The sequence below is a fragment of the Embleya sp. NPDC008237 genome, from assembly GCF_042956465.1.
Lineage (GTDB): Bacteria > Actinomycetota > Actinomycetes > Streptomycetales > Streptomycetaceae > Embleya.
The window spans coordinates 1-55,404 of the sequence record NZ_JBIBGL010000022.1 but is presented as its reverse complement, the minus strand read 5'-3'; the positions used below and the strand labels follow the sequence as shown (position 1 = coordinate 55,404).

Annotated in this window: 54 protein-coding genes and 5 pseudogenes (1 of these 59 only partly in view); 35 read left to right on the top strand and 24 right to left on the bottom strand. The window is 70.8% G+C overall.

All coding sequences use genetic code 11. The features are described from left to right. Both ACFZBU_RS40970 and ACFZBU_RS40965 read left to right on the top strand, forming a co-directional pair. Positions 1-65, top strand: partial view of a PP2C family protein-serine/threonine phosphatase gene (locus tag ACFZBU_RS40970; RefSeq protein ID WP_391588869.1) — the 3' portion only. The gene continues 1,483 nt to the left of window position 1, outside the view; only the last 65 of its 1,548 coding nucleotides appear in the window; its start codon lies beyond the left edge, outside the window; its stop codon occupies positions 63-65. 347 nt (positions 66-412) lie between these two features. Further along, the gene (locus ACFZBU_RS40965) at positions 413-880 is read left to right on the top strand and encodes a MarR family winged helix-turn-helix transcriptional regulator (protein WP_391588868.1); all 468 of its coding nucleotides are present in this window, start codon (positions 413-415) and stop codon (positions 878-880) included. 317 nt (positions 881-1,197) lie between these two features. On the opposite strand, the gene ACFZBU_RS40960 is transcribed toward ACFZBU_RS40965, so the two are convergent. Beyond that, on the bottom strand, positions 1,198-2,439 hold the full coding sequence (locus ACFZBU_RS40960; RefSeq protein ID WP_391588867.1) for a PP2C family protein-serine/threonine phosphatase: 1,242 nt from the start codon (positions 2,437-2,439) through the stop codon (positions 1,198-1,200). A gap of 218 nt (positions 2,440-2,657) precedes the next feature. Here ACFZBU_RS40960 and ACFZBU_RS40955 point away from each other — a divergent pair, with 218 nt between their 5' ends. From ACFZBU_RS40955 to ACFZBU_RS40930, 6 genes and pseudogenes are all read left to right on the top strand, one after another. After that, positions 2,658-3,101, top strand: a complete 444-nt coding sequence (locus tag ACFZBU_RS40955; protein ID WP_391588949.1) for a MarR family transcriptional regulator — start codon at positions 2,658-2,660, stop codon at positions 3,099-3,101. Positions 3,102-3,352: 251 nt separating this feature from the next. Further along, positions 3,353-4,242, top strand: a pseudogene (locus ACFZBU_RS40950) (STAS domain-containing protein). Positions 4,243-4,289: 47 nt separating this feature from the next. Further along, positions 4,290-4,673: an STAS domain-containing protein gene (locus ACFZBU_RS40945; RefSeq protein ID WP_391588866.1), complete on the top strand. Its 384-nt coding sequence runs from the start codon at positions 4,290-4,292 to the stop codon at positions 4,671-4,673. Then, the gene (locus ACFZBU_RS40940) at positions 4,667-5,104 is read left to right on the top strand and encodes an anti-sigma regulatory factor (protein WP_391588948.1); all 438 of its coding nucleotides are present in this window, start codon (positions 4,667-4,669) and stop codon (positions 5,102-5,104) included. The genes ACFZBU_RS40945 and ACFZBU_RS40940 overlap by 7 nt, the downstream gene beginning before the upstream one ends. Then, entirely contained in the window at positions 5,104-6,192 is a 1,089-nt protein-coding gene (locus ACFZBU_RS40935) for a SpoIIE family protein phosphatase (protein WP_391588865.1), read from the top strand. Before ACFZBU_RS40940 ends, ACFZBU_RS40935 begins: the two co-directional genes overlap by 1 nt. A 145-nt stretch (positions 6,193-6,337) precedes the next feature. Next, positions 6,338-6,721 (top strand): SDR family oxidoreductase, encoded by a 384-nt coding sequence (locus ACFZBU_RS40930; RefSeq protein WP_391588864.1) that lies wholly within the window; start codon positions 6,338-6,340, stop codon positions 6,719-6,721. 193 nt (positions 6,722-6,914) lie between these two features. Here the strand turns inward: ACFZBU_RS40930 and ACFZBU_RS40925 are convergent, their stop codons facing one another. Continuing rightward, positions 6,915-7,463, bottom strand: a complete 549-nt coding sequence (locus tag ACFZBU_RS40925; protein ID WP_391588863.1) for a PadR family transcriptional regulator — start codon at positions 7,461-7,463, stop codon at positions 6,915-6,917. A 134-nt stretch (positions 7,464-7,597) separates the two neighbouring features. Between ACFZBU_RS40925 and ACFZBU_RS40920 the strand changes: the two genes are divergently transcribed. From ACFZBU_RS40920 to ACFZBU_RS40900, 5 genes are all read left to right on the top strand, one after another. Continuing rightward, the gene (locus ACFZBU_RS40920) at positions 7,598-8,143 is read left to right on the top strand and encodes a VOC family protein (protein WP_391588862.1); all 546 of its coding nucleotides are present in this window, start codon (positions 7,598-7,600) and stop codon (positions 8,141-8,143) included. 110 nt (positions 8,144-8,253) lie between these two features. Then, positions 8,254-8,667 carry an alcohol dehydrogenase catalytic domain-containing protein gene (locus tag ACFZBU_RS40915; RefSeq protein ID WP_391588861.1) on the top strand — a complete coding sequence of 138 codons (414 nt, stop codon included), beginning with the start codon at positions 8,254-8,256 and terminating at the stop codon, positions 8,665-8,667. A gap of 2 nt (positions 8,668-8,669) precedes the next feature. Beyond that, a complete protein-coding gene (locus ACFZBU_RS40910; RefSeq protein ID WP_391588860.1) occupies positions 8,670-8,897 on the top strand; it encodes a hypothetical protein in 228 nt (75 codons plus the stop codon). A 57-nt stretch (positions 8,898-8,954) separates the two neighbouring features. Continuing rightward, on the top strand, positions 8,955-10,199 hold the full coding sequence (locus ACFZBU_RS40905; RefSeq protein WP_391588859.1) for an amidohydrolase family protein: 1,245 nt from the start codon (positions 8,955-8,957) through the stop codon (positions 10,197-10,199). Between the two features lie 525 nt (positions 10,200-10,724). Next, positions 10,725-11,243, top strand: a complete 519-nt coding sequence (locus tag ACFZBU_RS40900) for a hypothetical protein (RefSeq protein WP_391588858.1) — start codon at positions 10,725-10,727, stop codon at positions 11,241-11,243. Positions 11,244-11,589: 346 nt separating this feature from the next. Here ACFZBU_RS40900 and ACFZBU_RS40895 read toward each other — a convergent pair whose 3' ends face one another. The 4 genes from ACFZBU_RS40895 to ACFZBU_RS40880 form a co-directional block, all read right to left on the bottom strand. Then, positions 11,590-12,354, bottom strand: coding sequence for an SDR family oxidoreductase (locus ACFZBU_RS40895; RefSeq protein ID WP_391588857.1), 765 nt, complete (start codon positions 12,352-12,354; stop codon positions 11,590-11,592). A 319-nt stretch (positions 12,355-12,673) separates the two neighbouring features. Next, a complete protein-coding gene (locus tag ACFZBU_RS40890; protein ID WP_391588856.1) occupies positions 12,674-14,065 on the bottom strand; it encodes an FAD-dependent oxidoreductase in 1,392 nt (463 codons plus the stop codon). 21 nt (positions 14,066-14,086) lie between these two features. Further along, a complete protein-coding gene (locus tag ACFZBU_RS40885; RefSeq protein WP_391588855.1) occupies positions 14,087-15,067 on the bottom strand; it encodes a spirocyclase AveC family protein in 981 nt (326 codons plus the stop codon). Position 15,068: 1 nt separating this feature from the next. Beyond that, a complete protein-coding gene (locus tag ACFZBU_RS40880) occupies positions 15,069-20,297 on the bottom strand; it encodes an SDR family NAD(P)-dependent oxidoreductase (RefSeq protein WP_391588854.1) in 5,229 nt (1,742 codons plus the stop codon). A 925-nt stretch (positions 20,298-21,222) separates the two neighbouring features. Here ACFZBU_RS40880 and ACFZBU_RS40875 point away from each other — a divergent pair. Both ACFZBU_RS40875 and ACFZBU_RS40870 read left to right on the top strand, forming a co-directional pair. Next, positions 21,223-22,092, top strand: a complete 870-nt coding sequence (locus ACFZBU_RS40875; protein WP_391588853.1) for a SigB/SigF/SigG family RNA polymerase sigma factor — start codon at positions 21,223-21,225, stop codon at positions 22,090-22,092. Between the two features lie 184 nt (positions 22,093-22,276). Next, complete coding sequence (locus ACFZBU_RS40870) at positions 22,277-23,494, top strand: phosphatidylserine/phosphatidylglycerophosphate/cardiolipin synthase family protein (protein ID WP_391588852.1); 1,218 nt, start codon at positions 22,277-22,279, stop codon at positions 23,492-23,494. Positions 23,495-24,021: 527 nt separating this feature from the next. Here ACFZBU_RS40870 and ACFZBU_RS40865 read toward each other — a convergent pair. From ACFZBU_RS40865 to ACFZBU_RS40855, 3 genes are all read right to left on the bottom strand, one after another. Next, positions 24,022-24,444 (bottom strand): hypothetical protein, encoded by a 423-nt coding sequence (locus ACFZBU_RS40865; RefSeq protein WP_391588851.1) that lies wholly within the window; start codon positions 24,442-24,444, stop codon positions 24,022-24,024. 321 nt (positions 24,445-24,765) lie between these two features. Beyond that, positions 24,766-25,419 (bottom strand): OmpA family protein, encoded by a 654-nt coding sequence (locus tag ACFZBU_RS40860; protein ID WP_391588850.1) that lies wholly within the window; start codon positions 25,417-25,419, stop codon positions 24,766-24,768. Further along, positions 25,416-25,778, bottom strand: coding sequence for a hypothetical protein (locus tag ACFZBU_RS40855; RefSeq protein WP_391588849.1), 363 nt, complete (start codon positions 25,776-25,778; stop codon positions 25,416-25,418). The genes ACFZBU_RS40860 and ACFZBU_RS40855 overlap by 4 nt, the downstream gene beginning before the upstream one ends. Before the next feature lie 866 nt (positions 25,779-26,644). Here ACFZBU_RS40855 and ACFZBU_RS40850 point away from each other — a divergent pair. Further along, on the top strand, positions 26,645-26,788 hold the full coding sequence (locus ACFZBU_RS40850) for a LuxR C-terminal-related transcriptional regulator (protein ID WP_391588947.1): 144 nt from the start codon (positions 26,645-26,647) through the stop codon (positions 26,786-26,788). A 351-nt stretch (positions 26,789-27,139) separates the two neighbouring features. On the opposite strand, the gene ACFZBU_RS40845 is transcribed toward ACFZBU_RS40850, so the two are convergent. Beyond that, positions 27,140-27,610 carry a Crp/Fnr family transcriptional regulator gene (locus tag ACFZBU_RS40845; protein ID WP_391588848.1) on the bottom strand — a complete coding sequence of 157 codons (471 nt, stop codon included), beginning with the start codon at positions 27,608-27,610 and terminating at the stop codon, positions 27,140-27,142. A gap of 10 nt (positions 27,611-27,620) precedes the next feature. Beyond that, complete coding sequence (locus tag ACFZBU_RS40840) at positions 27,621-28,322, bottom strand: CBS domain-containing protein (RefSeq protein ID WP_391588847.1); 702 nt, start codon at positions 28,320-28,322, stop codon at positions 27,621-27,623. Between the two features lie 146 nt (positions 28,323-28,468). Between ACFZBU_RS40840 and ACFZBU_RS40835 the strand changes: the two are divergent. The 4 genes and pseudogenes from ACFZBU_RS40835 to ACFZBU_RS40820 form a co-directional block, all read left to right on the top strand. Then, positions 28,469-28,555 (top strand): annotated as a pseudogene (locus ACFZBU_RS40835) (DNA-binding response regulator); the annotation flags it as partial. Between the two features lie 149 nt (positions 28,556-28,704). Continuing rightward, positions 28,705-29,748, top strand: coding sequence for a zinc-dependent alcohol dehydrogenase family protein (locus ACFZBU_RS40830; RefSeq protein WP_391588846.1), 1,044 nt, complete (start codon positions 28,705-28,707; stop codon positions 29,746-29,748). A 72-nt stretch (positions 29,749-29,820) separates the two neighbouring features. Next, positions 29,821-30,258, top strand: a pseudogene (locus ACFZBU_RS40825) (PEP-utilizing enzyme); the annotation flags it as partial. Positions 30,259-30,315: 57 nt separating this feature from the next. Further along, positions 30,316-30,990, top strand: coding sequence for a pyridoxamine 5'-phosphate oxidase family protein (locus ACFZBU_RS40820; protein WP_391588845.1), 675 nt, complete (start codon positions 30,316-30,318; stop codon positions 30,988-30,990). Between the two features lie 157 nt (positions 30,991-31,147). Here the strand turns inward: ACFZBU_RS40820 and ACFZBU_RS40815 are convergent, their stop codons facing one another. After that, positions 31,148-31,663: a universal stress protein gene (locus ACFZBU_RS40815; RefSeq protein ID WP_391588844.1), complete on the bottom strand. Its 516-nt coding sequence runs from the start codon at positions 31,661-31,663 to the stop codon at positions 31,148-31,150. A 66-nt stretch (positions 31,664-31,729) separates the two neighbouring features. Continuing rightward, entirely contained in the window at positions 31,730-32,263 is a 534-nt protein-coding gene (locus ACFZBU_RS40810) for an HPP family protein (RefSeq protein ID WP_391588843.1), read from the bottom strand. A 250-nt stretch (positions 32,264-32,513) separates the two neighbouring features. On the opposite strand from ACFZBU_RS40810, the gene ACFZBU_RS40805 reads away from it, so the two are divergent. The 4 genes from ACFZBU_RS40805 to ACFZBU_RS40790 all read left to right on the top strand — a co-directional run bounded on the left by ACFZBU_RS40805 (position 32,514) and on the right by ACFZBU_RS40790 (position 36,834). Next, complete coding sequence (locus tag ACFZBU_RS40805; protein ID WP_391588842.1) at positions 32,514-33,401, top strand: universal stress protein; 888 nt, start codon at positions 32,514-32,516, stop codon at positions 33,399-33,401. Continuing rightward, positions 33,398-34,012, top strand: coding sequence for a hypothetical protein (locus ACFZBU_RS40800; protein ID WP_391588841.1), 615 nt, complete (start codon positions 33,398-33,400; stop codon positions 34,010-34,012). Before ACFZBU_RS40805 ends, ACFZBU_RS40800 begins: the two co-directional genes overlap by 4 nt. A 276-nt stretch (positions 34,013-34,288) precedes the next feature. After that, positions 34,289-34,396 (top strand): hypothetical protein, encoded by a 108-nt coding sequence (locus ACFZBU_RS40795; protein ID WP_391588840.1) that lies wholly within the window; start codon positions 34,289-34,291, stop codon positions 34,394-34,396. After that, positions 34,393-36,834, top strand: coding sequence for a glycoside hydrolase family 65 protein (locus tag ACFZBU_RS40790; RefSeq protein ID WP_391588839.1), 2,442 nt, complete (start codon positions 34,393-34,395; stop codon positions 36,832-36,834). Before ACFZBU_RS40795 ends, ACFZBU_RS40790 begins: the two co-directional genes overlap by 4 nt. A gap of 32 nt (positions 36,835-36,866) precedes the next feature. Here the strand turns inward: ACFZBU_RS40790 and ACFZBU_RS40785 are convergent, their stop codons facing one another. Further along, entirely contained in the window at positions 36,867-37,217 is a 351-nt protein-coding gene (locus tag ACFZBU_RS40785; protein WP_391588838.1) for an SHOCT domain-containing protein, read from the bottom strand. 312 nt (positions 37,218-37,529) lie between these two features. Between ACFZBU_RS40785 and ACFZBU_RS40780 the strand changes: the two genes are divergently transcribed. Both ACFZBU_RS40780 and ACFZBU_RS40775 read left to right on the top strand, forming a co-directional pair. Further along, entirely contained in the window at positions 37,530-37,916 is a 387-nt protein-coding gene (locus ACFZBU_RS40780; RefSeq protein ID WP_391588837.1) for an HPP family protein, read from the top strand. Positions 37,917-38,127: 211 nt separating this feature from the next. Beyond that, positions 38,128-38,706: a DUF5994 family protein gene (locus tag ACFZBU_RS40775; protein WP_391588836.1), complete on the top strand. Its 579-nt coding sequence runs from the start codon at positions 38,128-38,130 to the stop codon at positions 38,704-38,706. Here the strand turns inward: ACFZBU_RS40775 and ACFZBU_RS40770 are convergent. The 3 genes and pseudogenes from ACFZBU_RS40770 to ACFZBU_RS40760 form a co-directional block, all read right to left on the bottom strand. Next, a pseudogene (locus ACFZBU_RS40770) lies at positions 38,676-39,584 on the bottom strand (iron-containing alcohol dehydrogenase); the annotation flags it as partial. The gene ACFZBU_RS40775 and the pseudogene ACFZBU_RS40770 sit on opposite strands and share 31 nt — an antisense overlap. Positions 39,585-39,729: 145 nt before the next feature. Then, positions 39,730-40,638, bottom strand: a complete 909-nt coding sequence (locus ACFZBU_RS40765) for a universal stress protein (protein ID WP_391588835.1) — start codon at positions 40,636-40,638, stop codon at positions 39,730-39,732. Between the two features lie 212 nt (positions 40,639-40,850). Then, positions 40,851-41,897 carry an Acg family FMN-binding oxidoreductase gene (locus ACFZBU_RS40760; RefSeq protein WP_391588834.1) on the bottom strand — a complete coding sequence of 349 codons (1,047 nt, stop codon included), beginning with the start codon at positions 41,895-41,897 and terminating at the stop codon, positions 40,851-40,853. 457 nt (positions 41,898-42,354) lie between these two features. On the opposite strand from ACFZBU_RS40760, the gene ACFZBU_RS40755 reads away from it, so the two are divergent. The 3 genes from ACFZBU_RS40755 to ACFZBU_RS40745 all read left to right on the top strand — a co-directional run bounded on the left by ACFZBU_RS40755 (position 42,355) and on the right by ACFZBU_RS40745 (position 43,351). Further along, positions 42,355-42,654, top strand: a complete 300-nt coding sequence (locus ACFZBU_RS40755) for a DUF1876 domain-containing protein (RefSeq protein WP_391588833.1) — start codon at positions 42,355-42,357, stop codon at positions 42,652-42,654. A 140-nt stretch (positions 42,655-42,794) separates the two neighbouring features. Beyond that, positions 42,795-43,010, top strand: coding sequence for a DUF1918 domain-containing protein (locus ACFZBU_RS40750; protein WP_391588832.1), 216 nt, complete (start codon positions 42,795-42,797; stop codon positions 43,008-43,010). Positions 43,011-43,195: 185 nt separating this feature from the next. After that, the gene (locus ACFZBU_RS40745; protein ID WP_391588831.1) at positions 43,196-43,351 is read left to right on the top strand and encodes a hypothetical protein; all 156 of its coding nucleotides are present in this window, start codon (positions 43,196-43,198) and stop codon (positions 43,349-43,351) included. 87 nt (positions 43,352-43,438) lie between these two features. Here the strand turns inward: ACFZBU_RS40745 and ACFZBU_RS40740 are convergent, their stop codons facing one another. Next, positions 43,439-44,329, bottom strand: a complete 891-nt coding sequence (locus tag ACFZBU_RS40740; protein ID WP_391588830.1) for a universal stress protein — start codon at positions 44,327-44,329, stop codon at positions 43,439-43,441. Positions 44,330-44,938: 609 nt separating this feature from the next. Between ACFZBU_RS40740 and ACFZBU_RS40735 the strand changes: the two genes are divergently transcribed. From ACFZBU_RS40735 to ACFZBU_RS40725, 3 genes are all read left to right on the top strand, one after another. Continuing rightward, the gene (locus ACFZBU_RS40735) at positions 44,939-45,358 is read left to right on the top strand and encodes a CBS domain-containing protein (RefSeq protein WP_391588829.1); all 420 of its coding nucleotides are present in this window, start codon (positions 44,939-44,941) and stop codon (positions 45,356-45,358) included. A gap of 148 nt (positions 45,359-45,506) precedes the next feature. Beyond that, positions 45,507-46,604 (top strand): acetate/propionate family kinase, encoded by a 1,098-nt coding sequence (locus ACFZBU_RS40730; RefSeq protein ID WP_391588828.1) that lies wholly within the window; start codon positions 45,507-45,509, stop codon positions 46,602-46,604. Between the two features lie 414 nt (positions 46,605-47,018). Next, a complete protein-coding gene (locus ACFZBU_RS40725) occupies positions 47,019-47,552 on the top strand; it encodes a hypothetical protein (RefSeq protein ID WP_391588827.1) in 534 nt (177 codons plus the stop codon). A 139-nt stretch (positions 47,553-47,691) separates the two neighbouring features. On the opposite strand, the gene ACFZBU_RS40720 is transcribed toward ACFZBU_RS40725, so the two are convergent. After that, positions 47,692-48,486 (bottom strand): class I SAM-dependent methyltransferase, encoded by a 795-nt coding sequence (locus tag ACFZBU_RS40720; protein WP_391588826.1) that lies wholly within the window; start codon positions 48,484-48,486, stop codon positions 47,692-47,694. A 759-nt stretch (positions 48,487-49,245) separates the two neighbouring features. On the opposite strand from ACFZBU_RS40720, the gene ACFZBU_RS40715 reads away from it, so the two are divergent. Next, a complete protein-coding gene (locus ACFZBU_RS40715) occupies positions 49,246-49,449 on the top strand; it encodes a cold-shock protein (RefSeq protein WP_391588825.1) in 204 nt (67 codons plus the stop codon). 179 nt (positions 49,450-49,628) lie between these two features. On the opposite strand, the gene ACFZBU_RS40710 is transcribed toward ACFZBU_RS40715, so the two are convergent. Together ACFZBU_RS40710 and ACFZBU_RS40705 are read right to left on the bottom strand one after the other, a co-directional pair. Further along, entirely contained in the window at positions 49,629-49,766 is a 138-nt protein-coding gene (locus ACFZBU_RS40710) for a hypothetical protein (protein WP_391588824.1), read from the bottom strand. Continuing rightward, positions 49,763-50,734, bottom strand: coding sequence for an SDR family NAD(P)-dependent oxidoreductase (locus tag ACFZBU_RS40705; RefSeq protein ID WP_391588823.1), 972 nt, complete (start codon positions 50,732-50,734; stop codon positions 49,763-49,765). Before ACFZBU_RS40705 ends, ACFZBU_RS40710 begins: the two co-directional genes overlap by 4 nt. A gap of 55 nt (positions 50,735-50,789) precedes the next feature. Here ACFZBU_RS40705 and ACFZBU_RS40700 point away from each other — a divergent pair, with 55 nt between their 5' ends. Continuing rightward, positions 50,790-51,212, top strand: coding sequence for a MerR family transcriptional regulator (locus tag ACFZBU_RS40700; RefSeq protein ID WP_391588822.1), 423 nt, complete (start codon positions 50,790-50,792; stop codon positions 51,210-51,212). 748 nt (positions 51,213-51,960) lie between these two features. Here ACFZBU_RS40700 and ACFZBU_RS40695 read toward each other — a convergent pair. Next, on the bottom strand, positions 51,961-52,404 hold the full coding sequence (locus ACFZBU_RS40695) for an NUDIX domain-containing protein (RefSeq protein WP_391588821.1): 444 nt from the start codon (positions 52,402-52,404) through the stop codon (positions 51,961-51,963). Between the two features lie 435 nt (positions 52,405-52,839). Here ACFZBU_RS40695 and ACFZBU_RS40690 point away from each other — a divergent pair, with 435 nt between their 5' ends. Then, complete coding sequence (locus tag ACFZBU_RS40690) at positions 52,840-53,454, top strand: isochorismatase family cysteine hydrolase (protein ID WP_391588820.1); 615 nt, start codon at positions 52,840-52,842, stop codon at positions 53,452-53,454. A gap of 154 nt (positions 53,455-53,608) precedes the next feature. Here the strand turns inward: ACFZBU_RS40690 and ACFZBU_RS40685 are convergent. Next, positions 53,609-53,893: pseudogene (locus ACFZBU_RS40685) on the bottom strand (aldehyde dehydrogenase family protein); the annotation flags it as partial. Positions 53,894-54,345: 452 nt separating this feature from the next. Then, a complete protein-coding gene (locus ACFZBU_RS40680) occupies positions 54,346-55,236 on the bottom strand; it encodes a NaeI family type II restriction endonuclease (protein WP_391588819.1) in 891 nt (296 codons plus the stop codon). Positions 55,237-55,404 lie beyond the last annotated feature (168 nt).

The following is a 55,404-nucleotide window of genomic DNA, read 5'->3' as shown; positions in this document are numbered from 1 at the left end:
CGCGTGCAGCCTCGGACGTTCGGCGGACCAAGGCACCCGGGACGGCGGTGCCCGTCGTGCGCTGAGGTGGACGGCGGCCGGTGAACCGGCGGCGATGCACGTCGTCTTCGGCACGTCGCACGGGGAGGGGCGTCCTCCCGGGGCAATCGACGCGGTCCCGATGTTCCCCGTTCGTGCCGGGCCGGGCTGGGTACCCACAAGTACGACCGACGCAGTGTCCGATCGGAAGAGATACCTCTGTGGACCACCGCACCGATGTTCCGGCCCCGTCCGGCGAGCCTTCGAGCAGTGCGGCGGGAGGGTGGGCCGAGGAAGGAAGGGCCGGGCGGAGAGTCCGGCAGGAGGCCCGGGAGCGTGATCGGTGGCGGGCCGGGTGCGCTTTCATAGCGCGCGGCGCGGGTTGAGCCCAGGCATGGACGTTCTCGGATCGGACGGCGAGGCGCGTGCGGCCGCCGCGACGGTGGCCGATGCGGCGCGCGCCCTGGTGCGGTTGTGGTCGCGCTCCCCGGAGACGGTCTCGCCCCGGCTGTCGCCCTCCCAGTTGCGGGCTCTGCAGGCGGTCGACAAGCTGCCGGGGATCAACCTGACCCGCCTGGCGGTGGAGATGGGCGCTGCCCTGCCCGCCGCGAGTCGGTTGTGCGACCGGCTCGCGGCCGCCGGGCTGTTGGAACGAATCCGCGCGCCGGCGAACCGGCGCGAGGTGATGCTGGCGGTGACCGGGGCGGGGCTGCGCCTGTTGGACGAGGTCGCCGAACGCCGCCGTGCGGACCTGCTCGAGGTGTTGGAGACGATGCCCGTCGAGAGCCGCGTCGAACTGGTTCGCGGGCTCCGCGCGTTCGATGCGGCCGCGTCCGCCGTTCACCCGCCCGGCCGCACCTGAGCAGAGTGCGGGCCGCCCTCCCGGCGGAGCCCCGGACCGGACCCGTCGGGCGGGACGAGACGCCCGCGCCGGTCCGGGGCCGTGTCGTCGCCGAGGTGCTCGACCGCGCCCCGACGACCGCGTGGGCGATGCACGGCGTCACGGCCCCGGGCGCAGCGCCCCCGCGGTGGCGGTCGCGCTGCCGGAACCGGCGTGTGAATCGCGTGCGCCGAAGAGGCGATAGGCGGTTCCCGGTCCGACGGTGGAGTCCGGCGCCCGACTTGATGTCCTCGACGCGATCGGGCGTCCTCGACCGGTCCGAGTGCCGAGGCGTGCGCTCACTGCGGATCGCGAGGCGGTGCGTCGAGGGGGGTGGGTCGGCCCTGGTGCGGGTCGGGATCCGAGAGGGCGGGACGATCGGCGGGCCTGCCGTACCAGTCCAGGCAGACGATCAGGGCGTCGTCGTCGGGGACGGGCCGTCCGCGGTGGCCGGTGAGTTCGCGCAGGACCGCGCGCGGCATCTCGGCGGGCGGCAGGAGACGGGTGGCGTTGATCGCTCGGGCCAACGCGCGGTCGCCGTAGGCTTCGCCGGCCGGTGAGGCGACCGCGTGGACGCCGTCGCTGACGAACACGAGGCGATCGCCGGGCCTGACGTAAAACTCCTGCGCCGTGTAGTCGGTCTCCTCGAACATGCCCAGGGGCAGTTGCGCGTCGAAGTCGACCGGTGCCACGGCCCCGTCGCGCAGGAGCAGCAGGCGCGGGGAGCCGGCGTCGACCACCTGGACCCGTCCGGTGGCCAGTTCGAAGTCCAGCAGCAGGACGGACAGGTAGGCGTTGCCCTGGTGCTGGGCGAAGACGGCCTGATCGGCCAGGGCGGCCTGGTCGGCGATGGGGATGCCGGCGCGTCGGGCGTTGCGCAGGGCGTTGATGGTGAGGTTGGTGAGGAGGGCGGCGTCGATGCCCTCGCCCATGCCGTTGGTCACCGTCAGGACGAGGTGGTCGGCGGTGGCGGACCAGTCGAAGTTGTCGCCGTGCACGGCGTAGGCGGGTTCGAGTTGGGCGCCGATGGCGTACTCGTCGCGGCTGCAGGCTCGTCCCGGCAGGAGTTGCCACTGCATCTCGGCCGCCAGGGTCAGGCGATCCTTGCGCCGGGCCTGGAGGTAGAGGTCGGTGTCGCGCTCGGCGACGGTCACCGCGTGGGCGAGCATCTCGGCGATGTCGGCGAGCTCGGCCCGGACCGTCGCCGAGCAGGCGTCGGTGGGCAGGGCGACGGTGAGCACGCCGAGGCGGTCGCCGCGGACGGTCACCGGGAAGTGCACGACGGTGGCCTGGTCCTGTTCCTCGTGGACGGGCTCCTGCGCGCCGAAGGCTCGGCCCTGGGGGCTGTTGTGCACGGAGAGGGGTTCGGTGGTGTACGGCAGCACGGACACCGGTTGCAGGACGGTCAAGCCGTAGTCGGCCATCAGTAGCTCGACGGATTGCGCCCGGTAGTGCCTGGTCAGCACGCGGCGGAGCGCGTCGAGCAGGTCGTGCGGGGGCGCGGCACGCAACGCGCGTTCGGCCTCTTCGTAGCCATTCACAGTCTTGTTCAGCCGTTCTCTGCGGGTGGACGCGGGATGACGCCCTCATGCGTGTCCGCGGAACGGCCCACACCGTCTGTCGGATCAACCGCTTTTATAGCGTCTATTGTGGTTGCGGCGCGGCCCTGGGACCGGCGGCACTCGTGGTGGGACGTCAGAGTAAGGCGGTGAGCGTGGCTACCTCCCCTCGGCACGAACATTCGGACGAGACCGCGCGCGTGACGACCGCGGCGGCAGAACTGCTCGAGGTGCTGTTGGGGCGTGCGTCCACGGCCCCCGTCTCCGCCTCGCAACTGCGCGCGCTGTTCCTGCTCGAGCAGCACGACGGAATCAACCTGCGCACGCTGGCCGACGGCCTGCGGTCCACGCCCTCCTCGACGAGTCGCCTGTGTGACCGCCTGCAGGCGGTGGGTTTCGTCGAGCGCCTGCCCAGCGCCAGCAGTCGTCGCGAACTGCAATTGCGGCTGAGCCGACGGGGCCACGCCTTCCTGGCCGACCTGCGGGCCCGCCGCGAACGGGAATTGGCGGTCGTCATCGCGCGCATGCCGGTCGAATCCCGGGCGATGCTGCTGAAGGGGCTCGAATCCCTGTGGGACGCCGCGCTCCTCGTCGCGGACGAGGCCGCGGAAGTCCCGCTCCGCCCCCATGTGCGAACCGCCTGAGGCATTCGACCCGATATCGGCCGCTGTCCCATGCCGCCTCCTTTCGTCCGGTGGTCTCACCGGGCCATGAGCGCGCGGATCCGGTGGCGGGGTCGATGGCCCGCGCCGCCGGGGCGCCGTGACCCGCCCGACACCCCGGCGCGAAGCGTATCGAATTATTGACGCATGACAACTGTTGCCGATAGACATGCGTCATCGGATCGGTGCGCGCGCTTCGACCCGTGATCGACGGACGGGACGAGGAGTCGAACATGACGCACGCGCAGGCCAACGGGGCGGCGACCAAGCTCGTCACGGTGTTTCTGGAACAACGCCGTGAACAGTTGGCGCAACGTTGGGCCGACCTGTCGCTGTTTCGGACCGTCTTCACCGCAGCCCGGGAGGAGGCGGTCGAGGCGTGCCGAGCCGTGGTCGACGCCCTGGCCGCAGTCGCGGTGACCGGGCGCACCGAGGACGTGGAGGCACCCGGGTTCGACGCCGTCCGCGAACAGCTGGGCAGGATGGCGGCCCTGCGCGGGCGCGCGGGACGAACGCCCGGTCAGGTGGCCGGCGAGGTGGCCGCGTTGAAGCCCCCATCCTGGAGATGCTGAACGCCGAACTGCGGGACGAGGACGCCGAACTGCGACACGCGGCCGTGATCTGCCTGCTCGACCTTCTCGGCACGCTGCGCCTGGTGGTGATGGAGACGGCGCTGGTCGAGGGGCAGGATCTGATAGCCCGCCAACGCCTTCAACTGTCGGAGTTGGCCACGCCGGTGATCAAGCTGTGGGAGCGCGTGGTGGCGGTGCCGCTGATCGGCACTCTGGACAGCGCCCGGAGCCAGGTGGTGATGGAAAACCTGCTCGACGCGATCGTCGCCCACCGCGCGGCCACCGCGATCCTCGACATCACGGGCGTGCCCACCGTGGACTCGCTGGTGGCCCAACACCTGATCAAGACCGTGGCCGCGGCCCGGCTCATGGGTGCCGAATGCATCATCTCCGGAATTCGTCCCGCGATCGCCCAGACCATCGTGCAACTGGGCATCGACCTGGGTGGCATCACCACACGCACCACGCTGGCGGACGCGCTGGCCCTGGCTCTGAATCGGGCGGGCACCCCGCTTGCCGGCGTCGTCGGTGCGGAAACACGGGGCCTGTGACGGGCGCCCCCGGATCACCGCGCGCTGTCCGGATCCCGGTCGCGACCGTGCGCGGGGTGCTCGTGGTGACGCTCCCGGACGACCTGGACGACCACGGTGCCACCGTACTCGCGGAGGATGTCGCCGCCGTGGTCGCCGCCGGCACCGCCGGCGGCGTGATCATCGACGTCGGCGCCGCCGAGATCCTCGACTCCTTCCTCGCCCGAGTCCTGGCCGACACCGCCGCCTGCGCGAGGCTCATGGCGGCCGACACGGTGATCGCGGGCATCCGCCCGGCGGTCGCGATCACCCTGGTGGAACTCGGCCTGAACCTTCCGGGCTTGCGTACCGCCCTGACCGTCGAGGACGCCCTCGCGTCCCTGGACCCGGCGGGGGAGGCGCGTACGGGATCGGCGCGCGGCGTGACGCGTTCCTCGAGGACGGCATCGTGAACGAAGCCGGAACGGTGTTGTTGCACGTGCGATCCGATCCGGACGTGGCGCTGGTACGCCAACGCGTCCGCGAGGCGGCCGCTCACGTCGGTTTCGGCCTCGTCGAACAAACGAAACTGGTCACCGCGGCCGGCGAGTTGGCGCGCAACACCCTCGTCCACGGCGGAGGCGGGAGCGTAGAGGTCGCTCATGTCGCGCGGGGTGCCACGGCGGGTCTGCGACTGCGCTTCGCCGACACCGGCCCCGGCATCCCCGACGTGGAACTCGCCATGACCGACGGCTGGACCACCGCCGGGGGACTCGGCCTGGGCCTGGGCGGATCGCGCCGCCTGGTCCACGAGTTCGCCCTCGACACCGTGCCCGGGCAGGGCACCACCGTCACCGTCGTGAGCTGGGCCGCCTCGACGAACGCGCCCCTGGTGGGGCCGTAGTGACCCGAGTATGGGACATCCCCGTCCACGACTCGACCCGCATCCGCGACGTCCGCGTGGCCACCGAGCGAGCCGCCGCGGCCGCCGGACTCGCCTCGCCGATCTCCGACCGCGCCGTGCTGGTGGCATCCGAACTGGTCACCAACCTCCTCAAGCACGCGGGCGGCGGACGCGTCCTGATCGAAAGCCTTCCGCACGGCGCCGCACCGCGGCACGCCGGCGAACCCGGTACCGTGCAAATCCTCGCCCTGGACCACGGCCCCGGGATCGCAGACATCACCGCCGCCACCGGCGACGGATTCTCCTCGTCCGGCTCGCTGGGCATCGGACTGGGCACCTGTCGCCGCCTGTCCGACTCCTTCGACCTCCACCCCGGACCCGGCCACGGAACAGTGGCCCTCGCCCGCCTGGGTCCCCGACCGGACAACGACACGGCCCCGAGCCTGCCGATCGCCCACGTCGGAGGGCTGCACGTTCCCCTGGCCGGGGCCCCGCACTCCGGCGACGCATGGAGCCACACCGCCACCGCCGACAGTTCGACCGTGATGCTCGCCGACGGCCTGGGCCACGGCCCGCCCGCAGCCGAGGCAACCGACGTCGCGGTGCGCGTGCTGCACCGCCATCCCGAACTCGCCCCCCACGACCTGCTGGAGACCCTGGACACCGCGCTGCGCGGCACACGCGGCGCCGCCATCGCCATCGCCCGCATCGACGCGACCTCGGGCCGGCTCACCTTCGCCGGAGTGGGCAACGTCGGCGCCCGTATCCGGACCCCACAGGGCTGGGACCACCTCGTGTCGCGACCGGGCGTCGTCGGCGCCTACCGCCACACCCGCCCGCCGGCACCCCAACACCGGCCGTGGACCGGCGAGTCGACGCTGATCCTGCACAGCGACGGCCTCCCCAGCCGCTGGCACGTCCCCGACGACCCGGACATCGAGCACCGCGATCCGACCGTGATCGCGGCCGTGATCCTACGCGACACCCTCGGCCCCGGGAGCCCCGTCCGCGACGACACCACCCTCGCCGTGGTCACCGCGCGCCGACCGCCCGAGCCGAGTATGCGACGCGGCGCGAACGGCCGGTAGCGGTAGTGCCTCGACCGGTACACACGGGCAGTGCGGCACGACCTCGCGCCGGGGTGGTGGTGTGGAGGGCGAGGAGGGTTCCGGTGTCGCCTTCCAGGAAGTCGGGGCCGTGGTCGTGGGGTTGGCCCGGGAGTTCGTGTAGTCGGTGGGCCGTTGCGGGGAGGAGGGCGGCGAGGTCGGGGTTGCGGGAGGCCGGGTGGTGGCGATCGGATCGGAGGCCGGAGCCACAGGGCTGCCCATCGGCGTGTCCACCTACGGCGCCGCCCAAGCCGGAGCGGCGGGTTTCATCCGCCACCTGGCCCTGGAACCGGCGGGACAGGGCGTCACCGCCAACACCATCGCGCTGGGATTGGTCGCCGACGGGCAACCGGAACCGCCGGAGTCGGCAGCCCTGGCGTCGACCATCCCCGTCCGGCGCATCGGCAGCCCGGACGATGCCGGAGCACTGACGGTGTACCTGGTCTCGGAGGAGGCATCCTGGATCACCGGCCAGACCATCAACCTCAACGGCGGCACGCTCATGGCGTAGCCGCGCCCATCGACCGCACCGTGACCGCGCCGCCGTTGCCGGGCGACGCGCACGAGCGCGACGGCACACTCGCGGCCCCGCACCCGCCCGGCGCGCCGTCGAGCAGGACGATGCCGACGGCTCGCCGAGTCGGGTGCGGTCTCTTCGGCGGTGCGCGGCACGGGGCCCGGCCTGCGGACCTACGCCTTCGGCGTCAGGCACCGGTGATGTGCTTCTCCACCGCGTCACACCAGGCGAGTCCGGCCCGCGCCTGGCCGACGGCGTATTCCCGCAGCAGGAGGCTGACTGCCGAGGTGCCGCCGTTCAAGGCCAGCCAGCCTTCGAATTCGCGACGCTTGGCGGCGATCAGCGGCAGGAGGTCCTCGGGGCTGAGGGCCTCGGCGAAAAGGATCTTCAGCAGTGCCTCGTCGCGCAGTTGGGGCGGAGTGGGCGGGTCGCCGAGCCACCGGAACAGCACCCGGCGGCCTTCGTCGGTGATGCGCCAGACGGTCTGGCCGCGCGGTCCGGTGACCGCGTCGGCTTCGATCAGGCCGAGCGCCTGGAGGTTCTTGAGCTGGGGGTACAGCTGGGCATAGCTCACTCCCCAGAACGTGTCGACGATGTGCCCGGTGGCCTGTTTGATGTCGTAGCCGGTGCGCGGCTGCATGGCGATGAAGCCGAGCGCGGTCCGGGCGGTGGCAGTGAGTTGCGATGGCTCGGCGGACTTCTGCATCGGGTCTTGCTCCTCTGACCTATCTGGCATATATCTATGGTACATATCTATGGGAGATATATGCGGTGCCGTTGCCCATTCACTGATGCCGGCGCCGCGTGCGTAGCCGACGCCGGGGGCGCGCGGCTCGCTGCGATGCGAGACCTCGACCGACGGAGGATGTTGTGACCCCCTTGCTCGGTACCGTCGACCAGCTGGGCTATGTCGTGACCGACCTGCGCGCCGCGATGCGGCACTGGACGGAGAACCTCGGCGTCGGGCCGTTCTTTTCCTTCGCCGAGGCGGCGATCCCGAACATCTACTATCTGGGCGAGCGCACGCCCGTCCGGATCGGCGTGGCGTTGGCGTATTCGGGCGATCTGCAGATCGAACTGATCCAGCAGCTCAACCCCGAAGCCCCCAGTGCGTACGCGGACTTCCTGCAGCAGCGCGGGGAAGGCCTGCATCACCTGGGGCACTTCGTCGAGGAAGGCGAGGCGGCCTACGACGCGCACGTCCGGCGTTTCGCGGACGCCGGTGTCACGCCGTACCACAACGGCGACTCCGGCGGCCCCGGCACACGTTTCGCGTACTTCCCGACGGAGGCGCACGGCGGCACCGTCGCCGAGGTCATCGAAACCGCCTTGTACCGGGACTTCTTCGCCACCATCCGCGACGCGGCCCGGGACTGGGACGGCCGCGACCCGGTGCGCCCGGTGGACGGCCTTTGAACCACCGGCCGGCGGCATACCGCTTCCCGCCGACCTCGAACACCGGCCGCCCACACCGGTCGGCCACGCCCACGCCCATGCTCGTGACCAGGCAAGAGGAGGACCCCGGGATGCGCGCAGTACGCAACACCGACGAAGGCGCCCGGGTCGTCCGCGTCCCCGAACCCGAGGCGGCGGGCGACTCCACCGACAACGTGCTCGTCGACGTGGTCTCCACCGCGATATGTGGAAGCGACCCGCACATGGTCACCGCCGGGATGGCGGGGGCGACGCTCGGGCACGCGTTCGCCGGGACGCTCGCCGACGGCACACCGGTCGCGGTACGCCCGCAGGCGCCCTGCGGTGCCTGCGACCTGTGCACGTCGGGACACCGCCAGTGGTGTCGCACCGGCGGTGAACGTTTGTACGGGGTGACACTCGACGGCGGCATGGCCGACCGCGTGGTGGTCGACGCCTCGTCGCCGTCGAACACACCCGCCCAGGTGGCACGCTGGGACTCCTGGGGACGTTCTGGACTCCCGTGACGATGAGCGTCGCGGTCCAGATGAAGGAGATCGGCATCATCCCGGCGGTCACCTACGGACACCACCAGGGCGTCGAGGAGTTCGCCACCGCCGTCGAAGTCCTGCGTGACACCCCGCGTCTGGCCGAGGCGTTGGTGACCCACAGGTACGGACTCGACGACGCGGCCGAGGCGTTCGCCCGTGCCGCCGACCCGTCCGCCGAAGCCATCAAGATCATCCTCGAGCCGTGAGCCGACTCGGGCGATCGACCCCCGTGACGACCTTCGCATCATGAAACGAGTACACACATGAGCCGACTCATCCTGACCCACGCCACCGTGCTGGACGGAATCCACGGCCCGGCCGCCAACCACACCATTGTGGTCGAGGACGGCCGCATCACCCACGTCGGCCACGACGCCCAAGCACCCCGCCCGGTCGACGGTGACCGAGTGGTGGACCTGGCGGGGAAGACCGTCATGCCAGGGATGTTCACGTGCCATTTCCACGCGACGTACCACGAGCTGGGGTCGCGGCCGAACGTGCCGTACGGCAACGAGTACCCGCCCGCCTACCAGGCGCTGATCGCCGCGAAGAACCTCCGGACGGCGCTGGAGCACGGCTACACCGGGGTGGTCGGCGCGGGCGCGTCGAACGAGGTCGAGGGCGGTGTCAAGCGTGCGATCGAGGACGGCCTGATCCCGGGCCCGCGGTTCTGGCCCTCGGGGCGGGAACTGTCGACGACCGGCCACGCGAATGACGGTGTGCCGTGGCACTGGGGGATGCCGGCGCCCGGAGCGGTGCGGTTGTGCGACGGGGCGGACGGGTTCCGCCTCGGGGTGCGTGAGGAGATCAAGCGCGGCGCCGAGGTGATCAAGCTGTTCGTCACCGGCGGCCACGGCACCACGGCGCCGAAGAACCGCATCGAGATGACGCGCGACGAACTCGCCGCGGCGATCGAGACGGCGCACGCACGCGGCGCGCTGATCCGCGCGCACCTGGTCAACAAGCCGGCCATCATGATGGCTCTCGAACTGGGCATCGACATCGTCGACCACTGCGACGAGATGGACGACGAGATCATCGCCGCACTGGTCGAGACCGGCGCGTTCGTCGTCCCGTCCCTGCACTTCCCCAAGCACTTCCTCGACATGATGGGCGACGGGCTCGGCTTCGCCGCGGACGCGATCCGCGCCGACCTCGCGCACATGTACCGGGAGATCCCCAAGGCCCAGGCCGCAGGCGTCAAATTTGTCCTCGGGGACGACTACGGCGCGGTCGGCTTCGGCCACGGCCTCTACGGCCGCGAATTCCGCCTCTACACCGAGCACGCCGGCATCTCACCCCTCGAAGTCATCGGCTGGGCCACCCGCAACGGCGCGCAACTCGCCCGCCGCGGCGATGATTTGGGCACCATCGAGGCAGGCAGGCTCGCCGACCTGCTCGTGCTGGACGGCGACCCGATCGCCGACATCGGCGCCCTCGCGGATCGGCCGCCGCTGGCCGTGCTCAAGGGCGGCGAGCTCGCCGCAGGCGCCCTGCCCGCCGTTTGACGGCGTCGCGTACCACTGCGGCCCACCTGCCCGCCGTTTCGGCAACCGGCCTCGCCGCCCGCCGACCCATCGATTCCCGACCTCAGGAAGGTAGGACACCACCGTGCACAGGGGGCGGCGAAGTGCCGTTCGGCGCCGGCGATGCGCTGTCGTATCCCGGGCCGGGGAGGGAACAAGGACGTCGCCGGCCCGGGCGGCAGGTGCTCGACGGAAGGACTCGGGTCTGATCCCGCCCGTATCCGCACCGCGTGAAGGGTCCGGGCGGGCTCGGCGTGGGTCCCGGGCGGCGCCGGGACCTTCGGCCGGTGGCCCGAGCCCGAAGACGACCGGGACCGCGACGACGACATCGATGCGGGGCGTCCGACGCCCGGCCGCGATCCGTTCGCCCGCAGGGGCGTCGAATAGCCGGGGCGCGGAACGGATCCGCGAGGCACCCGTGTGGGCGGTTTCCCCACGCTCGGGGATCTCGTTGGACGAGGCGACGCACACCTCGGGTGTGCTCGGATCCGAAGGGAAGTCCCCGCCGTGGCCCACGAACCCGTCGCCGGTGACGACGCGCGCACCGAACTCGACCTGATCGACGCGTACGACCGCGCGATCGAGTACGCGTTCGTCAACCGTGGCGATCGCGAGGGGCGGGACCGGATCGACACCGAGGCCGTCGTGCGCCGCCTGGCCCCGTGCGGTTGCGGACGCCTGGAGTTCGACGGCCGCGACGTCGACCGCACCGTCTTGACCTCGCTCGCGCTGCGGGCGGGCCGGCCCACCGCCGCGGGGGTGCTGCTCGCCGCGCTCGACTACGCCCACCGCGCCTGGGGCTGCACCGGCCGGACCAACGTCATCCGTGAGATCCACGCGAGTCGGCCCGGGCGACGCGAACCGGTCGAACTCACCGGCCTTCTGGGCCGGCTCGTGCGGATCCACGCGGCCGGGACGCCGTGCGACGCGTGCGACCCCGTCTTCGGGTCGGGCCCGAAACCGTGGTGGGTGCCGTGCAGCGCGACCGGATCACCGTCGGCGATCACCCGGGCACCCTCGCAATGAAACCCTCCGGCAGACCCGCCACCAACCGACGCAACGCCTCCGGCCCGTCCCCGGCCAGACTGCTGTGCTGCCGGTAGTCGGAGGCGACCCACCGGTCGGCTCCGGGCCCCGACGGGATCGAGGGAGGGGAAGGTCGCGGCGTTGGAGGCTTTTGCGGGGGTGGCGGGCGGGGGCCCAGGGCGTGTCTTCGAGCTCGGTCGAGTAAGCCGTGGCGCGTGCGACCGTAAGGCGCGTGCCCGCGGCTGGGCCTGGCTTCGGCCGTGCGAGGGTCCGTAACGCCGCGAGTCTGCGCGCCACGGGTCGCGGCCCCGGCGCGAGTCGAAGACACGCCCCAGCGTCGATTCGATCAGTTCGGCTGGCCGATCGGCCGTACCACCAGCGTGTTCACGTCCACGCCCGCAGGCTGCCCGATCGCCCACATCACCGAGTCCACCAACTGCTCCGCCGAGATCATCGGACCGGCTGCCGCGGCCCCGCCCGGACGCTCGTCCCAGAACGGCGTCAGCACCCGCCCCGGCGCGATCAACGTCGTGCCGACGCCGTAACCGGTCACCAGCATGCGCACGTTCTCCGCGAGACCGGTGACCGCCCACTTCGTCGCCGAGTACATGTTCCCGGGCGTGTTCTTGAACCCCGCCACACTGCCGACCAGCACGATCCGGCCTTGCGACTCCTTCAACGCGGGCAGTGCCGCCCGCACGAGCAGCGCCGGGCCCAACACGTTCGTCAGCACCATGTCCCGCCACTGCGCGGGGTCACCCGTCTCGATGTTCCCGTCCACCGCGAACCCGGCGTTTGCGATCGCGTTGTCCAACCGGCCGAACACCCGCACGGTTTCCCCGACCGCCGCGGACACCTCGTCCCAATCCGCCGCGTCGCCCGCGAATGTCAGCAGACGGCCGCCGGTGCCCAGCCTGTCCGCCTGATCGGCCAACGCCGCCAGCTTCGCCTCGCTGCGCCCGGTCGCCGCCACCCGGTGCCCGGCGGCCAGCAGCCGCCGCACCGTCTCGGCCCCGATGCCGCTCGACCCGCCGGTCACGAACGTGACCGGCGCCGAACCGGTGTCGTCCGCCGCAGCCGCCCCGGTGTCCTGCGTCTTGCCGCCGCTCATGCTCTCCCCGCACTTCCGGAATCCGGCACCCGTCCGGGCGCCCGTGATCACCCGACGCTAGATCGCCACCGCGCCCAAGTCCACGACTTTCCCCAGCCGCGCCGCCCCGCAGGTGTCGTTACCCGGTGGGCGAGGGCTCGGGCGCTCCCGGCCCTGTAGGCACCTGACACGACCGTCGCCGGACGGGCGGAACACCGGCCTTGGGAAGGGGATTTCGCGCTCTTTCGAAAAGGCCGGACATCAGGGCCATCGGGAGTGGGTGTGGGCAGTCGAGCGGGGACGTCACCTCGTGCGCGCTTCCGTCGCGAGTCCGATCGCGTCATGGGCCCGGGGCTCGCCGCGTTCTCCGCAAAGTGGTGATGGCCATGTGCGTCACGTGTCTGGGGTGGAAGAGCAGGAGGGGGCTGCCGGTCATGTTGGTGATCCGGGCGATGTCGTGGAACATGCGAGGATCGGTGGGGACGTGTCGCTGCCACCGGTCGAGATACCACAGACCGAGGCGGAAAGGCAGGGGCGGGCGCTCATCCTGCCAGGCGCGGTCGGGGAGGGTCGCGATGACCCAGGGCCAGACGGTGACGCGGGCCACTCGTCGTTGGAACTCGCCGGCGATGCCGGCCGACGGACGCCTGTGCCGGCGTGTGAGCAGTTCGCGTAGCGCCAGGGCTTCCAGGGCTGCGACCGTCATGCCCTGGGCGTAGACCGGGTTGAGGGTACAGGCGGCGTCGCCGAGCACCATCAAGCCGTCGGGCCATCGGGGCAGGCGGTCGTATCGGCGGCGGAGATTCGCCGTTCGGGCGTAGCGCACGGCTGTGCTTTGGGGCCGCGAGTGCCGGACGGTTTCGTGCAGGTCGCAGGACAGCGACTTGATGAACGCGTCGAAGCCGCCGTCGTCGGTGGGTGGGTGGTCACCCGCGGCGCCCTGGAGAGTGACGATCAGCAGGTCGTTTTCGACGCGCAGAGCGAAGACGCCGCGCCGGTCGGCGGGCGGCTGCGGGAGTTCGAAGATCGCGCGCCACCCTGAGGGTGTGGTGGTGTGGTAGACGCGTGTGGCGTAGCCGACTTCGGCGTCGACGACGGACTCGGCGACGTGCGGCAGCCCGAGTGCGGTGAGCCAGTCGGGCAGGTGCGAGCCGCGTCCGGAGGCATCCACCACCAGGTCGGCCTCTTGGTTGGTGACCTCGGTATCGATGTCGCGCCGGATGCTGCGGGGCCGTAGGCGGACGCCGGTCACCGTCCGTCCGCCGTCGATTGTTGTCAGCCCGACGACCGTGCACGCGTCTCTCAGGCGGATGTCGGGTGTCCGTAGGACGTGTTCGCGAACGATTGCTTCCAGGAGGGGGCGACTGACCGGCTGGATGTGGATGCCGGAATCCTGCGGTGGTGGTGAGCCGGACGGGAGGTACAGTCGGCCGTCGCGGCAGAAGTCCACCGGTGGTGCGCCTGCCGCGGCCAATTCCTGCCGGATTCCCGGCAGGAGTTCCTCGAACGCCTGCAGTCCGCGGGCCTGTAGCGCGTGTGCGTGTCGTCCTTGGGGAACGCCTTTGCGAGGCAGGGGGAGGGGGCCGAGGCGGTCGCGTTCGATGATGGTCACGCGCGTGAAGCTTTCGGTGAGGACCCGTGCGGTCAGGAGTCCGGCTATGCCCGCGCCGATGACGACGGCGTGTTCGTGGCCTGTCGGGCGGTGGAGACGGCGCCGACGACAGGGCTTCATGGGAGCTCCTGACCTTTGATGTCATGGGGCCGGCCGGTCCCACCAGTCGGGCAGGTCGATCGGATGGCTGACCAACGAGGCGAGAGCCATGGTGACCTGGAAGCCCAGGGTGCAGACGTTCATGAAGCCGACTCCGGCCAGCAGCCTGGCCCAGGGCCGCGCCTGCGGGGCGAGTTGTGCGGTGCCGCGGAAGAGGTGGACTTCGCGGTCTTGTTCGGAGTGCAGGGCCATGGCCAGAACCGGTGCGACGAAGAAGCCGACCACGGCGAGTGTGGAGGTGAGGGGCAGTTGGTACCAGTTTCCCTCGAAGAGGGTGAGGTGCCCGGGTAGCGCGCGTGGATAGGCGAATCCGCCGAGTCGCTGGTAGACGCCGGTCAGGAGTGGTTCGCACACCAGCATCGCCCCGATGGTCGTGGCGAGGGTGCGTCGTCGGCTCCAGTGTGGCCGCCGGCGGATCAGAAGGCGCGCGACGGCCAGTGCGATGACGATCCACAGCAGCATCACGGGGTAGGCGATTTCCATGAGGTACGACTCGATGGCGGGTGTGTCGCCCTGCCAGCCGGGGAGATACGGCCCCCAGGTGTCGACGTTGAGGTCGTAGCGGTTGTTTCCGGCCGCGTAGTGGAAGTTGCTCACGTAGGGGTTGCTCCAGAAGGAGAAGCAGAAGCCTACGAACACGGCGGCGTTCAGGGTGACGCGGCCCTGGGCGCGGCATTCTCGCCACAGTGCCGCCGCTGCCACGAGGAACAGCAGGGTGGCGCTGACTTGGCCCACGTGGGTGGCGATCTTCATGGTGCGGGGAATGGTGTAGTCCCCGGCTCGATGCGCGTGGGCGTCGCCTCCGAGGATCCAGCGTGTGAAGACCACGGCTTGGAAGACCAGGCAGAACAGGCCGAAGGCGGCCCAGCGCAGCACGGCGGAGCGCCAGGAAAGTGCGGTGGGAAGCCGGCGACTGCCCGAGGGAGTGCGTTCGGCGTCGGCCGGGGTCGCCCGGTGTGTCATGTCAGTGGCCCTCCGGGGTGACGCGCAGCCCCATGGCGTCGAGGAGCGTGTCGGTGAGGGCGGCGGCGCTGGGTTTGACCCAGATGACGCCGGGTTTGAGTGCGAAGCCCAGGGCCTGTTGGAGGCGCTGCTGCAACTGGACGGCGCCGAGGGAGTCCAGGCCGAGGATGACCATGCTGGTGTGCGGGCCGATGTGGCGGCTGGTGCCGCCGAGTAGTTCGCGGACGGTCTCGGTGATGAACGACTCCAGGATTTCCCGACGTTCCGCGATGCCGTCGGCGGTCAGGAGTCGGTCGCGTACCGCGGTGGTGTCGTCGTCGGTTTCCTCGCCGGCCAGGAGTGGGGCGAGGAGGGTGGAGGAGCGCAGGGCCGGGTAGGGCGCGATCCATCGGGCGATGTCCAGCGGTGAGTAGGCGACGTGCCGGTGGCCGGCAGCCAGGATGCGCTCCAGGGCGTCGATGCCGTCGGCGGGGCTGATGGTGAGGAAGCCTCGGTCCGCCAGGTGTTGTCCGCGGCCGACCTCGCTCCACGCACCCCAGTGGATGCCGGTGGCGGGTAGGCCGTGGTCGAGGCGCAGGGTCACCAGGCCGTCGAGGAAGGCGTTGGCCGCGGCGTAGGCGGCCTGTCCGGGGGCGCCGATCAAGGAGGCGACGGAGGAGTAGAGGACGAAGTGGTCGAGTTCCGTCTCCGCGGTGGCCCGATGAAGGACCCAGGCGCCCTCGGCCTTGCCGCGCCAGACCCGTGCGAGGGTTTCGTCGTCGAGGTTGGTGAGGGTGGCGTCCGCCACGACTCCGGCGGCGTGGAAGACGCCGCGCAGCGCGTGGCCCGTGCCGCCGGCCGCCGCGAGTGCCCGGGCGGCCACGGTGGGATCGCCGATGTCACCGCGGACGATCGTGACGTCGGTGCCCGCCGTGCGCAGGGTGTGCAGACGGGCTTCGGTGTCGGTGGAGGGTGCGGAACGTCCGCTGATGACGATCCGGCTCGCTCCGCTCCTTGCGAGCCATTCGACCGTGAGCAGGCCGAGGCCGCCCGATCCCCCGGTGACGAGGTAGGCCGCGCCGGGCCGTATCGGCGGTTGGGTCCTCGGAGCGGTGGCGGTGCGGCCGGGGCCGGCGAGTACCTGCGTGATGTGGCGTCCGGCGGGGGACAGTGTGATCTCCGTGAGCGCTTGCCGCGTGTCGAGCAGTTCGTCGACGACGCCGGTGTACGAGGCCCCGTCCGCCGTGAAGTCCACGGTGCCGGCGCTGAGTTCGGGATGCTCGTAGGCCACGGAGCGGAGCAGTCCGCGGATGGCGGCGGCAGCCGTCGACATGCGGCCCGCGCCGTTCAGGATCCACAGCCGGGGCGGGGGGTCCCACGAGGTGAGCCGGCGTACGAGAGCGACAGTTCGGGAGACCAGGATGCGGGCGGCCTCGGCGGCCGGGCCCCCTTGCTCGTCGCCCACGGCCAGGGCGACTCCCGTGCAGGGGGCCGGTGCGGCCGGGTCGGCGAGGGCGGCGGCGAGGGGAAGCAGACGACAACCCGCCGTCTGCTTCCCCAGTTCCCGGGCGAGTTCGGCGGGCCAGACGCTCTCGTCTGTGGTGAGTACGGTCCAGGTGCCGTCGGTGGCGCGGGATCGCTCCGCGGGTGTGGAGGCAAGAACCTGTGCCTGGTGGAGGAGCCGGGCGGTGAATCGTTCTTCGGGCGGGGTGACGTTGGCGACGCGCAGGCCGCTGATCACGGCGACGACAGTGCCGTCCGCGGTGGCCAGCCGGGCGGAGGCCGTACACCCCAGATCGTCCGCGGTGTGTACTCGGATGGCGGCCGTGCGGGTGTGGGCCGTCGGTCCGTAGACTCGTACTTCGTCGAATCCCGCGACCACCACCGGGCCCGGGGCGAGGGTGTAATGGGCGAGCCACGCCGAGACGGCGGTCTGTACCACCTGGTCGGCGAGGGCCGGGTGCAGGGACATCGTCCACGCGGAGACCCGGGCGCTGTCGTGGGTGTGCAGTGTGGACAGGGCCAGGTCTTCGGTGGGGTGCACTCGGATGCGGTCGATCGCCGAGAAGGCCGGGCCGTGGAAGACGTTGTGCCGGTCGCGGAAGGTGCGGTGGAGCGCGGCGACGTCGCTGTCGCGCCACCGTTGGGGATCCGACTCGGTCGCGGTCAGCGGCGCGGGCCGATCGTGTTCGGGCAGTGGCCGCACGGTGCCGCCGGCGTGCACGGTGACGCCGTCGTCGCCGGTGGTCAGGATCTCGACGAACGCGGTGCCGTTGTCGGCGTCGTGGATCAGCCGGGTGGTGACCTGCGGCTCGGAATCGAGCACGAGCGGGCTCAGCATGCGCACGTCCGAGGCAGCGATCCGATCCGTGCCGAACGTGCGGGCGCCGGCGGCCAGCATCATCTCCACCATGCCGGTGCCGGGCAGCACCGGCACGTCGGCCACCGCGTGGTCCGCGAGCCAGGGCAGCAGTCGCGGCCCTAACGGGGTCTGCCACAAGTGGCGTGCGGGGGCGTCCGGGTCGCGGACGTGGCCGCCCAGCAAGGGGTGCTGGGTCGCTCCCGGCAGCGCGGGAGCGACCAGACGGTAGGCGGGCTCGTCACCACCGTGGCGGGTGCGATGCCAGTCGGTGACGGGCACGTCGACGAGGTTTCCGTCGCGGTAGTGGGTGCCGAAATCGATGCCGTCGTAGCCGGCCGCGTGCAGGGCGCCGAGGTTGCCCAGAAACGCGTCCTGGTCGTCCGTGCCCTGTCGCAGGCTGCCGACAGCGACGGTATCGAAAGCCCCGTCCGCCCCGGCGACGTCCAGGATCGGGCGTACCGCGAGGGGGTGGGCGGTGCACTCGACGAACAGCCGGTGTCCGGCTGCGAGCGCGGCGGAGACGGCCGTGTGGAAGCGCACCGGATCACGCTGGTTGCGCACCCAGTACGCGCTGTCCACGACGCCCGGTTCCAGCGGGTCGGGCGACACGGTGGAATAGAAGGGGATCCGCGGGCGGGCCTCGGGCACATCGGCAAGTGCCGTGTGCAGTGCGGCGAGAATGGGATCGACCTGCGAGGAGTGCGAGGCGACCTCCACGTCGATCAACTTCGCCACCACCGCGTCCGCCTCCCACCGCTGCACCAGGGAGGCGATCTGCGCGGCGTCGCCGGAGACGACCGTGATGCCGGGCGAGGTCAGCACTCCCAGGCTCACTCCATCCGCTCCCGCCGCGTCGAGCGCCGCCCGAACCCGATCGGCGCCGAGCATCACGGAGGCCATGGTCCCGCCGGAGATCGTGGCCAGCAGCGCGGAGCGGCGGCAGATCACCTTCACACCGTCGCGCGGATGCAGGCCGCCCGCAACCACCATGGCGGCGACCTCGCCCAGGGACTGGCCGATCACGGCGCGGGGTTCGATCCCCCAGGACCGCCAGACCGCGGCGAGCGCCACCTGGACGCCGAAGAGCACGGGCTGGATACGCTGCAACCCGACCAACCGCTCGGAATGTTCGACCATTTCGCGCAGCGAGAATCCGGCCTCCGCCTCGATCAGTGGCTCCAGCTCGTCGATGGCCGTGGCGAACACCGGCTCGCTCGCCAGCAGCCCTCGGCACATGCCGGGCCGCTGTGAACCCTGACCGGTGAAGACGAATACCGGACCCGAGTGCTCGGGCGGCAGCAGTGGTGAACCCCAGACCACCCCGTCCATTGCCTCCTGGGCCACGAAAGCGCGGGCACGAGACGCCAGTTGCCGGTGATCCCGCGCGACGACCGCCAGCCGGTGCTCCGCGTGCGAACGTCGCTGGGCCAGGGTATGTGCCACGTCCAGCGGCTTCGTGTGCGCGCCGGGGCCCTCGGCCCAGGCGACGAGGCGAGAGGCGGCACGGGCCAGGGACTGCGAAGAATTGCCCGACACCGCGAACAACCCGGCCCGCCCCGCGACGGGCGCGGGCTCGCAGGATCGGGGATGCGGAACGGGGGCGGATTCCAACACCACATGGGCGTTGGTGCCGGTCACACCGTACGAGCACACGGCCGCCAGCCGCACCGCACCGTCCACCGGCCAGCGAGTGAGCTCGGTCGGCACGAAGAGCCGGGAGCCCTCGTCCCGCGAAATGGCGGGATTCCATTCCTCGAAGGTGGCGTTGGGTGGGATGGCCGCGCGGCGTAGGGACTCCACGGCTTTGATGGCTCCCGCGATACCCGACACGGGTTCCGAGTGTCCGATATTCGTCTTTATGGAACCCAGGGCGCACCGGCCCCGGCCGCGTCCGTAGACGGCGTTGACAGAGGTGTACTCGATCGGATCGCCGACCATGGTCCCCGGACCGTGGGCCTCCACCAGCCCGACCTCGCCCGGGTCGATCCCCGCCTGGGCGACCGCCTCGCGGAACAATCGCTCCTGCATCCGGGCGGAGGGCGCGGTGAGGCGGCCGGCCTGACCGTCGTTGTTGACCGCGCTGCCCCGAATGACGGCCAGCACCCGGTCCCCGCTGCGCCGGGCGTCGGCCAACCGTTTCAGGACGAGCACGCCTGCGCCCTCGCCCCGTACGTAGCCGTCGGCCCGCGAATCGAAGGCGAAGCACCCGCCGGCCGCAGACAACAACAAGGGGGCTTCGTAGTAGTGCGTCTCGGGCGAGAGCATCAGCAGCACCGCCCCGGCCAGCGCGGTGTCGCACTCGCCCAACGTGAGTGCCCCGCACGCGCTGTCCAGGGCCACGAGACCCGAGGAGCAGTGTGTGCTGACCACCATCACCGGGCCGCGCAGATCCATCGAGAACGCCACCCGGCCCGCCGCGCCGGCGGTGAAGTTTCCGAACAGATAGGGACTGTTGGGAGCGTCCTCGACCGGTCGGGCCTCTCGGAAGAGGTTGTCCGGCGCGTAGGTGCCCATGTACACGCCGGTGCGCGAGCCACGCATCGTATCCATCGGCACCCCGGCATGCTCGACGGCCTGCCAGGCCACCTCCATCAGCACCCGGAACTGCGGGTCCACCCAACGTTGTTCCATCGGCGCGACGGAGAAGGCCCCGGGGTCCCATGCCCACACGTCCCCCTCCAGGAAGCAGCCGTGCCCTGCTCGCGTCGCCGACTCCGGGTCGTGCAGGGCCGCCAGCTTTCCGGCATCCCACCGGTCCATCGGCACCGGGCCCGCCGTCTGTCGACCCGCGGCCGCCAGATCCCACAGCCCTGCCGCGCTCTCCACACGGCCGGGGAACCGGCAACCGATGCCGATGATCGCGATCGGTTCACGCTCTGATGCGGACATGGCGGTCCGTCCTATTGACGATCGCGGTGCTGTGACTCCGGGGAATGGCCGGAGCGAACCGGCCGTCCAGGGCCGGTCGCGCTCCAGCGTTGTCGTAGTGCTCGTGCCGCCCGACGAGCGCACGAAGGCAGCAGACTGGCAAGACCGCAGTCATGGGCACCTTTCAGGATCCGAGCGGAAGGACACTGGCGGCAGGGCGCGCGGGAGGCGCAGATGGGCGACAAGGGGACACCGGGGGCGACTTTGGGAGCGCACGCTGTGCGGCGCCCGCGTGCGCCCCGACGGAGTCGGGAAGAAGCCGGGCGAGATCGTGATCCGCGACGGCCGATGTGTGGCCACCCTTGAACTTCGCACTCATGGGCACGGACATGGGCCTGTCGGTCGATTTGTACGACGAGCAGTTCGGACCCGGCGACCGGGTGGCCTGCGCGGGCCCGGGCGACAGCGCCGGTCCGTCGTGGCACCCGCCGCCGGACGAGACAACGACGACGTCGAGGCATGATCTTCCTCACAGGCACGTGGGTACACGGGCGACGATGTTCAGGGCCGACCTCGACAGACGGGCCCGGGCACGGAACGACCCGCTCGCGTCCTCGTCCCGACGGTCCACGAGCGCGGGATCGGAGCAGAAGCCCACGAAGCCACCGCAGGGGCCGTGAACTGCCCGTTCGTGCACCATCGGTGATCTTTTCCGGAGGCCGACGCCGTCGTGACCGCACACCTGCCCGGCGGCCCGCGCCCCGACGTCACCGATCGAGTGATCGGCGCTCGGTGCCGTGCACGCCGCACCGGATGTCGACCCCGACGGGACGAGGTACGCGTCACTGCCGGAGGCGGGGAATCCGACCCCGAACGGGTGTACGTCCCGCGGCATGGGGCACAATGCTGCGGCCCACAGCCGGCCCGAAAGCAGGAGGACGCCGACATGAACCGCACCGCCGCGACCGCCTTCCCGGCCCCCGACGCGACCGCGACCGCCGCCGAGGGCAGCGCGTTCGCCGATCTGCCGATCGTCGACGACCCGGGCGGTGCTTCGGCGGCCGACGCGCGGGCGATGTCGAAGGTGCTGTTCGAGCGGCTGCGGGTGCTGGAGGAGGGCACGCACGAGTACCAGTACGTGCGCAACACCCTGATCGAACTCAACATCCCCCTGGTCCGCTTCGTCGCCGGACGCTTCCGCTCTCGCCCGGAGACCATGGAGGAGATGGTCCAGGTCGGCACGATCGGCCTGATCAAGGCCATCGATCGCTTCGACCCCTCCTACGACGTCGAGTTCCCCACCTTCGCCGTCCCCACCATCTCCGGCGAGATCAAGCGCTTCTTCCGCGACACCTCCTGGGCCGTGCACGTCCCGCGCCGCCTGCAGGAACTGCGCCTGGAACTGGCCAGGGCCCGCGACGCGTTCGCCGCCGAACACGACCGCGAACCCACGTCGGCCGAACTCGCCCACCGGCTCGGCATCGGCGTCGAGGAAGTCGTCGAAGGCCTCGCCGCCGCCGCGGGCTACACGGCCGCCTCCCTCGACGCCCCGGCCACGGACGACGGCCCCACCGAGGTCCACGCCTCGCGCGCCTCGTTCGTCGACCCCGGATACGACCTCGCCGAGAACCTGCACGCCCTCAAGCCGCTGATCGCCGCCCTGCCGCAGCGCGAGCGCGACATCCTGTCCATGCGCTTCGGCCAGGACCTGACCCAGTCCCAGATCGGCGAGCGCCTGGGCATCTCCCAGATGCACGTCTCCCGCCTCCTGGCCCGCACCCTGACCGGACTGCGCACCCGACTCCTCGCCGACTGAACCCGATCGAGGAACGTGGCCCCGGGGCACGACCGCGTCGCCTCGATCGCGACCGCGTGTGGCGGACCCTCCCACGCACCGCATCGGCCGAGTCGTTCCGATGAACCCGGGCACCACCGCCCCGCTGCTGATCTGTCCGCGGATGACCGAAGCGCTCGCCATCCCAACCGTCGGAAGGTGCCGCATGAGCACTCGGGAGAACACCGAACACGCCGACGGCACCGACGCGACGGCCCGGGGCGATGTACCGGCCCGCAAGCAGCGCCTGCGTCGGCGGCTGGAGCGCCTGCTGGGCATGGCGGCCACCGAAGGCAACGAGCTCGTACCGTTGCGCAACGGTGATGCGATCTTCCCCGCCATGCTCGACGCGATACGCGGCGCCGAGCACACCATCGACATGATGACCTTCGTGTACTGGCGGGGTCGGATCGCCCGCGACTTCGCCGCCGCGCTCGCCGACCGGGCCAGGGCCGGCGTGCGAGTGAGACTGCTCCTCGACGGCTTCGGCGCCAAGGAGATCGAGCGAGACCTCCTCGACGTCATGGACGACGCCGGCGTCCAAGTGGCCTGGTTCCGCAAACCGTTGTGGCTGTCGCCCTTCAAACAGAACCACCGCTGCCACCGCAAGGCCCTCGTCGTCGACGAGCACACCGCCTTCACCGGCGGCGTCGGCATCGCCCAGGAATGGTGCGGTGACGCCCGCAACCCCGACGAGTGGCGCGACACCCACGTCAAGGTCCGCGGCCCGGCCGTGGACGGGATCGCCGCCGCGTTCGCACAGAACTGGGCCGAATGCCACGACGAACTCTTCGACGACCGTGACCGCTTCACCGGACACGACCAGGTCGGGACCTCGATCGTCCAGGTCGTACGCGGCTCGGCCGGCGTCGGATGGCAGGACATGCAGACCCTCATCCGCGTCATGCTCACCTCCGCCGAGCAACGTTTCCGCCTGGCCACCGCCTACTTCGCCCCGGACACCTACTTCGTCGACCTGCTGTGCGCCACCGCCCGCCGCGGCGTCACGGTGGAAATCCTGCTCCCCGGCCCGCACACCGACCAACGTGCCTGCCAACTCGCCGGCCGGCACCACTACAGCCGACTCCTCGAAGCGGGCGTGTCCATCCGCGAATACCAGCCGACCATGATGCACGCCAAGATCATGACCGTGGACGGGGTGGCGTCGCTGATCGGCTCGACCAACTTCAACCGCCGCTCCATGGACCACGACGAGGAAGTCATGCTCGCCGTCCTGGACGAGACCTTCACCGCGGAACTGGACCGGGACTACGACGCGGACCTCCAACGCAGCGTCACCATCGACCCGGCCCGCTGGCAGCGTCGGCCCGCCGGGCAGCGCCTGCGGGAGACGGCGGTCCTCCCCATCAGACGGTTCCTGTAGCCCCGGGTGGTTCGGTTCCACTGCTTGGCCGCGAGTTCGACGGCGGCCGAGACCTGGTTCCCGAACGCGGTGGGGTAGGGCATCGTGACCGAAAGCCGTTTGCCGTTCCTGGCCCAGTGCCCGTCCGGCTTCTTCCATCCCGCGGCGGTGAGCGCGGCTGCGGACGGGTCGTGCGGTGGGGTGTTGGCGGTCCCGTGGATCGTGCCATGGACGGGGCACGTCCTCGAAGGGCGGCGGATACGCCAGTGGTCGATCACGCTGGGCAGGGCCGGAAACCCCGGTCTCGTCGTCCCGGACGAAGAACCGACCGAACCTTTGCACGCCTCCAACGCCCGACATCGGGTGGCGTGCGTGCCCGCTCGTCAGGCCGTCAGACACGTCGCGCGCCGACCCATCCGCCCGTGACCTCATCAACTTCCCTGGACCGTCGAGGAGTCGGCTGTCCGAGCCGGGCTCGCGAACCGGGCCCGGTCCCGGGATTCACATGGGGGACGCGGCGACGGGGCGTCCGGGGTTCCGGTGGTGCCTCAGGGGGCCGAGCCGCAACCGCCGCCGCTGATGCAGGCTCGGAAGGTGAGTCCGCTCAGGTGTTGGTAGTCCTTGTTGAAGGGCTCCCCGTGGGCGTTGTCGCCCTGGGTCGCGGCGTCCACCGGCCCCCAGTTCCAACTGGTCGATTTGGCCTGCAGGATCAAGTGCTTTTGGTCGCGCCTGCCGTCGTGGTACTTGCCCCAGTAGGAGCCGTAGAAGCCGACACCCTGGGCGTGCTTGGTCCAGGTCCAGCAGATCTCGATGGAGCCGGTGCCGTTCGGGGCGTACAGGGTGGCGCATTTCTCGCCCGGGGCGAACGGAGCGAGGTCCGGCCGGTCCGAAGCCGCCTGTGCCGGTACGACGGCCGTGGCCGTCACAACGGCGCCGAGCAGCGTTGTGGTCAGTAAGGGACGAAGGCGCATGGCGCTCCTCCAGTTGCGAGTCGAGGTGTCTGCCTGTCGGCTCTCTCAGCCTCGTGGGGACCCTCGGCCTACGACAAGGCCGGATCGCCGTCCCGGACAACACCCGCCCGTTCCGGGGCCATTTCCCCTGGTCGGAGGCACTGCCTCGGTCGTGTCCCGGACAGCGTCGAAACAACCGGGACAGGGCCGGCGGACTTCACGTGCCGGTATATCGATCCTCGGCCGCGGCCGGCCCCGCTTCGGCATGCAGGGGTTACAGCTTCACTCTCGACGCGGTGGGAATTCCCCCGCACACGCTGCGCCGCAACGGCGGCTGACGGGTCATCCGCGCGGGTGGACGATTTCCACGCGGCGATTCTTCTTCCGGCCTTCCTCGGTGCCGTTGTCGGCAACGGGGTCCCTTTCACCCAATCCGCGAACATCGAAGGACACGGCCGAGCCCAGGACCCCGACCAGAACCGCGTGCACCGCGTCGGCGCGCTGTCGCGACAGCACGTCTCCGTGCGCGGACGAGCCGAGGTTGTCGGTGTAGCCGAGTACGGTCACCTTGGCGGGATTCGACTTCCTGATCTCTTCGGCCAGGGCGGTGATTCGCGTCTTGGCCGTGTCGCTCAGCACGGCACTGTCCTTGCCGAACAGTACCTCGGCTTGAAGCGCGACCCGGACATCGGTGTTGGTCTCCTGGCGGCGCTCTTCACCGCCTTCGTCCTCGACGATCCGACCGATGTCAAGGACTCGGCCGGGTACAAGGGTTGCCCCTGCGCTCAGTTTCAGATCGGGGTCGGCCGCGTCGATCCGGACGGGCGGCACGGTCGATATCGTTGTGCCCGGCGGCGGGGTCGGGACATCGACGGCGACGGCGATGCCGGCGCCGAGGAGCGACGTGCCGGCCACGAGCGCAAGGCCGGCGGTGGTACGGCCCGCAATGAACGAGGCACCACGCGGAATCCGCAGGCGAGTCATCGACATCCTCATCCGGAGATCCTCAGTGAGGCGGTGGCGAAGTTCGGCAGCGTGAAGTCGACCTCGGTCGTTGCGGCCGGAGGTGCCGGGAACTGCATGAAGACGGGGATCGATTCCCCCGGCGTCAGTGCGGTGAGCTTGTTGGTGCACAAGCACTGTCCGTCGGTATCGCGCAGGATGTAGTAGCGCTTCCTGCCGGCTTTGTCGACCAGGGTCGCTCCGCCCACCGAGTTGAGATTTCGGTTCTGGATGACGGTCTCGGTGCCGGACCACGCGGCGGGGTTCAGGGCACTGGGGCCCTTGTTGGTGAGCACGCCCTGGACCGTGACGAACCCGCCGGAGTCCCGCAGCACCTGTTTGACGACCAACACAGCCCCTCCGGCGCCCCTGATTTCGGCGAGCTCGGCGTTCGGGTCGACCGGCTTCCCTGCGGCGGTACCCGCCGGAGCGTTGTCCGCCGGAGTGCTGCCCGCCGCAGCCGACCGGCTGAGCGGCGAATCCGCGCCCTTACTCGCGCCCGAATCGCCGTCGCCGCTGCACCCTGTGACGACGAGAGCCGACGCCACGGCCGTCACCACAACCGTCACCGTCATTCTTCGAGGACGGGAGGGTCCTGCCTTCATGGATTTCATCCTTACTCGTCGCGTGCCGCGTCCCGCCGATCGCCCGACGCAGGACGTGATCGTCGGTCCGCAGGGCAGTGATCCGTCGCATGATCGATTTCCGCGAAGCGGTGCCGGGCAAGACAGTAGATCGACTTCGAGACGGTGAACGGAGTGAGGGACCCTCGTCGTCGGCATCGAGGGACCCGCAGGTGGAGTCGGACCCGCCGGTACCGGTCCTCCCGGATGCGCCGGCCCGGCCGTCCCGCCTCGACGCGAACGTCGCACGCATGACGACCGAGGGACTTCGGCGCATCGTCGTAGGCGGAGTCACCTACTGTTGGCGCACCACGTCCGCCTGGGTCGCTCGGGCGCCGCTCCCGACAAGCGGACTCGGCTGGGGCGTCCGGATGGGCTCGGGAACGCCCCTGTGTGCTCGAGCAGATCCGCGGTCGGGACCTGATCGCCGCCGTGCGCACGGTCGCCGCCGGACAGTCGCTGCTCGACCCCGCGATGACCACGCGCGTTCTGGAACGGGTGCGTAACGGACCGGCGGCGCAACCGGGCCCGACCGGGCTCAGCGAGCGCGAACAACAGGTCCTGGACCACATCGCCCAGGGACGGCCAATCGCGAGATCGCCGAAAGCCTGGGCCTGGCGGAGAAGACGGTCAAGAACTACGTCTCGGCGGTACTGAACAAGCTCGGCCTCGAACGCCGGGTCCAGGCGGCGGTGTACGTGACCGAGTTGCACCAGGGCAACGAACGACACCAGACCTGAGACCGGCGGTTGCGCAACGCACACACCGATGTCCCCAGGGCCGCCGTCGGCCCGGGGACATCGGTGGTTCAACGTGTGGGGCCTCTCGTCCATCACCGGTACCGGAACTGACCGAGGACGCCGCGATGATCGACGAACTGGCCTCCTTCGCCGCGGGGTTGGGCAATGTCGAACGTGTCGATGTGCTGCCCTTCCACAAGCTCGGCGCCACCACGGCGCGCGTGGGCGTGACCGGGACACCGCACGCACACCGAGGGCCGCCGGGCCCGGTGGATCGAGCACGATTCGGGCCGCGCCCTCCCGAGCAGGCCGCAGGCCCCGGACACCGATGGGTTCCGGAGCCTGCGGTTCTCAGCCTTGCGTGGAGTCGTGGTGTGCCGAACCGTGTGGTCCGTACAGGTCCAGCAGTCGCAGTCGGCTTGCCTGGAGTCGGCCGGCGATCACCTGTGCGCATGCGAGGGTGATCGCTCGTCCGAAGTCGGGGTCGCGTTCGCATTCGGCCCGCACCGCGCTCGCGTCGAACTCGACGGCCCGGACGGCACCGACGGCTCGGCCGCCCAGGTGCCATCGGTAGGGCGGGAACAGCCAGCTCCATCCGACGAGTTCACCTGCGCCCAGCGTCTCCACGGTCGCCGCGTGGCCGCCGGGGACGTGCACGTCCAGGCACACGGCGCCGCCTTCGAGGAGCCAGAAGGTGCGCGCCGGTTGGTCCTCCTCGAACATGCGGGTGCCCGACTCGAAGGTGACCGGTCGGCCGAAGGCCAGCAGACGGTCCAGGTGTTCCTTGGGAATGCGGCCGATGCGGCCGGAGACGTGGAACACGGTGTCCTCCTCAGCGGCCGGGCGAGCGGCGACCGAAGTGCGCCGGGCCGGGCCTGATGTGGCTGTCGTCGAAGTCGAAGGTCAGGGTGTGCGTCACGTTCTCGACGCCGTCGACGGCGCGGCACAGCCGCACCACGATGTCGATGAGGCTGCGGTTGTCGACCGTCCCGGACAACCGCACCACGGCGTCGCGCACGTGCACCTCGATCGTGCCGGGCTCCAGCCACAGCGCCTCGCGCAGGACGTCGTGCTCGATCTCGGTGCGGATGTCCTCGTCGGGGCGCAGGAAGGTGCGCAGCAGGTCGCAGCGGCTGACGATGCCGACCAGGCGACCGTCGGTGTCGACCACCGGGAGGCGCTTGACGTGGTGGCGGTCCATCAGACGAGCGCCGCGGAGTGTGCCGGAGGTGGGTTCCACACTCACCACGGGGGTGGTCATCAGTTCGCGCGCGGTGTGGCCCTCGTCCTTGGTGTGTCGGTTCGCGAGTCGGCGCAGGCCCGGCACGCGGTGGGCGTCCTCGGCCTTCTCCACCTGGGCGCGGAGCAGGTCCGCCTCCGAGACGATGCCCAGGATGCGCCGTTCGTCGTCGACGACCGGCAGGGCGCTGATGCGTCGGGCGTCCAGCGCGGTGACGATGTCCCGGAACTCGGTGTCGGGGCCGACGGTGGCGACGTCACGGGTCATGACGTCCTCGATCCTGCGGTGCAACATGCGAACCCCCTGGTCGATATGCGGCGCCTCGCGCCGAAGGTGTCGACGACGACGTGTTCGGCCGGACACCACGAGCCTGTCGCCGATCCGGGAACCGGGACAGGGCCGCGTTGCCCGCCCCACCGGGCCGAACGGCCCGGTGCCCACCCGCGCCGTGCCCCGACGTCGCGGTTTTGGACGGGCGGTTGCCGGACGGCAGCGGGGTCGACGTGTGCCGCGCGGTCCGGGAGAAGGGCCCCAGGCCCGCCTTGACGGTCGCCCCCGGGACGCCTGGTGTCGGTCGGCCCCTTCGACCGGGCCGCTCGGCCCTATGGCGACCGTGCGGACAGCGTGACCCTGAAGACGGAAAGCGTTACCGCTCACCTTCGGAAAGGCGGACGCCATGAAGGCCCTGACCTACCACGGCGCCGGACAGCATCGCTGGGAGGACGTGCCCACCCCCACCGTCCGGGACCCCCAGGACGCGGTGATCCGCGTGGACGCCGTCACCATCTGCGGCACCGACCTGCACATCCTCAAGGGCGACGTGCCCGAGGTGGAACCGGGCCGGGTCCTCGGCCACGAGGCCGTCGGCACGGTCACCGAAGTCGGCGCTGGCGTACGCGACTTCACCCCCGGCGACCGCGTGCTCATCTCGTGCATCTCCTCGTGCGGGCGCTGCCGCAACTGCCGCACCGGTGCCTACGGACAGTGCTCCGGCGGCGGTGGCTGGGTGCTGGGCCACCTCATCGACGGCACCCAGGCCGAATACGTCCGGGTGCCCTTCGCGGACACCTCCCTGTACAAGCTTCCGGAGATGGTCGGCGACGAGGAGGCCCTGATGCTCGCCGACATCCTGCCCACCTCCTACGAGGTCGGCGTCCGCAACGGACACGTGCGCCCCGGCGACACGGTGGTCGTCGTGGGAGCCGGGCCCATCGGACTGGCCGCCATCACGACCGCCCGCCTCTTCGGCCCCTCGCGCGTCGTCGCCGTGGACCCATCGCCCGCGCGCCGCGACGCCGCCAAGGGCTTCGGCGCCGACGTCGTCCTCGACCTCCCCGAGGCCACTGCCGAGGCTCTGGGTTCGCTCACCATGGACGGCCGGGCCGCGCACGTGGCCATCGAGGCCGTCGGCGTGCCCGAGTCCTTCGAACTGTGCACCCGCCTGGTTCGCCCCGGCGGACACGTCGCGAACGTCGGCGTACACGGCAAACCGGCCACCCTGCACCTCGAAGACCTGTGGATCCGCAACCTCACCATCACCACCGGCCTGGTCGACACCACCAGCACACCGCTGCTCCTGGACCTGCTCGCCGAGGGCCGACTCGGCACCGACGGGATGATCACCCACCGGTTCGGCCTCGACGAGATGCTCGCCGCCTACGACACCTTCTCCCGCGCGGCGGAGACCGGCGCGCTCAAGGTCGCCCTCTTCCGCCGCTGAACCGCCCTGTCCCAGCCACGTTCCACGAGATCCGAGGAGGATCCCGACGCGGACCCCGACACCCCGGTCCCGGCGCAGGGCGTACCGGCCTCGTCCGGAGCGGCGGGCGGCGCCGTCGTCTTCGACGTCGCCGAGGCGGTCCGCCGTGCCGAGGCCGGCGAGCACGTGGTCCTGGTCCGCCACGAGACCAGCCCCGACGACCTGCCCGGCATGATCGCCGCGGAGGCCGTGCCCACCGGCCGCGGCGGCAAGACCAGCCACGCGGCGGTGGTCGCCCGCGGCATGGGCGAGGTGTGCGTGTGCGGAGCGGCCGAACCGCGCATCGGCGTTTGCGGAGAACACGCCGGCGACCCCGACTCGATCCACTTCTTCCACGAGTGCGGCGTCGACTACGTCTCCTGCTCGCCCTACCGCCTCCCCGGCGCCCGCCTGGAGGCCGCCCGGGCCACGATCGCGGCCCGCGACGGCAATCCCGGCGAGCCCGCGCGCCCGCAACCGAACCCGGACTGAGCAGCACCGATGACCGTGCGAAGCGACGCCACGGCGCCGTCGACGAAGGAGGATCCGATGGACAACGAGACGGCAGGCACCCGCCTTCCCGACATGGTCGACATACCGCGCACCATCCGCCGTCGACGCGAGCAACTGGGCCTGACCCGGGCGGAAGTCTGCGCCCGGGCGGGACTGCCCCTGAAGTGGTTGGTGGAACTCGAGGCCGGTGACGCCCCGTTGTCCCGGGCCGCCCTGGGCGCCCTGGCGGTGGCGCTGGAGACCGGTGTCACCGCGCTCATGTCCGGCACGCCGGCAGCCGGTCGGGAGGAACCCGGTTCCTCCGACACGCGCAGCCTGATCCCGATGAGCGAGCGGGAGTGCCACGCCCGCCTCGCCACCCATGAGGTCGGCCGCCTCGCCGGCGGGACGGACCATGTGCCGTGGGTACTTCCCGTCAACTACACGTCGCACGGCCGGGACATCTTCTTCACCACCCGACCGGGCTCCCCGCTCGCCGACCTCCGGGGACCGGTGGCCTTCGAGGTGGACGACGTGGACCGCTACGCCCGGCTGGGCTGGAGCGTGTTGGTGATCGGCGTGGCCGAGCCCGTCACCGACCCCGTCGAGATCGCCGGGCTCACCGAGGCGGGGGTCGGCGCCTGGCCGGCCGATCGTGGCGAACTGTGGTTCCGCGTCCGCCCCGGCCGGGTGACCGGCCGCCGGCTGCGTCCGGGCTCGGGCCGGAGGTGAGCCGCTGCCACGAGCGGCGGGGCCGTCGGGTCGACGGTCGTCCGGGCCGACGGTCGTCGGCGCAAGGCCGCTTCGGGAGCGTTGGATCCGCCGAACGTGACGCCGCCCGAGCCTGGTGATCAGGCTCGGGCGGTGTCGGTGTCGGTGCCGTGTCGGATCAGGCGTCCGGGGGTGCGGGGACGAAGAGCACCGGGGTGGGGCTGTGGCGCAGGCAGTACACGCCGGTGGGGCCGGGGATGGTGGGGCATTCGATGCCGCTGGTGCCCAGGACGAGCAGGCGGGCGTTGCGGGCGCGGGCGACCAGGACCTCGCCGGCCGCGCCGTGCACGGGGGTGGCCACGATCCGGTCGGGCGGGATGGGGGCCCGTACGAGGCTCCCCAGGGCGCGCTCCAGCCGTTCGCGTGCCACCGACAGCGGGGCGTCGGGCCGGTCCAGGGTCGGGCGCTCGGGGTCGGCTTCCGTCCACGCCGCGACCACGTCCAGGATCACACCGAGTTCGGCGGCCTCGCGAGCGGCCCAACGCAGGGCGAGTGCGGACCCGTAGGAGCCGTCCAGGCCGACCACGATCCGGCCCTCCTGCCGGTCCTCGGTGATCTCGTCGGCGGAGGCGATGCCTTGCCGAGGGGACACGCGCATCGTTTCCCGGTCGAAGTGGGTACCGAGCGATTCCATGTCGAGCTCCTTCGTGTGGTCCTGGTAGCGATCAAGCGCCGAGCGGCGAAGGTTCGGGTGGGCGGCTCAGGGGTTGCGACGTGCCGGCGGAAGCACCGGCTCCAGCCGGAAGAGCACCGGTCCGTGGTCCGTGGGGCCGTGTGCGGGCTTGCGTCCGGCGAGTGCCGAGACCAGATCGCGGGCGGTGACCAGGCCGACCATGCTGTCGTTGTCGTCCGTGACCGCGAGGGCGTCGACCGCGTGGTCGGTCATCACGTCGGCCACCTCGGCGAGTCGGGCGGAGACCGGCACGTACGGCTGCGAGCCACCGGGCAGCAGGTCTCCCACGTAGCGCTCGGCGAGCGAGATCGCCGGAAGCGCGCACGCCACCGCGAGTTCGCTGCGCTCCAGCAACCCCACACAGCGGCCGTCCTCGTCCACGACCGGAAGGTGATGGAACCCGGTGCGCTGGATCAGCTCCCAGGCCATCAACAGGGATTCGTCGCCCGCGACGGTGAGCAACGCCGTGCTCATCACGTCGGCCACGCTCCGCTCACCCACCGACGCGTCCGCGTGCGTGGTGGAGCCGCTGCCCGGGGCGGGTCCGCTGCTCGTCCTCATCGCGCTCGCCTCCTGTGTGTGCGGGATCCGCAATCGCGCGGTTCACCCGGTTTCCACGATGGAACGTCCGCGGCCGTGAACACAGGGCCGGTGGGGGTGGTGGGCCGGGCCGAAGGTCCCGGGGCACCGGTACCGGGCGGCCCTGTGCCCGCCGGCGGGGCGCGCGCACGCTGAGGGTGAGGGATCGACCCGACATCGCGGTACCGACCCCGCCGCCCGAGCCGTCTTCACTCGACGATTGGACAAGCTCATGAGCACCGGAACCCACCTTCCCGGCCTCGGTGTCCTGGTCGGCTACGACGGCTCGCCCGGCGGTGAACGCGCACTCGCCTGGGGTGCCCGCGCCGCCGCCGAGGCGAAGACGCCGCTCTACCTGGTGACGGCCGTACCGACCGGCGTCCTCGGCCGGCGCGCTCACGCGGACGAGGTCCGCAAGGGCGCCCGTGCCCTGCTGGAGCAGGCGGCGGAGCGCAGCCGCGCGGCCCACCCGCACCTGAGCGTCGAGACGTCCTCGGTCGAGGGGCCGGCGGCGGATGTGCTCCTGGAGGCGAGTCGCCGCGCCGAGCTGATCGTGGTCGGTTCCCGAGGCCACGGCGGCTTCGCGGGGCTGCTGCTCGGATCGGTGTCACTGCGCGTGTGCGCACACACGACCTGCCCCGTGGTGGTCGTTCCCGAGGCCGTCGACGACGTGGACACCCCGAGCGTCGTCGTGGGCGTCGCGGATCGCAGCGACACGCCCGCGGTCGAATTCGCCGTGGAACGGGCCCGTCGCATCGGCGGCAGAGTGGTCCCCGTCCATGTATGGACACTCACGATGGCCGGCTACTCTCCGGGCGTGGTCGCACCGTTGCTCGGCGACCCGTTGGACATGGTGGCAACCCACGACCATCTCCTGACCGAGATCCTGGACCCGATCCGGGCCCAGGCACCGGACGTCACCATCGAGGCGATCGTCACGACCGGCACGCCCGCATCCGCGCTGATCGGCGTCTCCGCACATGCGGACCTGCTGGTGGTCGCGGCGCACCGGGCACACGGACCCTTCCCGATGCGCCTGGGCCCCACCACCCACGCCGTGCTCCACCACGCGTCCTGCCCGGTGGCCGTCGTGCCGATACCGATCACCACCACGCCATGAACGGCGCGAAGCCGCGATCGCGGGGAGGGCGCGAACCGGTACGGCGATGGTGGCGGGCACTGCTCGGTCGCGAGCCGATGTATCGGCGATGCGACGTCGTGCACCTACGGGCGACGCTCGCGCTGACGATCCTGACCCTGCTCTTGGTGCCGTTGGCGATCGTGGTGGCCGTCGACGCGCGCGCGGCGTCCGGCGAGGCGACGCGCAATCGCCAACTGGCACGCGAACATCGGGTTTCCGCCGTGCTGCTGACCAAGCCGCCCCAGCAGGCCAGACCCGGCGCCGAGACGGTGACGGCGAGCGTGCGCTGGTTCGCGGACGACGGCGTCGCGCGCACCGGCACGGCTCAGGTCCCCCTCGGCGGGTCGGCCGGCGGCACCACCCACATCTGGCTCGATGCCGCCGGTCGACCCGCGACGCCGCCACTGACCCACGGCGCGATCCTCGCCGAAGAGCTCACCGCGGGGATGATGGCATTCGCCGGCGCGGTCGTGGTGACGACCGGAGCCTTCGGCTTGGAGCAACTGCTGATTTCCCGCCGCCGTGCGCTCGCCTGGGAACGGGACTGGGCAGCCGTGGAGCCGAGCTGGAGCGGCCGTATCGAGCACTGAGCCGGCGACGACCACCCGCTCGACGACCACCCGCTCGGTGCCCCCGGAGGACCGGTGAGCCCGGCACGAAGACCGAGCCGTCCCGACCGTCGGATTCGCCCCCCGGGGCACTCGGGCACGCGATCCGGTGGAGGGCGCGCGTATCCTGAAGACATTCGGCACGTATGTGCCGTTTCGCGCTGAAGTGGTGGACATCCCGGATCCGTCGGCGCACACGGACGCCGACGAGATCCTCGACCGGGTGCGAGGCAAGCCCCCCCGAACGCGACCTGTCCCGTGCACGGCGAGCCGGAAGGCGCGCAGGCGCTGCGGGACCGTCTCGACGCGGAACCGGGCTGGACCGCCGTCGTACCCCGCCCGGGAGAACGGGTATCGATCCGATGAGCAGATCCCGCCGACCGCCGCAGGACCCCTGGATTCTGGCCTTCCAAGGCTTCGACCCCGAGGACGAGGGTCGGCGGGAGGCCCTGTGCGCGGTCGGCAACGGCTATCTGGTGACCAGGGGTGCCGCTCCCGAGGCCTGCGCCGACGGGGTCCACTACCCCGGCACCTACCTCGCGGGCCGCTACGACCGCGCCGTCTCGACGATCGACGGCCATCGGGTGGAGAACGAGGACCTGATCAATTGCCCGAACTGGCTGCCGCTCACCTTCCGGGCCGTCGACACGTCGGCATGGTTCGGCGAGGACGGCGAGACGCGGATCGTGTCCCAGCATCTGGAGCTCGACCTGCATCGGGGTGTGCTCGTTCGCGACGCCCTGATCGTCGACGGGGCCGACCGGCGCACACGCCTGGTGCAACGACGGATCGCGAGCCTGGCCGACCCGCACATCGCGGCGCTGGAGACGGTGCTGACCCCGCAGAACTGGTCCGGCCCGCTGCACATCCGCTCGGCGCTGGACGGCACCGTCACCAACACCGGAGTCGCCCGCTACCGGAGTCTGGTCGGCCGCCACCTGATCCCGGCCGATCAGGGCTGCGGCACGGACACGCTGTGGCTGACCGTGCGCGCCACCGGCTCCCCGCTCCGGATCACCGTCGCGTCGCGCACCCGCCTCCTCCTCGACGGTTCGAGCCTCCTCGACGGTTCGAGCGTCGAGGCCGAGCCCGCATTCGAGACACGCACGGGCCGGCCGGCGCAGGTGTTCACCGTCGACGCCGTCGCCGGGCAACCGGTGACGGTCGAGAAGACGGTGTGCTTCTGCACCTCGCGTGACCCGGCCGTCGACGATCCGCAGCCCGCCGCCGTCCGGATGGTTTCGCGGGCGGGTCCCTTCGCAGACCTGCTGCGCGCCCATGTGACGCGCTGGGCACAACTGTGGCGCCGGTTTCGCACGGAAGCGGAGTTCACCGACCGGGCCGAGGAGACGAACACCCTGCACCTGCATCTGTTCCACACCGCACAGACCTACTCCGAGCACACCGTGGAGTTGGACGCCGGGATGCCGGCCCGGGGCTGGCACGGCGAGGGGTATCGCGGCCACATCTTCTGGGACGAGTTGTTCGTGCTCCGCACCCTCAACCTGCGCACACCCGAGATCGGCCGCGCCGTTCTGCGCTATCGACACCGGCGCCTGGACGCGGCCAGGCAGGCCGCACTGGACATCGGTCGGCGAGGGGCGATGTATCCGTGGCAGAGCGCCTGCGACGGCACCGAGCAGGCCCCGCGCACACACCTCAACCCGATGTCCGGTCGTTGGCTCCCGGACCGCACACACCTGCAACGGCACGTCGGCCTGGCCGTCGCCTACAACACCTGGCAGTACTACCAGGCCACCGGTGACCTCGACTTCCTGAACACCGCCGGCGCGGAGATGATGCTGGAGATCGCCCGCTTCTGGGCCGACACCGCGCACTACGACCCCACCCTGGAGCGGTACCGGATCCGCGGCGTGATGGGGCCCGACGAATACCACGACGCCTACCCGTGGGCCGACCGTCCCGGCATCGACGACAACACGTACACGAACGTCCTCGCCTCCTGGGTACTCACCCGCGCACTCGATGCACTCAAGGCGCTGCCCGGATACCGGCGCGAGGAGTTGACCGAGCGGCTCGACGTGGACACCGGTGAACTCGATCGCTGGCGTACCGTCGCCCGTCGCCTCCACGTCCCCTTCCACGCCGGCGTGTTGAGCCAGTTCGCCGGATACGAGCGCCTCGCCGAACTGGACTGGGAGCACTACCGGCGGCGATACCCGAACAACCGGCGCCTCGACCGCATCCTGGAGGCCGAAGGTGACAGCGTCAACCGCTACAAGGCATCCAAACAGGCCGATGTCCTGATGCTCTACTACCTCTTCCCGGCCCGGGAGATCCGTGGCCTGCTGCGCCGCCTCGGCTATCCCGCCGGGCACGAACTGGCGCAACGCACGGTCGACTACTACCAGGCGCGAACCGTGCACGGATCCACGCTGAGTTCGGTGGTGCACGCCTGGGTACTGGCCCGAACCGATCGCCGGCGATCCTGGCGCTTCTTCCGCGACGCGCTGGGCGGCGACGTTCTCGACGTGCAGGGAGGCACCACCGCGGAAGGAATCCACCTCGGTGCCATGGCCGGGACGGTGGACCTGTTGCAGCGCTGCTACACCGGACTCGACACGCGCGGGGACGTGCTGTGGCTCGACCCCTGCCTCCCCGCCCGACTCGGCCATCTGGAGGTCGAGTTGCGATACCGCGGGCACTGGGGCGTGGTGGTGGCGGTCTCTCGCCGAACGGTGACCGTGAGCCTACGCCCGGGTCAGCGGGGCTCGGTTCCGATCGGGTTCCGGAGCTCCGTGGTCCGGGTCCCGCCCGGGGGTAGTCACACGTTCACCCTCTGAGTACTCACGTCGAGCGCCCGCTCCGTTCGCGATCAGCTGCTCGGCGAGTCCGGCCTGTCTCGACCGCGGGATTTGCCCTCGCGGGGTGTGTTCGGCCACGCGGTCAGGACCGCCAGGCGCTCCCGGTACTCCTCGGTGTCGATCTCTCCCCGGGCATACCGCTGGGCCAATACCTCGGTCGCCGACGAGCCGCCCGAGTCCGGGCCCGGTGCCGTGCGGCCGAGCGAGGAGCCTCGCGCCAACAGCCATACCGCGGCGACGATCACCAGGATCAGGAGCAGCATCAGGATCGAGCCCCAGACCCACTCCCAACCGTCGTCGTCCTCGTACATGTGCCCGCCGTGCCGCGCGGGCAGCGCCGTCAGGGCCGGAAGCAATCCCATCGCCCTCACCTTCTCCGGACGCCGTATCGACCTACACCCTCATGGTGCGTCGGATGCCGGCAGAGCGCCGGAGCCGTTCGGCCCACCGATCCGGGCCGAACGACCCTCCCGGGTGCCGCCGCCGGCCCGGACAGTGAAGAGTGACCGGGCATCCGCTCACCCCACCGGGGCGGCGCCGATGCCCGGGCCGCCGAGCGGTCATCGCAGGCGGACGGATCGACGGAGGGCGATGTGAACTCCGCGAGTACGCACACGGCAGCCAGGGGCCGGCGTTCGGTGCTGCCGGCGGCGGTTCCCGGGATCTGCGACGTCATGAGCACGCCGGTCGTGCACGTGGCCCTGACGGACACACCCCGCGTGGCGCGAGAGCTGATGCTTGCACGCGGGCTTCGCCATCTCGCGGTCGTCGACCCGGACACCGGAGCGGTGGTGGGTGTGCTGAGCGACCGTGACCTCGCCGATCCGCAGACACCGCGTCACCTGGGATGCCGCGCACACACGGTTGCCGAACTCGTCCGGAGTTGCGCGTCGGTCGTTCGCCCGGAGGTGGACGCACTCACCGCCGTGGCGTGCATGCTCGCCACCGAGGCCGACGCGCTGATCGTTGTCGACCGGGCCCGGAAACCGCTCGGAATCGTCACCAACCACGACTTGGCGCGTCTGCTGACCCGGATCCATCACGATCCCATGGCGGGATGACCGTCGGGCGTGTCCCGTACGTCATCGAGGGTGCCTCCGGGCGCGGACGTGCCCCGGTGCTCGCCGACTGACGAGTTTCGTTCGCTCGTGCGCAGGGCTACGGTGAAAAGGTCGAGTGTGATTTCGCGAGGATGCCGACGCTCGTGCCGTGCAGGGCGCTTGAGCCGGCTTGGCTGGGCAGATTTCCGTGTTCACTGTGAGCGTGACCGACATGGCTCCTCCTGCGCGCCTGTCGCTCTTCACGCATGCCGGCGGCAGGAGCGACGAACTGGACGGCGTGTGGTGGCCACATTCGCGGGCGACGGTCGAGGAGCTCGCGGCGTTGTTCACGGGGATGGAACGCGTGGGTTCGTATTCGCGCGCGACGCTCGATCGGAGTCTGTGGCCCGGTGTGCCGCGGCCCTTCCGGATCGCCGGGCTCGACCGTGTGGTGCGTTGGGGCGGGTTCGTGGCCGGGCAGGACCCCCATCGGGTCGAACTCTTCTCGCTCGTCGACCCCTTCAGGGAACTTCTCGTGGTGCCACCGGAGACATCGCCCCGGGTCGCGGCGCACCTGATGAACATGAGTGGACCGTGTGACGGCTCCCGCTCACCCACCGAACTCCTGTGTGACGCTCTGGAGTGGGCGGCCGAATCCGAAGTCGGGCGCAGCTCGTCCCGCGGGTGCGGCGAACCGGACGGGGCGGCGGCCCGCCGGGTTCCGGGTCGCCGACACCCGCACGGCGGTTGTATGCAACGGGGTACGTCACCGCGGATTGTTCACGACGCAGGGGCGGGAGCCGGGCCGTAGTAGGCGTCGCGCATGATGGCGATCATGTCGTCGAGCATCGCCATGCGCGGGTTCGCCGGGGCGCATTGGTCCTCGTACGCGTTGAGCGCCTGGCGGGGCAGCGCGTCCAGGAATGCCTTCTCGTCGATGCCCAGGGCCCGGAACGACGGTTCGACGCCGACGCGATCCCTGAGTCGCTCGACGGCGGCGGCCAGGGATTGCATGCCTTCGGCCGGTGTCGCGGTGGGGAGGTCGAGGGCGCGGGCGATGTCCGCGAAGCGTTCGGGTGCCCGGTAGTGCTCGTCCTTGGGCCATCGGCGAGCTTGCCGGGCGGGCTCCCGTTGTAGCGGATCCCGTGGGGCAGCAGGACGGCGTTGGTGCGGCCGATGGCTCCCCGGGACGACGGCGCGTTGACGATGACGCGGGCCGTCTTCATGTGGCGCCCGTAGTCCTCTGCGACCGCGGCATCCTCGGTGTGGACGACGGCGCCGTGTCCCATGCCGTGGAAGGCGACCATGTCGGCGGCGAGGGCGAAGCCGTGCTCGCGCGAGTCGGCGCGCAGGACGGCCGGGACGGGGCACAACTTCTCCCGGGTCAGGGGCTCTTGCGGGCCCACCCGGTCGGCGTGGGCGAGGATCACGGTCGTATCCGCGGACACCGCGAATCCCGCCTGGGCGGCGATCCACACCGGGCTGCGACCCACCGCCGCGGGATCGACACGCGGTTCGCGGCCGGGCGCGGCACTAGGTCTCCAGCTTGGGCTTCTCGTCGTCGGTGGACAAGTGGGCGCCCGGGGCGGCGAATTCGGACAGGACGGCGTCGTGGATGTCGGTGTGCGGGACGACGGCCTGTTCGGAGGCGCAGATCATGCCGTTGTCGAACGACTTGGACAGCACGACGGCGCCCCGGGCCACGATGCCGACCGTCTTGAGGTTGCGCATGCTGTCGGTGGTGTACTCGCATTGGGACACCGGGTCGTTGGAGGCCCGATGCGCGGGAGCCGACGGCTGCCCCTCCGGCTGCATGCGCGATTCGGATCGGCCGTCAGTTCGGCGCCGAGGAATCCGTCTCCGGGACGGTGGTTACGACGACCAGCGGGCAGCGGGCGTGGTGGATCAGGCCCTGGCTGACCGAGCCCAGGAGCATGCCGCGGAAGCCGCCGACCCCGCGGCTGCCGACGACCAGACACAGCGCGTGCTCGGCGGCTTTCACCAACGTCCGTACGGGGTGGCCGACGGTGACCTCGCGGCGCACGGGCACGTCGGGGTACTTCTCGGTCCAGCCGGCGAGCGTCTCGGCCAGCCGGATCCGGCCTTCCTTGATCTCCTCCGGCATGGCCAGGGAGGCCACCAGGCCGGAGGCCGGCTGTCGGACCTGTACGGCGACGACGCCGGCTCCGCGGCGCGCGGCCTCGTCGAAGGCATAGGCAACGGCGGGTTCGGAGCGCCGCGAGCCGTCCACGCCGACCACGATCGTGCGCGGATCGGCGGTGGCATGTTCGGGTTCGCGTACGACCACGACCGGGCAGGAGGCGTGCGCGGTGACGGGTACCGCGATGCCGCCGGTGGTGAGCAGTTCGGTTGCCGAGGACAGTTTGCGCGAGCCGAGGACGATCATGGCCGCATGGACTGCCTGCGCGCGCATGACGGTGGTGGGTTCCCCATCGACCAGGGCGCTGTCCACGACGAGTTCGGCATGCCGACCCGAGGCCAGGACGGCGGCCTCGGCCAGGGCTCGCAGTCCCGCGTCGCGGAAGCGTCCGCTCCAGGTCTGCCGGTGCGGATTGGCCTCGGGGTCGCGGTCGGCACCGGCCGGCCAGTCGAGCGCGTGCACCAGGCGCAACGGCAGGCCGCGCCGGGCCGCCTCGTCGGCCGCCCAGACCACGGCGAGCCGGCCGGCGTCGGTGTGCTCGACTCCGACGACGATCGGGGCGGGTCCCTCGTACGTGTCCACGGTGACTCCCTCTTCTCGCACGCCGACCACATGTCGGCCTCGTATCCAAGAACCCTGGCGCCGGGGGATGGGCGGAGGCAGGGCCGTTCGACTCGTTGCCCCGGTCCGGTCGGCCCCCGTGTCGCGCCTTGTGTCGCGGGAGATTCGCCGCGCCGGGTGTGGCTGCCGGTGCCGGTCGGGGTGGTGGCCCCCGACCGGCAGCGGATGCAGCCTCAGCGCGGGCCCGACACGACGGGCGTACCCGTTCTCGCGCCGGATCCGTTGGCGGCCGGCGTGTCGCCGTCGGTCTCGGTCGGCTGGAGAGTCTCCTCCACGGCGCGGCGAGGGGTGGCGGCTCCCGGAGGCCCGTAGCCCATGCGAAGCACCATTTGCACGTAGCCGGGGCCGGTGTGCGGATCGCGCAGGTTCGCGCGGGTCTCGGGCCATTCCACTGCCTGGTGCAGGACGGACATGCGCAGGCCGTGGAGGGTGGCCGTCAGCCATACCCGCTCCATGGCCTGGCCGGCGCGCAGCCAGTCCTCCGGGCGATCGAAGCGGGTGGTGAGGGTCGCCACCTGGGGCAGCGCCTCGAAGCGCTGCGTCGGGGTCGCAGGTGTGGGCGGGTGTCCGGTGAAGGCGCGCACCGGCACCCGGGCGTCGTGGTCCTGGGGACCCAGGGCCTGATAGGGAATGCCATCGGTCGCGGGCTCCTCCGGGCGCAGCCACTCGCGGGTCTCGGCCTGTCGCGCGAGGTCGGCGGCGGTTCGCCGTTCGGCCTCGGCCGTCAGGTTCAGGACGCGGCGCGCGTCGGCCTCCTCCAACACGGCCAGGACCACGTCCTCCGCGTCGGCGGCGGCGATCAGCTCACCGACGATGCGCTCCGGTACGTCGCGGTTGGCGAACGGCAGGCGACTGGAGCGGCGCAGGGCGATCGCCGGGTACAGGTCCGCGTCGTGGGTGTGGGCGCGTCGACTCAGGTCGAGTACGGCCGCCGGTGCCGGATCCGGGCCGTGGGGAAGCAGCGTCACCAGCGGGTCCCGGCCCAGTTGTGCGGCGGCGACGCGCAGGTTGAACACGGCCGCGCCCACGGAGATGTACAGGGCCCTGCCGTCGGGGTCGGTGAGCGGCACCGCGCGGGTCGTGTCGGCGTACACCGCGATGCCCCGGCCGTCGCTCGTGGGCCGGAACGACCATGGTTGGCTGTTGTGGAGCGAGGGTGCCGCGCCCCCTGCGGCGGCCAGATACCGCAGGTCGGCCGGATTCAGCGATGCGTTGGTCATGTCGATCTCTCCCTACGGCCCCTTGGCGTCGGCAGGGCGGTCCAAGGCGCGCACCGGACGCAGCCGAAGCCCACGACGGCGACGACGGGCCTCGTCGGCCGCCCGCAGAACTGCTCTTCGGACGGCTTCGGTGTTGTCGATGCCCACGACCACGGACGCCGATTCCTCGAAGGCGATCACCGCGCACCCCTCTCCGCGCACCCCTCTCCGCGCGAGCCGGCCCGATGTGCCTGCTCTCTTGCCGACTCTCCTCCCGGCACTCGGCGCCGGGCAGGGCCGTTCGGCCCGGTCGGTTCGACGAAGGGCCCATCACCGGGAACGCGGGCGTGCGGCGCCGAGGCGGCAGACGTCGACGGTCACCGGGCAGCCCCGATCCCGGGGGCCCTTCGGCCCTATCCAGCGTGCGTCATCCGCGCAGACTGAGAAGAGGAAGGCCGTCGAACCGGAGGTGAGCCCGATGGTTGCCGCAAAGCATTGGACCGTCGACATCCACCTGAGCGAAAAGAGTGGCCAGGACGACTTCGAGGGCGGCGAATCGGTGCGCACGTTCGCCGAAGCACGGTTGCGCACGGGGGACGACACATCGGTGCGTGGCTGGGGACATGCCCGCAAGAACCCCAAGGACCGGGACGTCCCGGAGATCGGCGACGAATTGGCCGCAGCCCGGGCATTGTCCGACCTGGCACACCACCTGCTCGATTCGGCCGCCCGCGACATCGAGGCGGTCACCGGCGGGCCGTCGGCCGTGCACGATTGAGCACCGTCTCGCCGCGCGCGGATCCCCCGGGCCCTTCGGCCCTGTGCGCGAACCGACTCTCGACGGCATTCGGAAATCGGCGGATCGCGTGGAGCCCTGCCACCGCCGTGGACTCGGGAGGCCCCGGAAGGGAGCGCATCATGAAGGCACAGGTGGGCGACTGGGTGGTGGTCGAGTCTCCGCACGTGGGCGAATCCCGACGTGTCGGCCTGGTGATCCGGGTCGACCACGAGGACGGCACTCCGCCCTATCAGGTGCGCTGGACCGAGGACGACCACGAGTCGCTGTTCTTCCCCGGTCCGGAAACGCACGTGGAGAAGCCCGAGGCGTTGCTTCGGTCGGTGAAGCGTCGATGACGTAGGAGTCGACACCGTGGACCCTGCGCCGGTCGGGAACGGGCGGGCGGTCGGCGGGGCTCGTTCCCGGAGATCGCCCGGGCGCCGTCAGGGGAGCAGGTCGGGGCGCCTGAAACGTGACGACGACCGACTGCCGCACCCCGGATGGGAGAGGCGACATGCACCACCGAACGATTGCGGAATGCATGACCGGAGAGGTTGTCCGGGCGCGGCGCGACATGCCGCTCAAGAGCCTGATACCCGTCACCGAGCGGCTGTGCCGGGGCGTCGACGGTGTGGTCTCGGTCGCCGAGCACATCGCGTATCGCATCGACGATGCCCGGAGTTCCCCCGGCGGGTGAGACGGGACCGAATGCGCCCCGACCGACGTCATCGTCACAGGCTCGGGACCCGACAGCGCCGGCATCACTTTCGGCGCGGCATGGCTCCTACGGCTCCGACCGCGGCAGGACGGCCACCGGGCAATGTGCGTGGTGCAGAACTCCGTAGGCGACCGAGCCGAGCAGCATGCCGCGGAATCCACCGACCCCGCGAGTACCGACCACCAGGCACAAAGCGTGCTCCGATTCGCGTACCAGAACGTGCACGGGATGCCCCAACGCGACCTCGCGCCGCGCCGTCACACCCGGGTACTTCTCGCCGTACCCGGCGAGCGCCTCCTTCAGCCGACGGCGCCCCTCCTTGATCTCGTCGGCGTCGGCCATCGAGGTATCGACCGACCCCGGGTGCGGGCTGCGGACATGAACCGCGAGGACTTCGGCGTCGCGCAGGGCAGCCTCCTCGAAGGCGAACGCCAAGGCGCGCTCCGAGACCGCCGAGCCATCCACGCCGACGACGATCGGCTGTGCCGCAGCCGAGACCCGCTCCGTGTCGCGAACCACCACGACAGGGCACGGAGCGTGCGCCACGACCGGCACCGCGATCCCGCCGGTGGTCATCAGTTCCCGCATCGAGGACAGCTCGCGCGAGCCCAGGACCACCATGCTCGCGGTCCGTGCTTCCGCTCGCAGGACATCGGCCGGAGCACCGTCGACCAGGGCTTCTTCGATGGGCAGCGCCGGATGCAGGTCGACAGCCAACGCGTGCGACTCGGCGAGCGCGTGTCGCCCCGGTGCCTCGAACAATCGGCTCCATGTCTGCGTCGGCTTCCGCTTGGCGGGGTCCCGATCGGCGTCCGCAGGCCAGTCGAGCGCACATACCAAACGCAGCGGTAGTCGGCGCCGATGCGCCTCATCCGCCGCCCAGGCGACGGCTGCGTGTGCGGAGGCGGTCCCTTCGACGCCCACGACGATCGGCGCCCGTCCCTCTGAGGTGGACATGTCGTGCTCCCTTCGCAGGGCTGGTCGGAGACAGTCCCGGTTTCCATCCTGACTCCGGCCGTCCCGGATCGAACAGGGCCGTTCGCCCCATCGGATCCGGGCTCCAGGATTCTCGGTCCGGCAGCGAAGGGTCGACCGACCTGCGGTGACGACTCCCGGCGGGACCTTCGGCCCGGACCGGGCGCCACTCGGCCCTGTGGGTCGGAGTCTGTGCGCGCGACCGTAAAAGCGGAAGGCACTCGGCCCGGTCGGCCGACCCTCTCACCCGTTTGGGGCGAAGGACATGAGCATCGAGACCTCACCCGGCCGGCGCCGCTCGGGGCGTCCATGGGCCGCCGCCCTGGTACCGGAGGACTACGCCTACGCACTGCCCGCCGATCGTGACGCCGAGTACTTGGCGCCGCTATCCGGTGAGCGGGGCCGACCGAGCGCTCGCGGATCTCGCCACCGATCACCTCCGCCGTGCGGCAGTCCTGATCGCCGATCGACCACGCGAGTGAACGCCTATGCCCGTATCTCCGTACAACACCCGACCGAAGCCGGTGAACCATGTCCACGACACACACACGCCCAGGGAAACCGACGGGCATTCCGACGGCTCGCGAGGTGATGCACGGCCCGGTCGTCGCGGTCGCCGCCCACGACACGTCGTGGCAGGCGATGGAGCGCATGCTCACAGCCCACCTTCGGCACGTGGCCGTCGTCGAGGAGGGGCACGCCGTGGGTCTGCTCAGCGACCGCGATCTCGCATCGGTCTGGGCACGCGACCCGCTCGGATTGAAGCACCGCACAGCGCGCGACGCCCTCGGACCCGACTCCCCGTTCGTCGCCCCCGACGTCGATGTCATCGACGCGAGCAGGCGCCTTCTCGAGGCCGGGATCGACGCCCTCCTGGTCGTGGACGCGACGGATCGCGCAGTCGGCGTACTTACCGACCATGACCTGTTGGGAGTCCTGGTGGACCTGCACCAGCACCGGGAGGACGTTGGTGACCAGAGAGTCCGGCATTCGCGGATGACGCCCGACTGATTGCCGAGGACGAACGGCGGATCGACCATCCGGACCGCGATCGCGCACGTGCCGTTCGGCTCCGTCCGCCCGGCCACCAGGCCGCGGCGGAGACGATCGCGCCTGCGTACGCACGGCGCAACGAGACAATCCCGAGGGAGCGCGCACCATGAACCCGGATCGAGTGCTCGTCGTCAACGCCGGATCGTCGACGGTGAAGCTGTCCATACTCGACCCGCACGACGCCGTCGTGTGCGCGTCGACCATCGAATGCCCGGATGTGATCCCCGAAGGCGCCGTCTCCGGGTTCCTGCGCGGCGCCGGGCCCATCGACGCCGTGGGACACCGCGTTGTGCACGGCGGAGCGGAGTTCACCGGTCCGACACTGTTGGACGCTGGGGTGTTCGCCCGTATCGCGGGGCCGGCCCCGCCGACCCCCCTGCACCAGAACCTGGCTCTTGCGGGAATCGACGCCGTTCGCCAGGCCTTGCCGAGCGTGCCCGCGGTCGCCTGCTTCGACACGGCTTTTCACCGCACCCTGCCGCCCGAGGCGAGCACCTACGCCCTGCCGGACGCGTGGCGCACGAAATGGGGGCTGCGCCGCTACGGTTTCCACGGCCTGTCGCACGCGTACGCCGCCCGCCACGCCTGCGGTCTGGCGGGTGTCGACCCGGCCTCGGCTCGCGTGGTGAGTTGCCATCTGGGCGCGGGCGCGTCGATGGCCGCAGTGCGTGCGGGAGAGTCGGTCGACACCACCATGGGATTCACCCCGGCCGAGGGGCTCGTCATGGCCACCAGGGCGGGCGACGTGGATCCCGGTTTGATCGTGTGGCTTCTACGCCAGGGCATCACGGTCGAGGAACTCGAAGAGGTGCTGGAACACGGCGCAGGCCTTGTCGCGCTCGCCGGTCACGGGGGTGACATGCGGGCCATTCGCGCGGCAGCGGAGGCAGGCGATCACCACGCCCGGTCCGCCCGGCGCGTATACGCCTACCGGCTCCGCGCCAAGATCGCCGCCATGGCCGCCGCGATGGGCGGCCTGGACGTCCTCGTCTTCACCGGCGGAGTCGGTGAACACGACGAGGCGATCCGGGCCGACGCCGTCCGCGAACTCACCTTCCTGGGCGTACACCTCGACCCGCGCACCAACGCCGAGGCCCAGGGCGACGCCGACGTGAGCGCCGACGGCAGCCTTGTTCGAACGCTCGTGGTCACCGCTCGCGAGGACCTCGAGATCGCCCGCGAAACGCGTTCATTGACGAGTTGAGCGAAACACGGCACGCGAAGATCCCCTTCCAGGGCACGCCCGTCCCGGCAGCTCAACACCACAGCACCCACGTCCGACTGCTCCACTGGGCACGGAAAACTCGGCGCGTACCGGGACAGGACCTGCCATGATGGCCGGTCGCGACGACGGGCGGCAGGCCGGGAATCACGCCGGGCCACACGGCATCCGGCGCGAGAGCGGCCGGCACGAACACGTCCCCCCCGCAGGCGAGAGCGTGGAGGTCGAAGAATTCCCACCGGGAGAACAGATTCGGCTCCCGGGTAGTCAGGGCGCCCGTCCAGGCGCTGATGCGGACGACGCCCGTGAGCCTTGGAATGCCGTGGCTGTCGTCGACCCGCATCGCCACCACATGCGCGTCGCCAGGGTCGGCGACCAGGCCGGACCCCCGGCGAGTTGACGCACCGCGGTGGCGACGAAGTCCTCCGGGCCGGCGGTCTTGCCGCCGGGCAGTTCGAGCATGGCGAGCCTCGATCGGTCGAACAGAACCCGGCGGGCGTCGTCGGTGACGGCGGCAAGCGCGCCGGTCAGGGCGTGGCCGGTGGTCGGCTGCTTCTCGACGGCCGGGTGTCGGTGTGGCCGGGGCCGCGCAGGATCGGGAAGGCCAAGCCGCCCGCGTCGAGCCGCTCCACCGTCTCCCAACCCGCGCAGAGATCCGGGCCACGCACGCCCACCACACCATCCGGCGCGCCGGCACCCACCCCCGACCCGCGCCCGCCCACCCGATGGTCCGTCTACGGATGCTGCAACGACGACTGCGCCGTCACCTTCCACGCCGTCGTCCCCGGTGACCCCACCCTCGACATCGACCACAGCATCGACGGTTTCGGCGAGCACACCTTCGCCCACGAGGACCTCGTCACCGCCACCTGTCCCGAACGCGCCGTCCGCATCGCCCTCGACCGCTTCAACGCCGACAACCGGGACTGAACCCCAGCCGTCCCCACCGATGCGGGAGCCCACCACCGAGCAGGGCTCCCGCACCCCACCCGAACCACCTGCCCACCCCCCAGGGAAGCACCCGATGACGCCAGAGCCTGCCGACACCCGGTGTGAGCGCTTCCCGCGGCTATGGCTGGTCGGCGTGCAGGACGAAGAACAGGAAGCACAGGAAGCGCGGCTTGGCCGCGATGGCTTCGGGAAACAGCTCGCGGGCGGCTGGATCGGGCTCTGGCTCGCTGACGACCGCTATCCGGAAACCGGCCCCGGTGAATGCCTCGATCATCGCGTGCAGCGGCCGGTGCCAGAGACTCATCAGCGCGGACTGTCCGCCCATGGTCCACTCTTCGGTCCAGTTGGTGGTGTCGAAATACTTGTACTCGGCCTCGCGGCCGGCCTGGCGGTGCATGAGGTTGATGGCAAAAGGATGGTCGACGGACGCAATCAGCCGACCGCCGGGCTTGAGTACGCGTCGCAACTCGGCCAGCGCCGGCCCCCAGTCCTTCAGGTAGTGCAGCACCAGGGACGCGACTACATCGTCGAACGTGTCATCGGAGTAGGGAAGCGGGCCGCCCAGGTCGGCCACCTGCAGGTCCGCACCGTGGCCGAGCCGCCGCCGGGCCAACTCCAGCATCCCGGCGCTCGCGTCGAAGCCGCTCACGATGGCGCCACGCTCACGCAGCTCCGCGAATAGGGGCCCGGAGCCGCAGCCGGCGTCGAGGATCCGCCGGCCGGCCACGTCTTTGGCGAGGGCAAGCATCGCGGGCCGCTCGTAGTAGGCATTGATGAGGTTGCACTCATTTTCGGCCGTGTACGCCTCGGCGAAGCTGTCGTAGTCGTTGACCTTCGGTGGGTCCACGGTCACCGCGGACGGCGAGGTGGGCCCGGGGGAACTCGCGTGCTCTTGGTGCTCGTCGGAAACCATGGTGCGGGAGACGTGTGCCGCATCGGTTCGGTTCCTGGCCGCTCCCGGTTGTCCTTGCAGTTTCGACGGGGATGTTCTTCGGATCGCACCCGGCCTCGGTGACCATGAAAGAGCAGCTTGTCGTGGCGCAAGCGGAGGAAGCCGCAAACACCAAGAGCAACGCCAGGATCGACGCCGGCGGCGAGGCGGCTCCGGTGCCGAATTGCCCCGATCCCGCCACCGTCTACACGCCGATTCGCCTCTCTTGGACGCCGCGTTCCCGCGCAAGACGAGCGAGGATCGGATCCTGAGGTCGCGACGCCGGACCTTGGGCAACGAACCGTCCGACGTCACGCGGTGGGTCGAGGGGGAGAGTGCGCCACGCGAGTGCGAGCGCGAGCAGGCCCAGCGGCACGCTGAGCAGGAACATCCACCGCCAGGACAGGTCGCCTCGCCGAGTAGGGCGCCGCCCGCGCCGGTGCCCGAACGATGCAAGCGCTTCGGGCGGGCATGGCGGCGATAGTCGCCGACCGGTACGCCCACGGCAAAGCCGGGTGAACCGGCAAGCACCTCGGTTGTCGCCCCCTCCCCACTGGGGGTCGGCATCGCGCGGGCAAATCGGGTCAAGATCGGCCGAGTTGCGTTCCGTGGGCGCGCCGCGGCCGTCCGGAGGATTGCCGCGTGGCCGCTGGGGGGAAACCCCCGGTCGCCGGGCCGTATCCGGGCCGGGCACCGAAGAGGCGGCGCGGTGGCGCGCCGCGCGCAGAAGGAGAGCGGTAGATGGCGACGGGCACGGTGAAGTGGTTCAACGCGGAGAAGGGCTTCGGTTTCATCTCGCAGGACGACGGAGGGTCGGACGTGTTCGTGCACTTCTCCGCCATCAACGCCTCCGGCTACCGCGAGCTGCAGGAGAACCAGCGGGTCTCCTACGACGTCACCCAGGGTCAGAAAGGCCCGCAGGCCGAGAACGTCACCCCGGAGTAGAGCCGCACCTTTGCTCCCGGTCGGCCGTGCTCGCGCGGGGAGCGGGCGCGGCCGACCGAGGCAGCCGGCGCCGGGCCTTGGGTGCGGCGGCCCCCGACCGGCGATCGTCGCCTCGCCCGGCCGGCCGTCGGTGCCCGTGCGAGACGCGGACGCGGTCACCCCGACCGCGGCGGTGGCGCCTACCGCCCGAGCTTGGCCTCGAGGTTTTCGGGGTTGGTCAGGAGGTGTGCCAGGGCCGTTATCGGCCCGAGGTCGGCCGGTACCGCGCTGCCCGCCGCAGCGGCAGGCAGCGCGGCATACGCGGAGCGCAGGTTCATCCGGTGATCGGCGTGGCGCCGGTCACTGCAAGAGACAGGTCCCAGAGTCGGGCCGCCTCGTCGGGGTCGATGGCATATGCGCGCACGCCACCGTCGTCCATGAGGCTGTCGGGGCCGCAGACGCGGGCGATGTCGCAGTCCTCCAGGTAGAGGCCGCCACGGCCGTCGAGGAGCGGGGACGTTGCGGCCCACAGGCCGGTGGCGGCCCCCTGTGAGGGGGTCTTGAAGTCGGTGTCGATGACGTTGCCGTGCTCGTCCACCCAGCCGCGGTCGATCTGCTCTCGGAGCGTCATCTCCCGCTGCAGCCCGGTGATGATCTTGCCGGGGTGGAGGGCGAACGCCCGGACGCCGTCGCCCTGCCCGAGGACGTCGAGGTGCACGGCGAACAGGGCGTTGGCGGTCTTGGCCTGGCCGTAGGCCAGCCACTTGTCGTAGCCGGTACGGAAGTGCGGATCGTGCCAGCGGATGCCGGTCAGGGTGTGTCCGGCCGAGCTGTTGACGACGACGCGCGCGCCGTCTGCGGCGGCCAGGAGCGGGTAGAGCTCGCAGGCGAGCGTGAAGTGCCCGAAGTGGTTGGCGGTGAGCTGGCCTTCCCAGCCGGGCCCCACGCGCCGCTCCGGGGTGGCCATGACTCCGCCGACGGCCATCAAGAGGTCGAGACGGTCGAGACGGTCGCCGATGTGCGCGGAGGCTGAGCGGACGCTGTCGATGTCGGCCAGGTCCATGGGGATGACCTCGCAGTTCTTCACCTCTTTCAGAGCGGCACGGGCAACGTCGGGACGGCGGGCGGGAACGATGACCCGGGTTCCGGCGGCGGCCAGAGCCCAGGTGGTCTCCAGGCCGAGCCCGGAGTAGCCCCCGGTCACCACGGCCGTCTTTCCGGAGAGATCGAGGCCGGCCACGATGTCCTCGGCGGTGGTGGAGGCGGAAAAGGGCGAGCCGAGCGGCTGCTGATCAGGAATGGTCATGCCGCCGACGCTACGATCTAGAGCGAGGTCTAGATCAAATCCGGAAGTGAGTGGCATGACGACCACCGAAGCTGCCGTGCCGTCCCTGAGCATCGGCGAGGTAGCCGAGCGGACCGGACTGAGCGTGCACGCCCTGCGCTTCTACGAGCGCGAGGGCCTGCTCGTCGGACCGGTCCAACGCACGTCGGGCGGCCGACGGCGCTATACCTCCCTCGATGTCGAATGGCTGCTGATCTGCGTCAAGCTCCGCGAATCCGGCATGCCGCTGGTCGACCTCAAGCACTTCGCCGAACTGGTGCGCCGCGGACCGGGCAACGAAGCGGAACGCCTGCAACTACTCGACGCCCATCGACAGCGCGTCGACGCACAGATCCAGGCGCTGGAGGAGTGCCGATCCGTCATCGCCTGGAAGGTTGGCGTCTACGCCGAGCACCTCGCCCGCGGCGAAGCCGACGGGCTCTGGGACCCGACAACCTGAGGCAAACGTCGACAGGCGCGTCGTGTGCGCCGCGCCGGCAACAGCGTGGCAAGGCCTGGCTTCGCGGCTGCGAGGTTCTGCCCTGCCGAAAGTGTCATCAACGTCCCGACCTGCGACACCTGGTCCTCCCCGAGCCCAGCCAAGGATCGACTCGGTCCACCACATCCAAGTCACCTTCGGAGGTAACCACCACAATCCACGCTCGATCCTCTGCGAGAAAGTCGTGATGTTCCGGCACCTCAAGAAGTGCAGTCGTAACCGAAGCAGCCTCAACCTCGGTAAAACGCACGGTCCGCCCAGTCCATGAGGGGCCGCTCCGGCAGTGGGGGTGCAGCGTCTCCCAGTGGGCGTCCGCCAAGTGGATCGGCAACGTCACCTTGGACACCGCCGCCGTCAGGACCGTACCGCAGCCCGCACAGCAGAACACCGCCAAGTTGTGCCCTCCCGCCGTCGCAGCCACCGCATCCCACCAAGCGGCCGGACCGGGGAGCCAGGGATTTTCGGACGACGCCGAACGCCCCAACCGACAGGCAGAGCGGGCCTCGACGTCCCTCGATTCCGGGGACGCCGCAGTCTCCGGGTGTGAGCGAGCACGGCAGGCCGACGGCAAGACTCGCCCTCGACGGGCCACCGCACCATCGCCGGCTCCTGAACGGCACGGACTGGGCATCCCTGAACACCGGGTGCGGGACGGGGGAGTTCCTGCCGGAGGCATTGGCACGCCTGCTACGCGAACGACTCGGGTGGATCACGAGGACCCGAGGCCGCCAGGTTCGGGCGTGCGGGCGGGGTGGTCGAACCATGCCGTCACGGACCGCTTGTAGCCGTCGGGCATCAACAGATCGGGGACCTCGGCGCGGGTGAACAGGCCGATCTCGCAGTGCTCGTGGCTGAGGACCGGGGCGGTATCGGCGTCCGGGAGATGGATGCCGTAGGTAACGATCAGGACGTGGCGTCCGGGCAGGGGTTCGTAGACCCACGTGTCCAACAAGGGCCCGGTCCGAGCCTGCCAGGCGGTCTCCTCCTCGATCTCGCGCACCACGCACTCGGCCGGCTCCTCACCCGACTCCAGTCGCCCGCCCGGCAGTTCCCACTCCCGCCGCTCGTTGCGCAGCAAAAGCACACGATCGCGGCGGTCGACCACAACGCCCTTGACCGAGACCGGCCACGTACGGGAAGCGGGTGTGTCCACGACGCAATCCTCCATGCGCTCGGCCACCGACGCTCGGGAACCGCCGGCGGCGCCCACGAGCAAAGGGCGGTGTCAGTCTCCCGCACGATGCCTGTGCCACGGCGGGGTTCCACGTTCGCGAGCCGACGACCGTCCCCGACGCGGGGAGAGGCTCGGCGACGTCATCAACAAGTACCCCGGGAGCGAGATCCAGGCCGCGCTGAACCCGGTGCCCTTCCCCCATCCGGGCGGCAGCACCGGGACCGACCTCTACATCCGGTCGGAGACGTCGTCGTGCACCTGATCGAGCAAGCCGCCCGCGAAAACCGCTGACCTGGCCGCAGTACCTCTCAAGGCAGCGATCCGGCCTTGCCGGTACGGAACGGGGCGCCCGGGCGGCTCGGGTCGGGCAGACTGGCCGGTGACGTTGACGTCGCCGTTCGGCAAGGAGCTTCCATGTCCGAGACCTTCCGCCTCGACCCGGCGAAGACCGCACTCGTTCTGATCGAGTATCAGAACGACTTCACCAGCGAGGGCGGGGTGCTCAACGGTGCCGTGGCCGAAGTGATGGCGAAGACCGGGATGCTCGCGAACACCGTGGCCCTGGTCGAAGCCGCGCGAGCCGCGGGCGTGACCATCATGCACGCACCCATCACCTTCGCCCCCGGCTACGGCGAACTGTCGCGCCACCCGTACGGCATCCTCAAGGGAGTCGTGGAAGGTTCGGCGTTCGTCAAGAACTCCTGGGGCGCGGCGATCGTGGACGATCTCGCCCCGGCCGAAGGCGACATCGTGATCGAGGGCAAGCGTGGCCTCGACACCTTCGCGAGCACGAACCTCGATTTCATCCTGCGCAACAAGGGGATCGAGACGATCATCCTGGGCGGCTTCCTCACCAACTGCTGCGTCGAGTCGACGATGCGCACCGGGTACGAGAACGGCTTCCGCGTCATCACCCTGCGGGACTGCGTCGCCGCCACCTCCCAGGAGGAGCACGACAACGCGCTCACCTACGACTACCCGATGTTCTCACTGCCCATGACGTCGGCCGAGGTCATCGCCTGTCTATGAGCCCGTGCGGGGCGAGTCGAACGGGACGCGTGTCGGCGAGGCGCCCCGACGATTCGCCTTCCGGCGAGCCGTCGGGGGCGCCTCGATCGACGCGCCGGGCTCGCGGGCATGGGCGCCGGGGGCGGATTCGGGCCCGGTGTACCGCCGTTGTGGCTCACGCGTTGGCGATCGCCTCCATCGGCAGGTAGGGGCCGCCGTTGAAGGTCATCACGTGCTTGATCCGCGTGTACTCCTCCAGGGCGTACACCGACATGTCCTTGCCGTAGCCGGATTTCCCGAAGCCGCCCTGCGGCATCTCCGAGACGAGCGGCAGGTGGTGGTTCACCCACACGCAGCCGGCCGCCAGTTCGCGGGTGAAGCGGTTGGCGCGCACCAGGTCGTTGGTCCAGACCGATGCGGCGAGACCGTACGGCGTGCCGTTGGCGAGGGCGAGCGCCTCGCGAGGTGCAGCCGGGTCAGTTGCGCGCCCGCCACCGGCGCGACCCGGCGGCCGGCGCGGACCGATCGGTCGTTGGCGGGCGTTGCGTCTGCGGAGAGGAGCCAGAAGGAGTAGGGGAGGGGATCTCGGGGACGACCTTCGCGCGCTTGTGGCCCCACGTGGTTTCCCGCCCAGTAGGGCTTACGTCGAACCCCGGGCTGTCCATCCACAAGGGCCGGCAGTGGAGTTCCGCGCCGCCGGGCTGCGTGGTAGTCGTGTGGTTCGTCACCGAATCCAGGTCCCGACGGCAGGGTCGGTTTCCACCCGAAGTGGTCGGGCAGTGGGGTGGGATCGCGGCCCGATCGGGGGCGAGTTCGTAAGGCTCGGTCACATCGGGTTCAGCCTCGTGGCGGTCGAACGGAGTGCACACGAGATCGGGGCGAGAAGCGACCGCGGCGACCGCCTTGACCGGGTCAGTAGTCCGCCGGGCCGGGTTGTGGGGTGTCGGTTGGTCGGGCGCGGACGTAGGAGGTGCCCGCGATGGTTGTGGCGGGGCGGGGGTCGTCCGGGCGAGCCGGCACGATGCGGGTCGAGATCCACGATCCTTTGGCGGGCACGGGAAGCCGGAGCTCGCGGGCGATGCCCGGGTGCTCGCGCTGGTGGCCCAGGATGATGATGCCTTCGTCGCGGAGGTGCCGACGGGCGTCGCGGACGCGTTTCGCCGGGTCGGTCTGGTGGGCGATGGTGGCCACGGGTTCGCGCGGGATGATGCGGTCGCGGACGTGCCGGAAGAGTTCGTTGATGCGCCTTTGGCCGGAGACTCGATCGGCCAGGATCAGGTCGCGGGTGTGGGCCGGCAGGTGCAGGAGGAAGTTCTCCGGCAGGTCGCCGGAGCGCACGAGCCAGTGGATCGCGCGGCGACCGGTGGGGGACAGCCGATATTTCCGCTCGGGCGATCCGGGCAGCACCGCGTCCTCGGTGATGTGGAGAAGGCCGACGGAGAAGCGTGACCGTTCGTCGTCGGCGGTGAGCAACAGGCCGACGTGCCCGAGGGCTTCGCGGGGGAGGGTCCACGCTCCGGTGAAAGAGAAGCGTGGGTGGACACGGTGGCCGGCGACGAGGTAGTGGGTCGTACCCGCGGGGAAGCCGTGTGCGGCACGGCAGACGATGCCGACCTTGGCGGCGAGGTAGGTCTTCTCGGGCTTCTCCAGTGTGGCCACGTCGTAGCGACCGGTGCGTTGGCCGTCGAGGACCTCGTCGAGGGACCGGCGAAGGGCTTCGCCGAATCGGGAGTGCAGGGGGTCGTGTAGACGGAACCAGGTGGCGGTCGCGTGTACCGGGCCAGTCGGCTCGGGGGGTGTCAAGACGCGTCCACGCGGTCGTCCGGCAGAAGGAGTCGTTCGCCGATGATTCGTGTCGGTGAGAGCACATTCCAAAGCTAGTGCCGCGCCCGGCAACGTTCACCCCGTCGCGGCGCCCGGCACGGCACCTCGCCGCCCCGCCGAAACGTCCGAGTACTCCAGTACGAGAAC

Excerpts from the sequence above, each read along its gene's own strand:
- ACFZBU_RS40965 (WP_391588868.1), top strand. The coding sequence starts at position 413 with ATGGACGTTCTCGGATCGGACGGCGAGGCGCGTGCGGCCGCCGCGACG.
- ACFZBU_RS40925 (WP_391588863.1), bottom strand. The coding sequence starts at position 7,463 with ATGCCAGATAGGTCAGAGGAGCAAGACCCGATGCAGAAGTCCGCCGAG.
- ACFZBU_RS40915 (WP_391588861.1), top strand. The coding sequence starts at position 8,254 with ATGCGCGCAGTACGCAACACCGACGAAGGCGCCCGGGTCGTCCGCGTC.
- ACFZBU_RS40910 (WP_391588860.1), top strand. The coding sequence starts at position 8,670 with ATGAGCGTCGCGGTCCAGATGAAGGAGATCGGCATCATCCCGGCGGTC.
- ACFZBU_RS40905 (WP_391588859.1), top strand. The coding sequence starts at position 8,955 with ATGAGCCGACTCATCCTGACCCACGCCACCGTGCTGGACGGAATCCAC.
- ACFZBU_RS40895 (WP_391588857.1), bottom strand. The coding sequence starts at position 12,354 with ATGAGCGGCGGCAAGACGCAGGACACCGGGGCGGCTGCGGCGGACGAC.
- ACFZBU_RS40890 (WP_391588856.1), bottom strand. The coding sequence starts at position 14,065 with ATGAAGCCCTGTCGTCGGCGCCGTCTCCACCGCCCGACAGGCCACGAA.
- ACFZBU_RS40885 (WP_391588855.1), bottom strand. The coding sequence starts at position 15,067 with ATGACACACCGGGCGACCCCGGCCGACGCCGAACGCACTCCCTCGGGC.
- ACFZBU_RS40880 (WP_391588854.1), bottom strand. The coding sequence starts at position 20,297 with ATGTCCGCATCAGAGCGTGAACCGATCGCGATCATCGGCATCGGTTGC.
- ACFZBU_RS40875 (WP_391588853.1), top strand. The coding sequence starts at position 21,223 with ATGAACCGCACCGCCGCGACCGCCTTCCCGGCCCCCGACGCGACCGCG.
- ACFZBU_RS40870 (WP_391588852.1), top strand. The coding sequence starts at position 22,277 with ATGAGCACTCGGGAGAACACCGAACACGCCGACGGCACCGACGCGACG.
- ACFZBU_RS40865 (WP_391588851.1), bottom strand. The coding sequence starts at position 24,444 with ATGCGCCTTCGTCCCTTACTGACCACAACGCTGCTCGGCGCCGTTGTG.
- ACFZBU_RS40860 (WP_391588850.1), bottom strand. The coding sequence starts at position 25,419 with ATGAGGATGTCGATGACTCGCCTGCGGATTCCGCGTGGTGCCTCGTTC.
- ACFZBU_RS40840 (WP_391588847.1), bottom strand. The coding sequence starts at position 28,322 with ATGTTGCACCGCAGGATCGAGGACGTCATGACCCGTGACGTCGCCACC.
- ACFZBU_RS40830 (WP_391588846.1), top strand. The coding sequence starts at position 28,705 with ATGAAGGCCCTGACCTACCACGGCGCCGGACAGCATCGCTGGGAGGAC.
- ACFZBU_RS40820 (WP_391588845.1), top strand. The coding sequence starts at position 30,316 with ATGGACAACGAGACGGCAGGCACCCGCCTTCCCGACATGGTCGACATA.
- ACFZBU_RS40815 (WP_391588844.1), bottom strand. The coding sequence starts at position 31,663 with ATGGAATCGCTCGGTACCCACTTCGACCGGGAAACGATGCGCGTGTCC.
- ACFZBU_RS40810 (WP_391588843.1), bottom strand. The coding sequence starts at position 32,263 with ATGAGGACGAGCAGCGGACCCGCCCCGGGCAGCGGCTCCACCACGCAC.
- ACFZBU_RS40805 (WP_391588842.1), top strand. The coding sequence starts at position 32,514 with ATGAGCACCGGAACCCACCTTCCCGGCCTCGGTGTCCTGGTCGGCTAC.
- ACFZBU_RS40800 (WP_391588841.1), top strand. The coding sequence starts at position 33,398 with ATGAACGGCGCGAAGCCGCGATCGCGGGGAGGGCGCGAACCGGTACGG.
- ACFZBU_RS40790 (WP_391588839.1), top strand. The coding sequence starts at position 34,393 with ATGAGCAGATCCCGCCGACCGCCGCAGGACCCCTGGATTCTGGCCTTC.
- ACFZBU_RS40785 (WP_391588838.1), bottom strand. The coding sequence starts at position 37,217 with ATGGGATTGCTTCCGGCCCTGACGGCGCTGCCCGCGCGGCACGGCGGG.
- ACFZBU_RS40780 (WP_391588837.1), top strand. The coding sequence starts at position 37,530 with ATGAGCACGCCGGTCGTGCACGTGGCCCTGACGGACACACCCCGCGTG.
- ACFZBU_RS40775 (WP_391588836.1), top strand. The coding sequence starts at position 38,128 with ATGGCTCCTCCTGCGCGCCTGTCGCTCTTCACGCATGCCGGCGGCAGG.
- ACFZBU_RS40760 (WP_391588834.1), bottom strand. The coding sequence starts at position 41,897 with ATGACCAACGCATCGCTGAATCCGGCCGACCTGCGGTATCTGGCCGCC.
- ACFZBU_RS40755 (WP_391588833.1), top strand. The coding sequence starts at position 42,355 with ATGGTTGCCGCAAAGCATTGGACCGTCGACATCCACCTGAGCGAAAAG.
- ACFZBU_RS40750 (WP_391588832.1), top strand. The coding sequence starts at position 42,795 with ATGAAGGCACAGGTGGGCGACTGGGTGGTGGTCGAGTCTCCGCACGTG.
- ACFZBU_RS40745 (WP_391588831.1), top strand. The coding sequence starts at position 43,196 with ATGACCGGAGAGGTTGTCCGGGCGCGGCGCGACATGCCGCTCAAGAGC.
- ACFZBU_RS40740 (WP_391588830.1), bottom strand. The coding sequence starts at position 44,329 with ATGTCCACCTCAGAGGGACGGGCGCCGATCGTCGTGGGCGTCGAAGGG.
- ACFZBU_RS40735 (WP_391588829.1), top strand. The coding sequence starts at position 44,939 with ATGCACGGCCCGGTCGTCGCGGTCGCCGCCCACGACACGTCGTGGCAG.
- ACFZBU_RS40730 (WP_391588828.1), top strand. The coding sequence starts at position 45,507 with ATGAACCCGGATCGAGTGCTCGTCGTCAACGCCGGATCGTCGACGGTG.
- ACFZBU_RS40720 (WP_391588826.1), bottom strand. The coding sequence starts at position 48,486 with ATGGTTTCCGACGAGCACCAAGAGCACGCGAGTTCCCCCGGGCCCACC.
- ACFZBU_RS40715 (WP_391588825.1), top strand. The coding sequence starts at position 49,246 with ATGGCGACGGGCACGGTGAAGTGGTTCAACGCGGAGAAGGGCTTCGGT.
- ACFZBU_RS40710 (WP_391588824.1), bottom strand. The coding sequence starts at position 49,766 with ATGAACCTGCGCTCCGCGTATGCCGCGCTGCCTGCCGCTGCGGCGGGC.
- ACFZBU_RS40705 (WP_391588823.1), bottom strand. The coding sequence starts at position 50,734 with ATGACCATTCCTGATCAGCAGCCGCTCGGCTCGCCCTTTTCCGCCTCC.
- ACFZBU_RS40700 (WP_391588822.1), top strand. The coding sequence starts at position 50,790 with ATGACGACCACCGAAGCTGCCGTGCCGTCCCTGAGCATCGGCGAGGTA.
- ACFZBU_RS40690 (WP_391588820.1), top strand. The coding sequence starts at position 52,840 with ATGTCCGAGACCTTCCGCCTCGACCCGGCGAAGACCGCACTCGTTCTG.